The following is a 54,884-nucleotide window of genomic DNA, read 5'->3' on the forward strand; positions in this document are numbered from 1 at the left end:
GCTTCCGGGAGGGTCGGGGCGGGGGGTTCCGAGTGTATCGACGCGGGCCGGGCGCCCGGTGGGAGCGCGCACCGCGTCGGCTCGGAACACGCCGAGCGCCCAGCGGGGGAACGGGCGCCCGGCGGGGGTCAGTGCGCGAGCAGCTCGCGCACCCGCGGGATGACCTGCGTGCCGTAGAGCTCGATGTTGCGCATGATCGCCGGGTGCGGCAGCGTCCCGGCGCTGTACTTGAGGTCGAAGCGGTCGATGCCCAGGGCCTCGACCGTTCGCGCGATCTTCCGGGCGACCGTCTCGGGCGAGCCGAGGTGGATGGCGCCGTCGGGGCCGGCCTCCTCCTCGAAGCGCTCGCGGGTCATCGGGGACCAGCCGCGCTCGCGGCCGATGGCGTCCATCATCGCCTTGTGGTGCGGGAAGTACAGCTCGCGCGCCTCCTCGTCGGTGTCGGCGACGAAGCCGGGCGAGTGCACGGCGACCGGGAGGCGGGGCTGCTCGAGCTGGTCGAGCGCGCGGCCGAAGAGGTCGACGTAGGGGCGGAAGCGGGCCGGCGAGCCGCCGATGATCGCCAGGACGAGCGGGAAGCCGTACCGGGCGGCGCGGACGACCGACTCGGGGCTGCCGCCGACGCCGATCCAGGTGCGGAGGGTGCCGTTGTCGAGGGTCGGGTAGACGCTCTGCTCGGTGAGCGCGGGGCGGGTCGTGCCCTGCCAGGTGACCGGGCCGCCCTGGATCAGGGCGTGGAAGAGGTCGAGCTTCTCCTCGAAGAGGACCTCGTACTGCGCGAGGTCGTAGCCGAAGAGCGGGAAGGACTCGGTGAAGGAGCCGCGGCCGAGGATGACCTCGGCCCGGCCGCCGGAGAGTCCGTCGAGGGTGGCGAAGCGCTGGTAGACGCGCACCGGGTCGTCCGAGGAGAGGACCGTCACGGCGGAGCCGAGGTGGATGCGCTCGGTGCGGGCCGCGATGGCGGCGAGCACGACGTCCGGTGCGCTCACGGCGAAGTCGGCGCGGTGGTGCTCGCCGATCCCGAAGAAGTCGATGCCGACCCGGTCGGCCAGGACTCCCTCCTCGACCACGTCGCGGAGGACCTGGCCGTGCGGCAGCGGGGCGCCGTCGGGGCCGGCGGTGACGTCGCCGAACGTGTCGACGCCGAACTTGACTTCATGCATACTCATGGACTTCTGCAACCTCCGGGGGTCGACGGCTATTCCTGCGGGCGGGGTCCGACGTCCCCGGGCAGGAGCGCGTCGGACGAGACGATCCCCGCCTCGAGCGCCGGCTCGCGGTAGGCGCGCCCGAGCGAGGCGACGGTGTCGTGCGCGTTCAGGCCGCTCGGGTTCGGCAGCACCCAGAGCGGCGAGCCCGCCACGTCCTCCTCCTGCCTGCCCTGCACCGCCCTGCGGCGTCCGAACGCGATCCGGTAGGCGGTGATGCCGACGACCGCGACGGCCCGGGGCCGCACCCGCTCCACGGTGGCGACCAGCCGCTGAGCGCCCTCGCGCAGCTCCTCCGCGGTCAGCTCGTCGGCGCGGGCGGTCGCCCGGGAGGCGAGATTGGTGATGCCGACGCCGCGGGAGACGAGCTCCGCGCGGTCCGCGGCGCCCATCCCCTCGGACACGCGCGGCGCGCGCTCGAGGATCCCGGCCGCGACGAGCGCCGGGTAGAAGCGGTTGCCGGGGTGGGCGAAGTGCGCGCCGGTGGCGGCGGTCCACAGTCCCGGGTTGATGCCGACGAAGAGGAGCCGGACGTCGTCGCCCAGCAGGTCCTCGACGGTGCGGTCCTGGAACGCTGCGAGCTCGGCGCGGGTGAACGGCATGCGACCATCCTGCCGCGGCGCAAGGCCTCTCGGCACGGGGTCGCCGGTGCCAGCATGGAGGCATGACGAACGCATCCCAGGACCACCCGATCCAGCACGGCAGCGACGACGCGCAGCTCGACGAGAAGCTTCGCGGCGTGCTGCTGCAGGTCGCCGGCGACGCCGAGCTGCGACCGGAGGAGGACGTCGAGACCCTGCTGCGCCAGCGCCTGCGCGACACGCGGATCTCGATCTCGGACGAGGCGATCCCGGGGCTCGCCAAGCGCATCCCCGGACTCATGCAGCGCGGGGGCGGCGACGTGAACCCCGGGGCGCACTAGCCCCGGGGGACGGGCGCGGGCCGAGCGGCCGCTCGGGCCGCGCCGGCTCGCGCTACTCGGGGACCGCCGGGCCCTTGCGGTGGTGGTCGAACACCAGGCTCGTGCGCGTCGAGGCCACCGCCGGATTCGCCGAGAGGTTCGAGACCACGAAGTCCCGCACGTCGCTGGAGTCGCGGACCGCGACGTGGATGATGAAGTCCTCCGAGCCGCCGAGGAAGAACACCTGCACCACCTCGGGCAGCGCGCGGATCTCCTCCGCGAAGCGCGTGATCGCCTGGCGCTGGCCGACGCGGATGCTGACGCTGATCAGCGCCTGCAGGGTCAGGCCGAGCGCCGCCGGGTCGAGCTCGGCGGTGAAGCCGGTGATGACGCCGCGCTCGACGAGGCCCCGGACGCGTGCGACGCAGGTCGACGGGGCGATGCCGGCGCGCTCGGCGAGCCGGCTGTTGGGCGTCCGCGCGTCGGCGCGGAGGAGGCGCACCAGGGTCCGATCGACCGGATCCAGGTCGTCGAGGTCGTGCAGATCCTTCGGTGGCATGCGCCCGCTCCCTCACTCCGCCGACGAACCTTCGGCCCGTGCGGTGACTTCCGACCGATCCTGCGGAGTTCCTCCGCTCCGGGCACGATCTTCGCACGATGGGGGCAGAGCCGGTGCAGGATCGGCGCCCACCGCCCGCCCCGCGGGCCGCAGCGAAGGAGCCGCCGTGCGCGTCGGGATCCCCACCGAGATCAAGAACAACGAGAACCGGGTCGCCGCCACTCCGGCCGGCGTCCACGAGCTGGTGCGCCGCGGCCACGAGGTCCTCGTCGAGGCCGGCGCGGGCCTGGGCTCGCGCGTGTCGGACGACGACTTCCGCCGCGCCGGCGCCCTCGTCGTCGACGGGCCCGACGAGGTCTGGGGCGAGTCCGAGCTGGTCCTCAAGGTCAAGGAGCCGATCGAGGCCGAGTACCCGCGGATGCGCCGCGACCAGGTGCTCTTCACCTACCTCCACCTCGCCGCCTCCCGCCCGTGCACCGATGCGCTGCTCGCGGCGGGGACGACCTCCATCGCCTACGAGACGGTCCAGCTGGACGACCGGCGGCTGCCGCTGCTCTCGCCGATGAGCGAGGTCGCCGGGCGCCTGTCGATCACGGTCGGCGCCTACCACCTCATGAGTGCCGTCGGCGGACGGGGCACGCTGCTCGGCGGGATCCCCGGCACTCCGAAGGCGAGGGTCGTCGTGATCGGCGGCGGCACGGCCGGCGAGCACGCCGCGGCGAACGCCCTCGGCATGGGGGCCGACGTCACGATCGTCGACCTCTCGCTCCCCCGCCTCGCGCAGCTCGAGAACCGCTTCCAGGGCGCGATCCAGACCCGCGCCTCCTCGGCCTACGAGATCGCCGCGCAGCTGGCCGACGCCGACCTCGTGATCGGATCCGTCCTCATCCCGGGCGCCAAGGCGCCCAAGCTGGTGACCGACGAGATGGTCGCCACGATGAAGCCGGGCTCGGTGCTGGTCGACATCGCGATCGACCAGGGCGGCTGCTTCGAGGGCTCGCGTCCGACCACGCACGACGACCCGGTGTTCCCCGTGCACCGGAGCGTCTACTACTGCGTCGCGAACATGCCCGGCGCCGTTCCCGAGACCTCGACCCGCGCGCTCACCAACGCGACGCTCCCCTACGCGCTCGCGCTGGCCGACCGCGGGTGGCGGGCCGCCCTGGCCGCCGACCCGGCGCTCGCCCGCGGCCTGAGCACCCACGACGGCCGGGTGACGAACACCGCCGTCGCCGCGGCCTTCGACCTCCCGGCCGTGCCGGTGGAGTCGCTGCTGCTCTAGGCGCCCGCGGACGCGAGGCCGAGCCCCCCGAGGATCTCGGCGATCTCCTCCTCCGGAGCGCCGCCCACGTCGACCGTGACGTGGAGCTCGTCGTCGCCGAGGGGCTCGAGCGCCTCGAACTGCGAGTCGAGCAGCGTGGTCGGCATGAAGTGGCCGACCCGCGAGGCGAGCCGCCCGGCGATACGGTCCCTCGATCCCGCGAGGTGCGCGAAGACGAGGTCGTCGCGGCGCAGGACGTCGCGGTAGCGGCGGCGCAGGGCCGAGCAGGTCACGACGACCGAGCCGCCCGCGGCGATCCGCTGGTCCACCACGCGGGCGATCTCGGCAAGCCAGGGCGCCCGGTCCTCGTCGGTCAGCGGGATGCCGGCGTGCATCTTGTCGACGTTCGCCTGCCGGTGCAGGTCGTCCCCCTCGAGGAACTCCCAGCCGAGTCGGCGCGCCAGGAGCGACGCGACGGTCGACTTGCCGCTGCCGGAGACGCCCATGACGACGACGGCGCGGACGGGGACGGTGGGAAGAGCGGTCATCAGATACCTCCTACGAAGAGACCGATCAGGAGGACCCCGGCGAGCCCGGTCACCGAGACCAGGCACTCCATCACGGTCCAGGTCTTGAGCGTCTGGCCGATGCTGAGCCCGAGGTACTCCTTCACCAGCCAGAACCCGGCGTCGTTGACGTGCGACAGGAACACCGAGCCGGCGCCGATCGCGAGCACCATGAGGGCGACCATCGGCCCGTCCATGGTCTCGGTCAGCGGCTGGAGGATCCCTGCGGCAGTCACGGTGGCGATGGTCGCGGAGCCGGTGGCGACGCGGATCACGACGGCTACGAGCCAGGCGAGCAGCAGCGCCGAGGCGCCGCTCCCCTCCGCGAGCTGGGCGACCACCCCGCCGATCCCGGTGTCGACGAGGACCTGCTTGAAACCGCCGCCCGCGCCGACGATGAGCAGGATGCCCGCGATCGGCGGCAGCGAGCTCGAGAGCGAGGCCTGCAGCTCGGTGCGGTTCATCCGGCCGCCGCGGCCGAGCAGGACCAGACCGGCCAGGAGCGCGATCCCCAGCGCGATGGTCGGCGTGCCGAGGAAGTCGAGGGCCCCCTTCCAGGCGTCCGTGGAGCCCGGGGCCGCGATGTCGGCGATCGCCTTGCCCAGCATCAGCACGACCGGCAGCAGGATGCTCGCGACGGCGGCGACGAAGCCCGGGCGGTGCTCGCGCGTCTCGCCCGCGCCCTCGCCGAAGAGCGGCGGCGTCTCCACCGGCGCCCAGCGGGCGGCGACCCGGCCGAAGAGCGGGCCGGCGACGACGACGGTGGGGATCGCGACCAGGACGCCGAACGCGAGGGTCACGCCGAGGTTCGCGCCGAGCGCGTCGATCGCGACCAGCGGTCCGGGGTGGGGCGGGACGAGGCCGTGCATCACCGAGAGGCCGGCGAGCGTCGGGATCGCCACCTTCATCAGCGGCAGACCGCTCCGGCGGGCGACAAGGATCACGACCGGGATCAGCAGCACGAGCCCGACCTCGAAGAACATCGGCAGCCCGATCAGCGCGCCGACGAAGCCCATCATCCAGGGCAGCGCGCGAGTGCTCGAGCGGGCGATGAGGGTGTCCACGATGCGGTCCGCGCCGCCCGAGTCGGCGAGGAGCTTGCCGTACATCGCGCCGAGGCCGATGAGGATGCCGACGCCGCCCATGGTGTTGCCGAACCCCAGCGCGAAGCTGGCGACCGCGTCCGCCGCCGCCAGCCCCGCGATCAGGCCCGTCGTCAGCGCTCCGATCAGCAGGGAGACGAAGGGGTGCAGCTTCAGCCAGGTGATCAGCACGACGATCACGGCGATGCCGACGACGGCGGCGAGGATCAGCTGCCCCTGCCCGGCGGTGGTGGCGGGGGCGTCCCCGGCGGCGGCGCGGAGGGCGGGGAGGAGGGTCGGTGTCATGAGCGTCCTTGGTCGAGCCGACGGCCAGCGGCCGGCTTTTGTCCGACATAACCTGCGTGTGTCCCGATCATGCCCGAAGATCGGCCGGGGCGCGACTCCGGCGATGGCAGGATGACCGCATGCCCGCGCCGACGCCCTCGCTGCACCACTCGGTGCTGGACGAGCTCGGCTCGCAGATCGTGCGCGGCGAGCTCGCGCCGGGCACCACCTTCAGCGCCGACGAGCGTGCGGAGCGGCGCGGGGTCTCCCGCTCGGTGATGCGGGAGGCGGTGCGCGTCCTCGAGACGCTCGGGCTCGTGACGTCCCGCCGCCGCGCGGGGACGCGGGTCCAGCCTCCGGAGTGCTGGAACGCCCTGGACACGCGGGTCGTCGCGTGGGGACTGGACGGCCCGGACCGGCGGCGCCAGCTGCACCAGCTCAGCGAGCTCCGACTCGGGGTGGAGCCGCTCGCCGCCCGGCTCGCCGCGGCGAACGCGACCGAGGAGCAGCGGCGGGCGCTCACGGAGGCGGGCGACGCCCTCTCCACCCACTCCCGTGCAGCCGACCAGTCCGCCTACCTCGCCGCCGACACCGCCTTCCACCGCTCCCTCCTGGCCGCGTCCGGCAACCTGATGCTCGCGCAGCTGGGCGATCTGGTCGCCGAGGTCCTCGCCGGCCGCACCCGCAACGCGCTCATGCCGCGCGAGGCCGACTCCACCGCGGTGCGGCTGCACCGGGCGGTGGCCGCCGCCGTCGCCTCGGGCGACGCGGACGCTGCAGAGGCCGCGATGCGGGCGATCGTCGAGGAGTCGGACCGGGCGGTCCAGGAGAGCTGACGGGGTTGCACGCCCGCAGCGCCGCGCGCACAGTGGAGCGCATGGTCGAGGGATACACGTCCGCGCAGGTGCGGGCCGCCGAGGCTCCGCACCTGGCCCGGCGGGAGCCGCTGATGCAGCGCGCCGCCGACGGCCTCGCCCGCGAGCTGCGCCTCGTGCTCGCCGGGCGCTCCGACCGCTCCCGTCCGGGCTCGGTGCTCGTCCTGGTCGGTCCGGGCGACAACGGCGGTGACGCGCTCTACGCGGCCGCCGAGCTCTCCTCCTCCGGAACCGACGTCGTCCTCGTCCTCACGGCCGAGCGCGTGCACCACCGGGGCCTCGCCGTGGCGCTCGACGAGGGCTGCGGGCAGGTGCCGGCCGACGACGCGCCCGGCCTCGCCGCGGCGGTGGCGCGGGCGGATGTCCTGGTCGACGGGATCCTCGGCATCGGAGCGACGGAGCCCGCGCTGCGGGGGCGGCCGCGCGTCGTCGTCGAGGCGGTGCTCGACGCGCTGGAGCGGCGGGCCGAGCGCCCGGTGGTCGTCGCGGTCGACCCGCCGAGCGGCGTCCATCCCGACGACGGGTCGGTCCCCGATCCCACCGTGCTGCGCGCCGATGTGACGGTCGCCTTCGGCGCGATCAAGGCCGGTCTGCTGCTGCCTCCGGGCGACTCCTACGCGGGCCGTCTGCGCCTGGTCGACATCGGCCTCGGCCCGGACCTGGCCGGAGTGGAGCCCGCGGTCCGCGAGTGAGTGAGCGGCTCAGGAGGGAGCGAGGAGGTGCGCCTTCTCGGGGTGCTGCTCGAACCACTGCCCGACGTACCAGCACATCGGTACGACGCTCCGCCCGCCGGCGGCCTCGATGTCGTCGACGGCGAAGGAGACCAGCTCCCCTGCGAGCCCGCGGCCGCGGAAGGGCGGGGTCGTGAAGGAGCGGACGAGGGAGACGCTGCCGGGCGCCTCGCGGTAGTCGAGGACGCCCACCAGGGCGCCGTCGAGGTGGAGCTCGTAGCGCGACGCGTCGTCCGCCCGGCGGAAGTCCTTGGCCATGCATCCAGAGTAGGACGGCCCGGACGGATCAGGTCTCGTCGCCGAGCATCTCGCCGTCGGCGTAGAGCCAGCGACCGTCCTCGCGCAGGAAGCGGCTGCGCTCGTGCACGAGGCCGGGGCCGGCGGGCGAGCGGTAGGAGGCGCGGAACTCGACCAGGCCCTCCTCGTCGCCCTCCCCGCCGAACGAGGTGTCGACGATCTGGAGCCGGCGCCACTGGAGGTCGGGATCGAGGTCGATGCGGCGCGGCCGGGTCGAGGGGTGCCAGCTCGCGAGCAGGTAGGGGGCGCTGCCGAGGACGTTCGCGCTGTAGCGGCTGCGCATCAGGCGCTCCGCCGTCGGCGAGGGCTCCTCGCCGAGGTGGGCGGGGCGGCAGCAGTCGGCGTAGTGGCGGCGGCTTCCGCAGGGGCAGGAGTCGGCGGGATGCATCCGGCCAGTGTGGCAGGCGATGCGGCGCCCCCGGTCCGGCGCGGCTCCGGCGAGCGCCGCGACTCCCTGGGCCGTCCAGGTGTGCATCCCCTCCACATCCGCTCCGCCGCCTTGAGGGTGCCGCCGGATCCCGGCAACGTGGCCCCCTCATCGACCACGGACGGAAGGAACGACCCGATGCTCACGCTCACCGACAACGCCAGCACCGTCGTCAAGACCATCACCGGGCAGACCGAGACCCCTGTCGAGGGAGGCCTGCGCATCAGCGGCACCGATCTCGACGCCCGCAACTTCGCTGTCGCGGTCGCCGCGGCCCCCGAGACGACGGACGCCGTCGTGGAGCAGGACGGAGCGCGCGTGTTCCTCGACGTCGCCGCCTCCGTCGCTCTCGGCGACAAGGTCCTCGACGCGCAGGTGGACGAGGGCGGCTCCGTCAGCTTCGGGATCGCTCCGCAGGGCTGACCCCGTCGACCCGGAGGCCGCCCCCACCGCAGTGCGGGAGGGCGGCCTCCGTCGTCCCCGGGATCAGGAGAGGACGTCGCGAGTGGTGAAGCGGCCGATCGCGAGCGACCCGAACACGGCGACGTAGGCGAGCTGGAGCAGCGCGTTCTCGCCGAAGGAGCTCCACGCGATCGGGTCGCGCAGGAGGTCGGCGAAGTCGAACCACCGGTCGGTCAGCAGGAACGGGTGGAGGGCGTCCAGCTGCGAGAGCGAGCCGACGATCTGCGCCGCGATGGAGACGACGACGGTGGCCGCCATGGCGCCGACCGGCACATCGGTCAGCGTCGAGATGAAGAGGCCGATCGCCGAGAGCCCGACCAGCGAGAGCGCCGCGTACACGGCGATCGCCAGGGCCCGGCCGATCGCGTCGCCGAGCGGGACGGTGCTGCCGGAGAGGAGCGTCACCGGTCCCGCCGGGAAGAGCGCCAGGCCGATCAGGATCCCGACCACCATGACGGTGAGTGCTGCGGCGAGGCAGAAGGCGAGGGAGGCGGCGAACTTCACCGCGAGCAGTCGCACGCGGCCGACGGGGCTGACCAGCAGGTAGCGCAGCGTCCCGAGCGAGGCCTCGCCCGCGATCGCGTCGCCGGCGACGACCCCGACCGTGAGCGGGAGGAACAGCGGGACGGCGACCGTGATGGCCGCGAAGCCGGTGAAGAGTCCGTTGCCGGCGATCGCGCCCACGAAGGAGGGCCCGCCTCCGTCGCCGCCCGAGAGCCGCACCGCGACGGCGAGCAGGATCGGGATGGCGGCCAGGGCCGCGAGCAGCGCCCAGGTGCGGCGCCGACGGAAGAGCAGGGCGAGCTCGGAGGCGAGCAGGGACCCGATCCCCGCGCGGCGGACGGTCGCGTCAGCGCTCGACATCGAAGCCCTCCCCGGTCAGCTCGACGAAGCGCTCCTCGAGCGAGGGGCGGCGGACGGCGAACCCGCGGACGCGGACGTCGGCCCGCACGAGGTCGGCGACCAGCGTCTCGGCCGCGAGCCCGGGCGGCAGAGCGGCGACGACCAGCGGCGGATCGGCGGGGTGCGGGCCCGGCGCGGTGCGCGGCTCCAGACCCCGGGTGTGCAGAGCCACGATCGCGCGCTCGCGGTCGGGCGTCAGCAGCTCGACCGAGGCGGCGTCCCCGCGCAGCTCGTCCAGCCCGCCCTGGGCGACGAGGCGCCCGGTGCGCATGACGGCGGCGTGGGTGCAGAGCTGCTCGATCTCGGCCAGGAGGTGGCTGGAGACGAGGACGGTCGTGCCGTCCTGGTTCAGTCCGCGCACGAGAGCGCGGACCTCGCGGGTGCCCTGCGGGTCGAGGCCGTTCGTGGGCTCGTCCAGCACGATCAGGTCGCGCGGCGAGAGGAGGGCGACCGCGATGCCGAGCCGCTGCTTCATGCCCAGGGAGTAGGAGCCGACCTTCTTGCGCGCCGCGGCCGAGAGGCCGACGCGGGCGAGGGCCTCCTTCGCACGGGTGTCGCGGGTGCGGGACGAGGTGCCCGCCTCCGCGGCGTCGAAGCGCCGGAGGTTGGCCGCTCCGGAGAGGAACGGGTAGAAGCCCGGCCCCTCGACCAGCGCCCCCACCCGGGGCAGGACCTCGGCCGCGCGCCGGGGCATGGCCTGCCCGAGGACGGTGATGCTGCCCGCGGTCGGCGCGGCGAGGGCGAGCAGCATCCGGATCGTCGTGGTCTTGCCCGAGCCGTTCGGGCCGAGGAAGCCGAAGACGGCGCCGCGGGGAACGGCGAGGTCGAGACCGGAGACCGCCTCCTGGCGCCCGAAGCGCTTGGTGAGGCCCCGCGTCTCGACTGCGAGCTCGCCCGCCGTCACCGAGCGGAGGCCGCGTCGCGGAGCGCCTCGGCCGGGACCGCGCCGACGAGGACGCGTCCGTCGTCGGTGACGAGGACGGTCAGCAGGGCGGAGGAGAGGATGCGGCCGCCGTCGACCGGCGTGGTGACCGCGTCGAGCGAGGAGAGCGCGTCGGCGTCACCGGCGGGCAGCTCGACGACGCTCGTCCAGCCGGAGCCCGTGGTGACGACGTCGGAGTGCTCGGCCGTGCCCGCGGCGGGCGCGTCGGAGGCGTCCGCCTCGTCGTCGACCGGAGCGGCCTGCTCCGTCACCTCGGCGCCGGCCGGGGGCGTGAAGGAGAAGAGGGACGCGTCGGGCGTCGCGAAGTCGATGCTCGTGTACGCGACGCTGAACGCGGGCGCGGTGCCCCCGCGGGCCGTCACCGCCACTCCGAGCGGGAGGCCCGTCTCGCCGTCGACCGAGACGGTCACGGAGCCCACGAGGGTGCCGCCGTCGCGGGGCGTGAGCACGAGCTCGTACGCGTCGCGCCCGGCGACGCTGACGTCCGAGCCGACCGCGACCGTGGTCGTCGGGTCGATCGCGGCGAGCAGCCGCTCGGCGGCGGACGACGGCGTCACGACCTGATCGCCCGGCGAGGCCTCGGGGGCTCCGCCCGCGGGAGGCACGAGGTGGGTGGCGGTGTTCGCGCTCGAGTCGTAGATCCAGACGCCGTCGGTCGTCGAGGCGACGACGTCGCGCTCGGCCAGCCGGTCGAGCACCTGGAGGCGCGCGCCCTTCTCGGCGTCGACGTACACGCGCGCCTGGTGCGAGCCCGTGGCGAGCTCGACGAGGGAGTCGGCGGGGTCGGCGGACGCCGAGCCGGCCGAGCCGCCGAGCGCCGAGAGGTCGGGCAGGCCGAGGTCCGAGGTCTGCCGGATCTCGCCGGAGAACGCCGTGGTGTCGCTCTCGGCGACGAAGGCGAGGAGGTCGGCGGCGGACTTCTCGGGGAGGTCTCCCGCGGCGCTCGCCGAGAGGGGGAGGGCGACGGCCGCGGCGACGACGACCGCGGGGACGACGGCGACGGGCGTCCAGCGCTTCCAGTCAATGCTCATGCCGGGAACGCTACGCCTCGAACCTCCGCGGCGGGCCCGGAACGTGCCGGTCCACAGCCTTCCGGAAGGGGGTGCGGTCGGAGACCGCGGCCGGGATGATCAGGGCATGGACCTCCCGTTCGCGCTCCCCCTCGCCCCGATGCTCGCCAAGGCCGTTCCGGCGGTGCCGGAGCAGACCGCCGTCGCGGGCGGATACTCCTACGAGCCGAAGTGGGACGGGTTCCGCGCGATCGTCTCGGTCTCCGGCGGGGAGTGCGAGATCGGGAGCCGCGGCTCCAAGCCGCTGACCCGGTACTTCCCCGAGCTCGTCGAGGCCTTCCTCCGGCTGCTCCCCGACGGCTGCGTGGTCGACGGCGAGATCGTCCTGGCGACCGGCGAGCCGGGAGCGCAGCGGCTCGACTGGGACCTGCTCTCGCAGCGCATCCATCCGGCCGCGAGCCGCGTGAGGATGCTGGCGGAGACCACCCCGGCGATGCTCGTCGCCTTCGACCTGCTCGCCGTGGACGGGCGCAGCATGCTCGAGGAGCCGTACTCGGCGCGGCGGGAGGCGCTCGCCGCGGTGATGGCCGGCGTCCCGCATCCGCTGCACCTCGGCCGCGCCACCGACGACGAGGCCCTGGCGCGCGACTGGCTGGAGCGCTTCGAGGGCGCAGGACTGGACGGCGTCGTGGCGAAGCCCCTGGCCGCGCCCTACTCCCCCGGGAAGCGCGCCGTACTCAAGGTCAAGCACCACCGCACGGCCGACGTGATCGCGATCGGGTACCGCGAGCACGCCTCCAAGCCGGGCGTGGGCTCGATCCTGCTCGGCCTGCACGGCGACGACGGAGAGGTCCGCCAGGTCGGCGGGGCCTCGGCCTTCAGCGACGAGCGTCGCGTGCAGCTGCTGGAGGAGCTCGCACCCGCGGTCGAGCGCGACGAGGGGGGAGCGCCGGTGCGCGGCGAGGGCGAGCGGAGCCGGTTCTCGAGCGGCCGCGACACCTCCTTCGTGCGTCTGCGTCCCGAGCTCGTGCTCGAGGTCCGCTACGACCAGCGCGAGGGCGACCGCTTCCGGCACACCGTGCAGTTCGAGCGCTGGCGCCCGGACCGCGACGCCGCCTCCTGCACCATGGAGCAGCTGGAGCAGCCGACCGCGTACGACCTCGGCGACGTCCTCGGCTAGGCCTTCTTCGCGCGGCTGGGCTGCACGCGGGGCGGCTCGCCCGGCATCTTGGGGAAGTCGGGCGGGAACGGCAGCTCGCCGAGGCCGGCGGCGACATCGCGCTCCCACCAGCCGAGCAGGGCGTCGAGGTGACCGGGGGCGTCGTGCATCCGGGCCCACGGATCACCGCGCTCGGCGAGGCGCGCCGGGACCGTGCGGATCGTGAAGGCCCGCGGGTCGACGCCGTCGAGCTCGTCCCAGTCCAGCGGAGTGGAGACGGGAGCGTGCGCGAGCGGCCGCGGGCTGTAGGCACCGGCGATCGTGCGGTCGCGGTTGGCCTGGTTGAAGTCGACGAAGATCCGCTCGCCGCGCTCCTCCTTCCACCACGCCGTCGTGACCTGCTCGGGCATCCGCCGCTCCAGCTCGCGCGCCGCGGCGATCACCGCGTGGCGGACGTCGAGGAACTCGTGCTCGGCGACGATCGGCGCGAAGACGTGCAGGCCGCGGTTGCCGGACGTCTTCACGAACGGGTCGAGGCCGGCCTCCCGCAGGACCTCCCGCAGCGCGTGCGCGGCGACGACCGCGTCGGCGACGTCGGTGCCGGGCTGCGGGTCGAGGTCGATCCGGAGCTGGTCGGGCAGGTCGGGCGCATCGGCGCGGGACGCCCACGGGTGGAAGACGACGGTGTTCATCTGCGCCGCCCAGACGGCGGCCGCGGGCTCGTCGATCACGAGCTGCGGATGCACCCGCCCGCTCGGGTACGTCACCGGGACGGACCGGACGTACTCGGGCGCGCCCTTGGGCGGGTTCTTCGAGAAGAACTGCTCGCCCTCGATCCCGGAGGAGAACCGCTGCAGCGAGACGGGGCGGCCGCCGTTCGCCGCGACGAACGGCTCGCCGACGGCGATCAGGTACTCCGCGACCTCGCGCTTGGTGATGCCCGGCTCCGGGAACAGCACGCGCTCGGGGCTCGAGATCCGCACCTCCCGGTCGCCGTGCGGTCCGGGGACGGTGAGGACGACGGCGTCGCTGCTGGGCATCTGCTGAGGCTAGCCCGCGGCGCCGCCCGGCGACAGGGGTCCTCCGGGGCGTCGCCGCAGCCGGATCGGGCCCTTCGCCCGCGAGGGGTCGACGACCTGTCCGCCCTGCACGATGTCGATCTCGCCCCGGTCGACCAGGCGGCGCGCGGCCCGGCGGACGGGCTCCATCAGCGGCCGCCACTCCTCGCCGCCGACCCGGCGCGCGACCTCGGACGGGCACGCCGTCGACGACGCCGCTCGCGCGAGCAGGACGGTGCGGATCTCCTCCTCGAGGCGCGCCTCCTCCGGTCCGACTCCGCGACGGCGGCAGGCGTCCGAGCAGTAGCGGACGTCCTCCCAGTCCCGTGCCCACTTCGCGCGCCACTCGATCTCGCGACCGCAGGAGGCGCAGGTCTTGCTCTCGGGGTGCGCGGTGGACGTGCGCTGACGGTGGGCCATGCCCTCGAGTCTGCGCGCAGACCGCGGCCGCGGCGACGGGTTGCGCTGAGGGCGAGCGACGGGTGCGCGGGCTCCGGCGCCGAGGACGGGCACCCGATGCGGCGTGCTCGGGAACAGGGAGCGGCGGATCGGCGTTCCCCGAGGTGGCGGCGTCATACTCCGCAATAGGGCGGCCCTCCCCCGGTCGGTGCGCCAGTCTGGAGGAGCCGTGCTGCGGCGCGACGGCGGGCCACCACCCCGTGCCGCACCCTCGATCGATCAGGAGTCTCCGATGAGCCGCGAGAACCTCGCCACCACCCCGGACCGCGAGCCGGAGCACCGCGCCTTCGCCGGACTCTCCCCGGAGGACTTCAAGCTCGCGTTCCGCAACCACGCCGCCGGAGTCGCGCTGATCACCGCGGACCCGGGCACCGGCCCGGTCGCCCTGACCGCGACCTCCGTCTTCTCGGTGAGCGCCGAGCCGCCGCTGTTCGTCTTCTCGCTCTCGTCCGCCTCGTCCAGCTCTCCGGCCATCCAGGCGTCCGAGACGCTGGTCGTGCACCTGCTCGGGGCGGAGCAGCTCGACCTGGCGCGACTGGGCTCGACCAGCGGCATCGACCGCTTCGCCGACACGTCGCTCTGGTCGCGGCTGCCCACGGGCGAGCCGTTCTTCCCGGGCGCCGCCGCCTGGATCCGCGGCACGGTGATCAACCGCATGGAGGCGGGATCGTCCACGATCGTCGCCGTGCACGCCCTCGAGGCCCACGTGCCCGAGGACTCCGAGACCACGGCGCCGCTCGTCTACCACAACCGCACCTGGCACCACCTCGGCGAGCACTCGCGCCTGAGCTGAGCTCCGCGCGCGATCCGAAGAAGGCGCTTCAGGCCTCCGACCCGGTCGCCACCGTCCGGCCCGGCGTGCTCGACCACTGCGACCAGGAGCCCGGGTAGAGCGCCGGCGCGAAGCCCGCGAGAGTGAGCGCGACGACGTCGACCGCGGCCGAGACGCCGCTACCGCAGTACACGCCGACGGGGGCGTGCTCCCGCACGCCGAGCGCCTCGAATCCGGCGCGCAGGTCGGAGGCGGGCCGGAACCGCCCCTCGGAGTCGAGCGCCGCGGACGCGGGAGCGTTCCGAGCGCCGGGGATGCGGCCCGCCCGCGGGTCGATCGGCTCGACCTCGCCGCGGTACCGCTCAGGGGCGCGGGCGTCGAGCAGGACGCCCGCCGAGGGCAGCGCCGCCGCCTCGTCGATGTCCAGCACCGGGAGCCGACCGTAGGCCAGCTCGACGTCGCCCCGCTCGCGCGGGACGTCGCCCGTCTCGAGCTCCCGCCCCGAGCGGATCCAGCCGGCGAGCGACCCGTCGAGCAGGCGGACGTCCTCCACTCCCGTCGCCCGCAGCAGCCACCAGGCCCGCGCGGCCGGGACGCTACGCGCGTCGTCGTACACGACGACGGACCGGCCCCGGCGGAGCCCCCAGCCGCGCGCCGCCTCCTGCAGCACCTCGATCGGAGGCAGCGGGTGGCGCCCCTCCTCCGGCTCGCCGTGGGCGGCCAGCTCGTGATCGAGGTCGACGTGCACCGCGCCGGGCAGGTGACCCGCGAGGTACTCCGGGCGGCCGTCGGGCCGGTCGAGGCGCCAGCGCACGTCGAGGACGAGCGGCGGCTCGGTGGAGGCCATGAGCTCGGCGAGCTCGTCGGGGGTGACCAGCAGGCTCTCGCGGCTGGAGGGGGTCGTCGGGGTCATGGCGTCCTTCCGATCCGCGTCGTCGGCGGAGTCCTGCCCCAGCATGCCGGGTCGCCCGGCGGCGCGGGAGCTCGGGCGGCAGCGGAGCATCAGTGCGCAAGGCGCCTTGTCGATGGTCGTCTGCCGGAGAGCCTCTCGCGCAGGCGGGTCGTGTTCACCACTCGAGACCCGCGGGCGCGGCCCGGAGGCCTGCAAGGGACCGCTCGGGCCTGAGAGAGGAGGGCGAGGCTCTCGACGTCGGAGGACCGCCGAAGGCCCGCCCCTCCGGCAGGGGCGGACCTTCGCTGCCTTCAGTTGGACTCGCAGGCGAACCCGTCGTCGTCCCTGTCGAGCCCTGCGACATCGCCGTAGTACGGGTAGTACAGGTCGAAGTACCGCTGAGCTGAGGCCTGGTCCGGGAAGTCGTCGCAGTTCACAGCGTCGCCGGGATAAGCAGGTCGTCCCGGGCCGGGCGCCGGTGCCGGCGCCGGCGCAGCGGCCTGCGCGCTCGCCCAGAGTGCGCGGCCCTGCGGCGAGTAGATCACCAGATTGCCGTCGTTCTGCATGACCATCCGGGAGCCCGGGCTGCCCGCCGTGCCGGACTGCCAGCGCGCTCCGCCGGAGCCCGCGTAGACCACGGCGTTGCCGTCGGACTGCATCTCGAGCCGGTTGCCGCCTCCGGACGTGCCGGCCGCCCAGCGGGCCGAGCCGCGCGAGTACACGACGAGGTTGCCGTCGCCCTGCATGACCGCCTCGCTCCCTCCGTCGGAGGAGTGCAGCAGCTGTCCGGACGCGAGCCGGCTCCCGGAGGAGAGGGTGTCCCGGACGGCGGGCGCGGGCGGCGCCGGAGGGGTGTCGCTCGCCCACAGCGCGCGGCCCGAGGCGGAGTAGACGACCAGGTTGCCGTCGTTCTGCATCTGCAGGCGGGATCCCGGGTTGCCCGCCGTACCCGAGGCCCACAGGGGTCGGCCCGAGGCGGAGGTGACCACGGCGTTGCCGTCCGACTGCATCGAGAGCGTCTCGCCCTCGCCCTGGGTGCCGGCGCCCCAGCGGACGTCCCCCCGCGAGTAGACCGCGAGATTGCCGTCGCCCTGCAGGGAGGCGCGCGACCGGCCGTCCGGCGAGGTGAGCTGCTGTCCCCGGCTGAGCCGCGAGCCGGAGGAGAGGACGTCGCGGATCTCAGGCGCGCGCGAGGTCGAGCTCGCCCAGAGCGGCCGTCCGGAGGCGGCGGTGATCACCAGGTTGCCGTCGTTCTGCATCCGCATCCGCGCGCCCGGGTTCCCGGGCGTTCCCGCCTGCCAGCGCACGCCGGACCCGGGGGCCGAGACCACCGCGTTCCCGTCGGTCTGCATCGCGAGGCGGTTGCCCGCTCCGGAGGTGACGGAGCTCCAGCGCGGCGATCCGTCCACGGAGACGACGAGATTGCCGTCGCTCTGCATCGCGGCGCGCGAGCGGCCGTCCGAGGCGGTCAGCTGCTGTCCCGGAGCGAGCTCGCGCCCGCTGTCGAGGACGTCGGCGATCGGCTCCGGCTCGGGCTCCTGCTCGTCGGCCGAGGACCAGGCCGTGTCCCCGTTCGGGCGGACGAGCACGAGCTGCCCGTCGTCCTGGATGAGGGCGAGCGCGCCGGTCTCTCCCGCGGTCCCGGACGCCCAGACGGGCGTGCCGGAGCCGGTCACGACGACGAGGTTGCCGTCCTCCTGCATCCGCACCGTGGTCGCACCGGTGCCCTGGGTCCTGGTGCTCCAGACGGGGCGGCGCCCGGCGTCGTAGATCACGGCGTTGCCGTCCGCCTGCATCTCGAAGCTCGCGGAGTCTCCGTTCGAGAAGATGCGCTCGCCCGCGTCCAGCGAGTCGCCGCCGAGGAGGGCGTTCGTGTAGGTCTGCGATCCGCGCGCCTCGGCGGGCGGAGTCTCCCCCGGGACGAAGGCGGTCGGAGTCTCGGCGACGGCCTGCGTCGCGAGGGCGGACGGCGCCAGAGCGGCGGAACCGCCCGCGGCGAGCAGGCAGGCGAGGGCCATCGCCGCGAGGCGATGAGGAGGTCGTGGCACGGAGAGCCCTTTCGGAGGCGGCGGCGGCGGAAGCCGTGGTCGAGCGGAGCCTGGCACGCGCTCGCCACGGCCGTCCATCCGGGCCGCGCGGAACTACTCAGCCGGAGCGGGCGATCCGCGCCGGCTGCGCGGGCGCCGCCTCCGGACCACGGAGCCTCCGGCCGGCTCGCGCGCCCCGGCCGGGGTTGTCGGCGATCGACGCGGATCGACGGAGGACGTGCTCCCACGGCCGGAGCGCACCCCGCGCGGGCGCCCCGGGAGGCGGCTCGGACCTCCCGCGGCACGGAGGAGGTCCCCGTTCCTCCTAAAATCGGAGGCATGTCGAAAGTGTTGAGCAGTCTGCCCGTGGGCGAGCGTGTCGGAATCGCATTCTCGGGAGGCCTCGACACATCCGTCGCCGTCGCCTGGATGCGCGAGAAGGGCGCGGTGCCCTGCACGTACACGGCCGACATCGGCCAGTACGACGAGCCCGACATCGAGAGCGTCCCGTCCCGCGCGGCCCAGTACGGCGCCGAGATCTCGCGCCTCGTCGACGCGAAGAGCGCGCTGGTCGAGGAGGGGCTCGTCGCCCTGCAGTGCGGCGCCTTCCACATCCGCTCCGGCGGCAAGACCTACTTCAACACCACCCCCCTCGGCCGCGCCGTGACCGGCACCCTCCTCGTCCGCGCCATGCGCGAGGACGGCGTCGACATCTGGGGCGACGGCTCGACCTACAAGGGAAACGACATCGAGCGGTTCTACCGCTACGGCCTGCTCGCCAACCCCCGCCTGCGCATCTACAAGCCCTGGCTCGACGTGCAGTTCGTCAACGAGCTCGGCGGCCGCACCGAGATGTCGGAGTGGCTGGTCGCCCGCGGCTTCCCCTACCGCGACGCCACCGAGAAGGCCTACTCGACCGACGCCAACATCTGGGGCGCCACCCACGAGGCCAAGCGCCTCGAGGAGCTCTCCAGCGGCCTCGAGCTCGTCGAGCCGATCATGGGTGTCGCGTCGTGGCGCGACGAGGTCGAGATCGCCTCCGAGGTCGTCTCGGTGCGCTTCGAGGCCGGCCGCCCCGTCGCGCTGAACGGCGTCGAGTTCTCGGACGCCGTCGCGCTCGTGCTCGAGGCGAACGCGATCGGCGGACGCCACGGGCTCGGCGTCTCGGACCAGATCGAGAACCGGATCATCGAGGCCAAGAGCCGCGGCATCTACGAGGCCCCCGGCATGGCGCTGCTGCACATCGCCTACGAGCGCCTGCTGAACGCGATCCACAACGAGGACACCGTCGCCCAGTACCACTCGGAGGGCCGCCGTCTCGGCCGCCTCATGTACGAGGGCCGCTGGCTCGACCCGCAGTCGCTGATGCTGCGCGAGTCCATCCAGCGCTGGGTCGGCTCGGCCGTCTCCGGGGAGGTCACCCTGCGCCTGCGCCGCGGCGACGACTACACGATCCTCGACACGACCGGCCCCGCGCTGAGCTACCACCCCGACAAGCTCTCGATGGAGCGGGTCGGCGACGCCGCCTTCGGCCCCGAGGACCGCATCGGGCAGCTCACGATGCGCAACCTCGACATCGCCGACTCCCGTTCGCGGCTCGAGCAGTACGCGGCCGCCGGCCTCGTCGGCGGTCCGACCGCCGAGCTCGTCGGCGAGCTCGAGATCGGCGAGGCCGACGCGATCACCGAGGGCGGCGGGTCCGCAGCGGCCGATGCGCTCGGACGCGCCACCGACCTGGCCTCGGAGGGTGCGGCGTTCGACGCCGGAACCGACTGAACCCGCCCGCCCGACGCCCCCGCGCGCATCCGTCCCACGGGGACGCGAGGCGCACGGGGGCGTCGTGCTGTGCGGACCGACCCGGCGCGCCGGGTGCGAGGGCGGGCCCGGCGCGAGAGCGGTGCTCCGGCGTTAATCGCGCCGGCCGTCAGGGCGCGGAGGACCGGACGAGCGCGAGCGCGGCGTCCACGGTGGCGAGCGACTGCGCCGGATCGACGCGGGCCAGCACGAGCGCGGCCACCAGCAGCGACACGAGGACGTCCGCCTGAGCCGACGCCCACGCCTGCGCGTCGGGCCAGCGGGCCAGCGCTCCGGTGCGCAGTGCGCCCAGCAGCTCGGCCCGGTAGTCGGCGATCACCTCGCGCACGGCGTCGTCGCGCGCGATCGGCGCGCCCGCGGCGTTGAGCAGCAGGCAGCCGCTCTTCGCCGAGAGCGTGCGGGAGTCGGCGAGCGCCGCCCGCAGCCCGGCGAAGTACTCCTCGAGCGCCGTCGGCGACGCCCCTCGCGGATCGACGAGCGGGGCGAGCCGGGGCCGCACCACCTCGTCGAGGTAGCTCTGCACGGCAGCGTCGAAGAGCCCGCGCTTGCTGCCGAAGGCGTGGTAGAGGCTGGAGCGGCGCAGTCCGGTCGCGGACTCCAGGTCCGGGAGCGACGCCTCCTCGAAGCCGCTCTCCCAGAAGACGGCGCGGGCGGCGCGGACGACCTGCTCGGTGTCGAAGCCCTGCGTGCGACCCACGGCGCTCCTCCTGAGGGGTGACAGCTGCGGCGCCGCACTGGCACGGACCGCTCGCTCCAGTATATTGTGGACTGGTCGTTACACAATCGGTGCGGAGCCCTCCGCATCACGACCATCGCCTGGAGGCCCGCCGTGATCGTTCTCGGACTGGTGCTCGCCGCTCTCGCCGCGGCGCTGCACGTCTACATCTTCGTGCTCGAGTCGGTCCTCTGGACGACCTCGCGCGCCCGATCGACGTTCGGCACGACCGCCGGCGAGGCGGAGGCGACGAAGGAGATGGCCTACAACCAGGGCTTCTACAACCTCTTCCTCGCCGTCGTCACCGCGGCGGGCATCGTCGCCGTCGCGATCGGCGCCACCGCCGTCGGCGCGGCCCTCGTGTTCGCCGGCGCCGGATCGATGGTCGCCGCAGCACTCGTCCTGCTCCTCTCCGCTCCGACCAAGCGCCGCGCCGCGCTGACCCAGATGACCCCGGGTCTGCTCGCGGTGATCGCTCTCGCCGTCGGCCTCTCACTCTGATCCCCTCCGCTCCACCACCACGAAAGGTCCTATGAGCACCGTCACCAGCACCCAGATCCAGCTCGTCCGCCGCCCCGACGGCTGGCCCGTCGCCGAGGACTTCCGGACCGCGACCGTCGAGTACGGCGATCCGGCCGCGGGCGAGATCCGCGTCGAGAACGCCTTCCTCTCGGTCGACCCCTACATGCGCGGCCGCATGAACGACGTGAAGAGCTACACCCCGCCCTTCGCTCTCGGCGAGACCATGACCGGCGGTGCCGTCGGCCGGGTGACCGTCTCCGACGACCCCGCGTTCCCCGTCGGCAGCGCGGTCCTGCACCAGCTCGGCTGGCGCGACGTCGTGCAGGCCGAGTCGTCGCAGTTCCGCGTCGTCCCCGAGATCCCCGGAGTGCCGCTCTCCCTCCGCCTCGGCATCCTCGGGATGACCGGACTCACCGCGTACGTCGGGCTCACCGCCATCGCGGGCATGAAGGAGGGCGACACCGTCTTCGTCTCGGGCGCCGCGGGAGCCGTCGGCTCGGCCGCCGGTCAGATCGCGCGCCTCCTCGGAGCCGAGCGGGTCGTCGGATCCGCGGGCTCGGCCGAGAAGGTCGCCCTGCTCACCGAGAAGTACGGCTACGACGCCGCCTTCGACTACCACTCCGGCCCGGTCCGCGAGCAGCTGGCCGAGGCCGCGCCCGACGGGATCGACGTGTACTTCGACAACGTCGGCGGCGAACACCTCGAAGCGGCCCTCGACGCCTTCCGCGACGGCGGCCGCGCGGCGCTCTGCGGAGCGATCGCCGGCTACAACAGCACCGAGAAGACGCCCGGCCCCGACAACATGGCGAACATCATCACCCGCGGTCTCACGCTGCGCGGATTCACGCTGTCCGGCTACCTCGACCACGCGCCGGAGTTCAACCGGCTGATGGCCGGCTGGTTCGCCGACGGAGAGATCGCCTACGACGAGACCGTCGTCGACGGCATCGACCACGCCGTGGACGCGTTCCTCTCGATGATGCGCGGCGGCAACACCGGGAAGATGGTCGTCCGCGTCTAGCGCCGACCCCGGTGCGGCGGGCGCGAGGAGGGGGCACCTCCGGACACCCGCCGCATCGGTCCTCCGCCTCCCTGTCCGGGAGCTCCGAGCATGCTCGCGGATCCGCGGGGCCGTTCGGTCCGGGCGGTGGCAGACTGCGGGCATGAGCACGTTCTCGCACCGGACCGGCGCCTCCGCGCTGGCAGCAGCAGCACTCGTCCTCGTCCTCTCCGGCTGCGCGGGCAGCGGCGGAGCCCCGTCCGCGCGGACGCCGCTCCCGACGCCGACCGCGACGGCGACCCCGACGTCTTCGCCGACTCCCGCTGCGACGCCGACTCCCACCGTGACCGTGACGGTCACGGCGACCCCCGAGCCCTCGTCGACCGGTTCTCCCGCCGCGGATCCGGCGGCGGCGCGCTGCACGGGCTCCGACCTGACGATGGAGTACCGCCCCGACCCCGACGCGTCGGGTGCCGGGAACAGCGCCTTCGACCTCGTGCTCACCAGCACCTCCTCCTCCGACTGCGCTCTCGCGGGCATCCCCGGCGTCTACGCGACCGACGCCGACGGGAACCGGATCAGCGCGGTCGCCGACGCGTCCGGCCCGAACCCCGACGCTCCCGTGATCCTCGTCCCGGGCGCCCGGGCGGACGTCCGGGTCGCCTGGCACTCCCCCGGCGCCTACGGCTGCACGGTCGGGACCTCCGCGTACCTCGTCGCCGAGGTCCTCGACGCCCCGGACGGCGCGGTCCGCGCCCCCGCCGAGCTCCAGGTGTGCACCGACGGCACCGTGATGATGGACGCCTCCGCCTACACGCTGCTCTGAGCCCTCCCCGAGCGCGCACACCTTCCGCGCGGCCCGCTCACCGGGCGCGACCCCTTGACCGGGCGCGGCGCAGCCGGGACCCTCGCACTACACGTCCCCACCCCACCCCGGAGGTCACCATGAAGGTCGGCTCACTCGTTCTCCGTCTCGCCGTCGGCGGGCTCTTCGTCGGACACGGTCTACAGAAGCTGCGGGGCTCGTTCGACGGCCCCGGCCTCGACGGCACCGAGCAGATGATGTCGAGCCTGGAGATGCACCCGGCCCGGCGCAACGCCGTCGCCGCAGCGGTGACCGAGACGGCCGGAGGCGCCGCTCTCGCCCTCGGCGCCGCGACTCCGCTCGCCGCCGCCGGACTCGTCGCCACGATGGTCACCGCCGTGCGCAAGGTGCACTGGAGCAACGGCCTGTGGAACGCGGGCGGCGGGTGGGAGTACAACGCCGTCCTCGTCGCGGCGACGGCCGCGATCGTCGCGGACGGCCCCGGCGCGCTCTCGTTCGACGCCCTGATCGGCAAGCGCAAGTGGGGAGCCGGCTGGGCGCTGTTCGCCCTGATCGGCGGAGCGGCTGCGTCGACCGCCCTGATCGAGGCCGGGCGACGCGCCGCGCCGGTCGGAGCGGGCACCTCCGGCTCCGACGACGGCGGGTCGGACGACGACGGCGCCGACTCGACCGCCTCGTAGCCCCGCTCCGCCGCACTGTGCGGGCGCGGTAGCGTCGGAGGCGTGACCGAGACACGCGCCTCCGACCCCGATCGCCCCGAGACCGACGCGCTCGCCCTCTGGCTCGCGGCGGTCGAGCGCCTCGACGCTCAGGACGACCCGGACGGCGTCGTCGAGCGGATGCGCGTCCTCGCAGCCCGCTACCCGGGACACGACGGAATCGCCGCTTTCGAGCTGGGCGGCGCCCTCGACAGCGCGGGACACGAGGCGGAGGCGGCGGTCGAGTACGAGCGCGCCCTCGCCGCCGGCCTGGATGACGAGCGGCGGGCGCGGTTGACGATCCAGTACGCCTCGACACTCCGGAACCTCGGCCGCACCGATGAGGCGATCGACCTCCTCGCCGGCGCCGCCGCGCACCCCGCGGTGGGCTCCGCGCGGGAGGTGTTCCTCGCGCTCGCCCTGCACAGCGCCGGGCGCGTCGACGAGGCCCTGCGGATCGCGCTGGAGGCGCTGGCTCCGGGGCTCCCCCGGTACCAGCGCTCCGTCCGCGCCTACGCCGCCGCCCTCACCGACCCCGAGCAGTAGCGCGGAGGCTCGGCGCGGCGAGCGCCGAACCTCCATGGGCGCCGACTCAGTCCTCGAGCAGGATCGCGTCGATCTGCCCCATCGCCTGGCGGAGTCCCTCCTCCATGCCCATCTGGACCATCTGCTCGAGCTGCTCGACCGACTCGAAACGGCTGCGGAGGACCATCCGCGTGCGCCCCGGCTCGATCTCGTCGAGGGTGACCGTGGCCCGGGTGATCCCCAGCGCGTCGACCGGGTCGCCGCGCTCGTCGGCGAAGCCGTCCTCGAACTCGAACCGCGTCGGCTCCTCCACCCGGGTCACGCGCCACCAGCCGCGCGCCTGCTCGCCGTCCGGTCCCGTCATGACGTAGGCGCTCCGTCCGCCCTCGACCGGCTCGTGCCGCTCGAAGGTCGCCGGCCAGGTCGGCGGCCCCCACCAGCGCTCGAGGCGGCGCGGATCCGTCCAGAGGAGCCAGACGCGCTCGATCCCCGCGTCGAACTCGGCGGTCACGGTCAGGGTCAGTTCCTCGATGTCCTTGACGGACTGCAGCACGCTCATCGCGCCTCTCCCTCCAGCAGATCCCGCGCGCCGGTCGGCTCGCGGGTGTCACTCCTCGTCGAGGAGGTCCGACATGCGGTCGATCCTCCCCGCCCACAGCTGCTCGTAGGCGTCGAGCAGGCGCGACGCCTGCCGCACTGCGGCGACCTCGCCCTGCACCAGCTGCTCCCGCCCCCTCCTCCGCTTGCGGACGAGTGCCGCCCGCTCGAGGACGGCCACGTGCTTCTGCACCGCCGCGAACGACATCTCGTAGCGCGCCGCGAGTGCGGAGACGGACTGCTCGCCGACCAGCACCCGGGCGACGATGTCGCGGCGGGTGCTGTCGGCCAGCGCCCGGAAGAGCAGGTCGATGTCGGCGTCCATTCGTACAACCATGTGGTTGCACATTAGGGCCGTCCCCTCCCCCGCGCAAGAGCATCCGTCTCCGGGGCGAGCGCACCGACCGGCGCCCGACCTCAGGCGCTCGCGGCGTCGAGGGCCTCGGCAGCGGCCGCGAGCACCCAGTCCGGCAGGGGGCGGGCCGCGAACAGCGAGGCGTAGAGCCGGGCCATCGAGTCGTCGGGGTCGAGCCGCAGCGCCTCGTCGAGGTGGAGCCCCGCGAGGCTCGAGACTCCCCTCGCCCACCAGCACCACGCGAGAACGGTGAGCACGGAGGAGCGCGCCTCCTCCGGCGCCAGCGCGGCGGCGCGGGCGAGGAGCCCGGTCGCCCGCGCCAGACGGCCGCGCTCCGGAGCACGCCCGCTGCCGAGCAGCAGGGCCGACAGCTCGAGGTCGTGGTCGTCGTCCGTTCCGGCGCGGGCGTCGCCCACCGCGCCGGGCGGCACTCCCACTCCTGCCTGCGGGCTCCGCGCGATCTGCACGGTCACCCGGTCGCGGAGGGGCGGCGACTGCAGGGTCCGCACGATCAGTCCTTCGCGGCGGACGTCCCGCGGTCCGCTGAGCCAGCGCTCGACGAGCCGTTCCGTGTCGCCGACCAGGGGCGGCCGGCGGAGCACCTCCGCGACGAGCGCGCGATCCTCCTCGACGACCGGCGGCAGCACGGAGAGCGCGTCGATGTCCAGAGGCTCATCGGCCACCGCTCGGGCGAGGACGCCGGTCTCGCTCCGCTCGATCTCGAGGAGCGGACGTGGCCTGCGGCACTCCTCGGCGTCCGTGTAGCGCCCCCATCCGTCGGCGGCGATGCAGGCCACGGCGATGATGTCCAGGCGCGTGCGCTCCAGGCGCCGGAGCACCGCGTGGCCGAGGTCGAGATGCGGGATCCCCCGCTCCTCGGCGTAGCCCGCACGGGTGCAGACCACCACCAGCACACCGGTGGCCCGCGGCATCGTCTCCATCATGGCCGCGCAGCCGCCCGCCAGCGCCTCCGCCTCCATCCCGCGCAGCGTCTCCGGGAGCGGGATCCGGAAGCCTCCCCCGGCGCGCGTGCCGAGAAACGGCACCACCACGACGGACTCCTCCGGACGGATGCCGATGATGGAGGGGACGGCCGCCAGGAGGTCCTGGATCGCGCTCGCCCGCAGGACTTCGGGATCGCGGCGGCGGGACGGAGGAGCAGGGGTTCGCTGTGTGGATGTCATGTCCGACACCCTGCTCGCGTCGCCGGCGGTGCAGGATCCCGCAGGCTCGGACCGGGGAGAACCGGGGCGGACCGGCGCCTGTGGAGGAGCGTCCGGGGCCGGCGGCTCAGCCGGCCGCGGGAGCCCGCAGCACCTTCGCCATCGGCCGTCCCTTCGCGATCTCGTCGATCAGCTTGTCGAGGTACCGGATGCGCTGCATCAGCGGATCCTCGATCGTCTCGACTCGCACGCCGCAGATCACTCCCGTGATCGCCGAGGCCTGCGGAGGCAGGCGCGCCTCCGCGAAGAACTCCTCGAAGGTCGTCCTGCTCTCGAGGTGCCGGGCCAGCTCCTCGTCCGAGAAGCCGGTGAGCCAGCGGACCGCCTCGTCGACCTCCTCCCTCGTCCGGCCCTTGCGCTCCGCCTTCGCCACGTAGAGGGGGTGCACGTCGGCGAACGCCACGGAGAAGATCCTGCTCATGGCCGGGAAGCGTACTCGCGCGACGCCCGGCGCGGCAGAGGCGCCCGCCCCGCTATCCTCCCCAGTGGCCCTCGCGCCTCCACCCCGCAGCCCACAGAGAGAACCACCGTGAGCCTCCTCCGCACCAAGTCCGTCGAGCAGTCGATCGCCGACACCGATGAGCCCGAGTACAAGCTCAAGAAGTCGCTGACCGCGCTCGATCTCACGGTCTTCGGCGTCGGAGTCGTCATCGGCGCCGGCATCTTCACCCTCACCGGCCGCGCCGCCCACGACATCGCCGGACCGGCGATCGTCCTGAGCTTCGTCGTCGCCGCCTTCGCCTGCGCCCTCGCGGCCATGTGCTACGCCGAGTTCGCCTCCACGGTCCCGGTGTCGGGCTCCGCCTACACCTTCTCCTACGCCTCCCTCGGCGAGCTCTTCGCCTGGATCATCGGCTGGGACCTGATCCTCGAGCTGTTCCTCGGAGCGAGCGTGGTCGCGCAGGGGTGGAGCGCGTACCTCGGGTCGCTGCTGCAGCAGCTGGGAGTGACCCTCCCGCCGGCGCTCACCTACGGCGGCGTGGTCGACGTGCCGGCGATCCTGCTCGTCCTCGTGCTCGGCGTGCTGATGACCTTCGGGATCAAGGAATCGCTGCGGGTCAACCTGGTGCTCGTCGCGATCAAGCTGTTCATCGTCCTGTTCGTCATCATCGCGGGCCTGCAGTTCGTCAACACCGCCAACTACACGCCGTTCGTCCCCGCCGCCGAGCCCTCGCAGTCCGCGTCCGGTCTGACCCAGCCGCTGCTCCAGTTCCTCTCGGGCATCGAGCCGGCCACGTTCGGCGTCGGCGGCATCATCGCCGGCGCCTCCCTGGTGTTCTTCGCCTACATCGGGTTCGACGTCGTCGCGACGACCGCGGAGGAGACCCGCCGCCCCCAGCGCGACCTGCCCATCGGCATCATCGCCTCGCTGATCATCTGCACGGTCCTGTACTGCGCCGTCGCCCTCGTCGTGACCGGCATGGTCCCCTACCGCGAGCTCGACCCGTCGGCCGCGCTCGCCAACGCGTTCGCCTACCACGGGCAGACCTGGATGGCGACGGTCATCTCGGCCGGCGCCGTCGCCGGTCTGACCACCGTCGTGCTGACGCTGCTGATCGGAGCGACGCGCATCATCTTCGCGATGGCGCGCGACGGGCTCCTCCCCCGGCGCCTGGCCACCGTCCACCCGCGCCTGCGCACGCCGTGGTTCACCTCCGTGGTCGTGACCATCGTCGTCGCGCTGCTCGCCGGGCTCACTCCGATCGGCGTGCTCGAGGAGATGGTCAACATCGGCACGCTCTCGGCGTTCGTGCTGGTCTCGGTCGGCGTCGTGGTGCTGCGCCGCAAGCGGCCCGACCTGAAGCGCGGCTTCCGGGTCCCGCTGAACCCGTGGCTCCCGCTGCTCTCGGCCCTGATCTGCACCTACCTGATGCTCAACCTCTCGATCGAGACCTGGCTGCGCTTCCTGATCTGGCTGGCCGTGGGCTTCGCGATCTACTTCGCCTACTCGCGCAGCCACGCGAAGATCGGCACGAAGCCCTAGGGGGCCAGGCCCACCTTCGGCCTGGCCCAGGAGCGTCCGCGCGTGTCCTTGAGGATGTCGTACTCCACCTCGACGTGCGGCTCGATCGCGCTGTACTTGTCGTTCGGGGCGCCGATCACGAGCTGGAAGCCGAGACCGCGCCACGCACCGATCGCCCGCTTGGTGAAGTGGGCGTCGGCCTTGATCAGCGCCTCGTCCATGAAGACCGGGGCGTACCGGGGGCGGTCTGCTCCCGCGTCGCCGAGCTGATAGCGCAGCGCCGCTCCGACGATGAAGGCGATCAGCTCCTGCGACTCCCCGCCGGACTTCTCGCCGATGTGGTCGTACAGCGCCACGTGCGCTCGGGTGACGGCGTCCACGCGCTCGGCGCTGACCCGGACGTGGTTGCGGACGTCGACGAGGTCGCCGAAGTCGGGCGCGGTGCGCCGCAGCCGCTGGATGAGCCGGGACATCCGCCGGTAGACCTGCTCGCGCTCCTCCTCCGCGGACACGGCCTGGATCTGCGCGCGCACCTCGCGGAGCTCGCGGCGGAAGCGACGGCGCACCTCCGACTGGTTCTCGCGCGTCGTGATCTGCAGGCGGTGGCCGTCGTCGTAGAACGGCAGATCCTGCATGATCACGTTGATCGGCTCGATCCGCTCGCGGATCTCCCGCAGCGAGCGGCCGAGCGTGGAGTCGAAGCTCGTGAGGTCGTTGCCGGAGAGCGTGAGCAGGCTGTCGCGCCACTCGGTCTCGAGCCGGTGCAGGCCGCTGGTCTCGAGGGCGTCGAGCAGCCGCTCGAAGTCGCCCGCGGACGCCTCGGGGTCCGCGAGCAGGTTGGGGTTCGGCCAGCGGTCGAGGAAGCCGGCCATGATCCGGCCGGCGCTCTCGCGCTGCTGCTCGTGCGCCTCGGCCGCGGAGCGGCGGTCCTCCGCCAGTCGCTGCGCTGCCGTGGCGAGCGCTGCGTCGAAGCGGACCAGGACGTCCGAGGCGCTGCCGGACGCCGCGGCCTCGGTCAGCGTGAACCGGGCGTCGAGGAAGGCGCGCTGGTCGTCGTCGAGCTCGCGTCCTGCGCGCTCCGCCGCATCGAGAACCGCCTGGCTCGCGTCGACGTCGTCGACCACGACGGCCCACTCCGCCTCGATCCGCTCGCGCTCCACACCGGCGCGCGCGATCTCCTGGCGGAGGCGCTCGAGGCGGCCGCGCAGCCCGTCGATCTGCTCCTGCAGCCCGGCGAGCTCGGGGTTCGCCTCCGCCGCCTCGGCGCCGACCGCCTCCCAGCGCTCCTGCTCGGCGAGCAGCGACTCGACGTCGACCGTCTCCCAGCTCACCAGCGCGAGGCGGGCGTGGCGCGTCATCCGGTCGTCGAGCGCATCGAGGGCCTCCTCCGCCGCCGACGCCGCCGAGACGGACGCCGCGCTGCGGGCCCGGGCCGCCTCGACCAGGGCGTTCAGCTCGCGGAGACGACGGGTGTTGGAGAAGCCGAGGACGTTCGCGGCGCCGTGGCCGCCGTGCGCACCGCGCTGCCCCTGCGAGAGCTGACCGGTGAGGGTCAGGGCGAGCCGGTGGCGCCCGAGCTCCGCAGCGCTGTCGACGCACACGTAGCCGAACCGGTCCTCGAGCCGGTCCTGCAGCCAGCCGGTGAAGGCGGTATCGCGGTAGTCGAGGCGCCCGGGCAGCGTCTGCGGGTCGAGGCCCCGCACCTCCTCGAGCCCGGTCTCCACGCCCTCGTAGCGGAGCCGGACCGGGAGCCGGAGGGAGTCGATGGCGCGGCGGAAGCGGTCGAGGTGGACGGAGTCGATCATCAGCGTCGTCGCGAAGCCGCCGAGAGCGAGCGTGAACGCCTCGCGCCAGGGCTCGAACTCGGCACGCACCTCGACCAGCTCGCCGACGAAGGGCAGGTCGTCGGCGGTGAGGCCGGCTGCCTCCGCGATCCGCTCGCGCGCCTCGTGCAGAGGCCGGGGGATGCTGTCCCGACGGTCCGAGGCCGACCGCTGCTCCGCCTCGAGCTCGGCGAGCTCCCGCGCCGCGGCCTTCCGCTCGGCGACCGCGTCCGACCAGGCCGCGCGGGTGCTGCGCTTGGCGTCGGCCGCGCTCGCCGCCCGGGCGAGCACCGACTCGAACCGCTCGCGGGTGGTCTCCGGCTCGCCGAGAGCGCGCAGGTCCTCCTCGAGCCGGGCGCGGTTCTCGCGCGCCGCACCCAGCCGCCGCTCCACCTCGCGGAGCTCGCGCTGGGCCGTCTCGAGGCGGTCACCGCCGGAGGCCCGCAGCACCTCGGCGAGCCCGTCCCGCTCCGACTCCGCCGCCTCAGCCAGCGCCCGCTTCTCGCGGAGCACGGCGTCGACGGCGCGGGTGCGCTCGCGCAGCTCGGCCTCGACGTCGCGCAGCAGGCCGAGGCGCTGCTCAGCGCGCCACAGGGCCGCCGGCGACACCGCGGCATCGAGCTCCCCGAGCGCGTCGATGAGGCGCACGCGCTCCGCGGACGCGGCGATGCGCAGGCGCAGGCCCCGCAACGGCTCGAGTGCCGCGACCTGCTGGCGCGCGGTGAGCATCCGCTGCCGGGTGCTCTCGAGCTCGTCGAAGTGGGCGACGACCGCGTCGGCGGAGGCCAGGGTCTCGGGCTCCTCGAGCACGAGCCGCTTGTAGAGGTCGTCGACGGTCGTGATCTGCTGACCGGCCTGGATGCGGGCGAGCAGGCTCATCGCCTTCGATCCGGCTCCCGCCGCTCCGATGCCGAGCACCGCGTGCAGACGCGCCGAGAACTCGCGATCGGTGCCGAGCGGATCCAGGCCCGCCGCGCGCAGCGACGCGTCGGAGAAGCGGTGCGCCGCCGCCCGGTCGAGCGCGGCGAGGTCGACCGGGCCCTCGGCGCTCGCGCGGATCCGCACGGTCTCCTCGAGCACCCGGGAGCCGGCCGGGACGTACCAGGCGCGGACCGCGCTGAAGCGCGAGCCGTCGTGGTCGACCCAGGTCATCGCGACGGCGGTCCAGGTGTCGACTCCGTCGCCGCGCAGGACGCGCATGGTCGTGCCCTCGTCCGTGCGCGACTCGTCGAGCTTGCCGCGCGCGTAGGAGAGGATGTTGCGCTGGTCCTCGCCGCGCGGACGGCCCGTCACTCCGCCGTTCGAGGCGCCGTTGAACGGCGTGGTGTGCGGCATCATCAGGGCGATGTAGGCGTCCATCAGCGTGGACTTGCCGGAGCCGGAGCCGCCGCAGAGGAGCGTGGCGCCGGGCGAGAAGCGGACCCGGTGGGCGCCGTCGTAGCCGCCCCAGTTGACCAGCTGCAGGTCCTCGGCGAGCCACTGCTGACCGCGGGAGGCGGCGGGGATCAGGCCGAAGAGGGTGTCGAGCATCGTCATCGGGGGTCGTCCTCCGGGTCGGGGGTGTCGTCGTCGGTCGGCTCGTCGTCCAGCGGCTCGTCGTCCGCGACATCGGCTCCGGGCAGGACGCCGTCCGTGGGCGGGTCCGCGTCCTCGTCGAGGCCGTCGTCCTCGAGCGCGTCGTCGTCCGCCTGCTCCGGGTCGTCCGAGCCGGGCTCCTCGGCGAGCGCCGCTTCTGCGACCACCGAGGAAGCGTCTTCGCCCGCCCGCCCGCGCAGCCAGTCGCTCAGCTCCCGCAGCTTCGGCGCGCTCAGCACGATCTCCACGATCGGGCTGATCCGGTACCGCCCTGCGGACTCCTCGTCGACGATGCCGTCGCGCCCGAGCCGCTCCAGCGCCTTGCGGACCATGCGCTGCCGGCGGGCGGTGTCGCGCTCGGCGTCGGCGAAGTAGCTGAGCACCGTCTGCTCGACCTCCTCGACGTCCACGCGCGCCGACGCCTCGCCGGCCGCCGACTCCCGCTGATGGACCGTGCGCAGGTGCACCAGCACCAGCGTCTCGGCACGGGTGTAGGGGAGGTCGCGCAGCAGCACCGGCATCTCGACCTCGTCGGAGCGCACCTGCTGCTTGTAGGCGACCCCGCGCTCGTGGTCGACGACGAGCCGCACGAACAGGTCGTTCAGCCGCGACTCGATCAGCTGCCGGTGCTCCTGGAGCACGGCCCACTGCTCGCGGTGGCGGTCGGCGAGGAGGAAGCGGCGCTGCAGCACGTGCACGAGCACCCGGCGCACCTCGGTGTCGAGGACGCCGCGGTCGCCGGGGAAGAGCTCGTCGGGGTCCTCCTCCATCGACACGGGCGCGATGAACGGATCGGCGGCGGGCCCGTCGGTCGCCAGGGTGTCACTCATCGTCGGTCTCCTCCTCGGTGCGGGCGGTCACGGATCCGAAGGCGAAGCGGCGCACGGTCCCGTCGGGTCGGCGCGTGCTCACGACGGAGTAGCCCTCGCGGTCGACGAGGCCCGTCCGGTGCGCGATCTCGAGCAGCCCGAGCAGGTCGACGGGCCGTCGAGTGTCCTCCGGAGCCGCGCTGAACGCGTCCGCCAGATCGAACTCGTCGCCGAGCTCCGCCACGTAGGCCTCCAGCTCCGCGTAGCGGGGACCGCCCCAGGCCCGGCTGTCGTCGCCGACGAACTCGGCGTCGCCGTCGTCTCCGGCCAGGGGCGCCGGCCCGCCGGCCGGACGCACGTCTCCCAGGGTCTGGCGCAGGTGGCCGATCCCGGCGACGGGCAGGTGCCGCAGCGGCGTGACCGGCGCGTCCGGCGAGATCCCGCCCGTCCACTCCTGGAGCCCCGCCATCACGTCGCGCAGCAGCTCGTCCACCTGGCGGTCGCGAGCGGGGTCGTGGGTGCGGACCTGGCCCGTGATGACGTGGGACGCGCGACGCTGCGCGGTCAGGACCTCCTGCACGCCCAGCTCCACCCGGCGGCCGATCGCGGCCAGCTCCCCGCGCTGGGCCGGGTCCATCAGGCGGGAGAACGGCTGCACGAGCACCGTGTGGAGCTGGTCGGCGAGCGCGTCGATCCGCTCGGGGTCGCCCAGGAGGCGGAGGGCTCCGGCGAACGCACGGCCCTCGCTGGTCGCCTGCATCACGTGCTGCCCGCGCTCGAGGTACTCCCGCAGCACCTCGCCGGTCGGGCGGACGTCGCGGCGCAGATCCGCGACCACGTCGCGCTGCATCGCCTTGATCGACTCCACCACCCGCGCGAAGTCGGCCGGCAGCTCGCGGGCGAGGTGCACCACGTTCTCGGCCTCCTCCAGGAGCTGCTCGTCGTCGGCCGGCTCGAGACCGGCGCCCTCCTCGAGGGCGGCGATCTCGACGTCCAGGCGCGCCCGCTCCTCGCGGAGCCGCGAGAGGCGGGCCTCCGGGTCGGGATCGACGTCCGCGGCCAGCCGCTCGACCGCCTCCAGCAGGGTGCGCACCCGCGAGTTCGAGACGCGCGTGCGTCCACCTCCGGTGCGCCCGGTGATCTCGAGGGCGCTCACGGCGTGGGCGCTCAACCGGTAGACCTCGGCCTCGCCCTCGATCTGCGGCACGAGCCAGCCGACGCGGACCCAGTAGCGGCACACCTCGCGCGCCGTGCCGCTCGGCAGAGCGCGCTCGCCCTCGTCGTACCCGGCCGAGCGCAGCTCCTCGAGCAGCTCCCCCACCTCGGCGTGCGCGTCGGCGACCGCCACGGCCTGCCGGTCGACGGTGAACACGAGCGACAGGGCGGCGACGACGAACGGGGCGTACCGGCCGTGGAGGAGATCCAGGGTCGGCGTCCGGAAGGCGCCGAGGGAGCGCAGGTAGGCGGCCTCGGCGCGGGAGTTCGACATCGCCCTCAAGGATAGGCGGCGGGTCGAGCGCCCGAGGACGGCCGCGCCTGGGCCGCAATCCGACCAGCGCCTTCAGGCGCCGTCGGGGCGGAAGCCTTTGTAGAGCGTGAGCGCGAGGGCGGTGCGGTCGCGGAGGCCGAGCTTGCGCAGCAGCGCCGAGACGTGGTTCTTCACGGTGCCCTCGGCGAGCACGAGGGCGGCCGCGATCTCCCTGTTGTTCCGCCCTTCGGCCACCAGCTCGGCGACCACCCGCTCGCTCCGCGTGAGCAGCGTCAGCGGGCTCTCGCCGGTGCGACCCGGCTGGACGGCCGGCCGGGCGACGCGCGGATCGATCACCATCCCGCCGGCGATCACCGCGTCGAGGGCCACGACGAGACCCTCCACCGAGGTGTCCTTCAGGAGGAATCCGGAAGCGCCGGCCGAGAGGGCCGCCTGCACGAGCGCGTCGTCGTCGAAGGTCGTCAGAAGGAGGACGGGCAGACGCGGATGGAGCTGCGCACACTCGGCGGCGAGCTCCACGCCGCCCATGACCGGCATCCGCGCGTCGGTGACGACGACGTCCACCTCCGTCGTGCGCAGAATGTGCAGAGCAGCCTGTCCGTTCTCGGCCTGGGCCGAGACCACGACACCCTCGACCGTCGAGAGGAGCATGACCAGCCCACGGCGGATCATCTGCTGGTCCTCCACCAGCAGCACTCGCCTCGGTGTCGTCTCCGTCACGAGGCGCGGCTCTCCCGTTCCCCGTCGGCGCCTCCGAGAGGGATCGAGAGGCGCAGGAGGAACCGGTCGCCGATGCGCCGCGCCGTCAACCGACCTCCGCGAGCCGTCGCGCGATCGTCGAGGCCGCGCAGCCCGAACCCCAGCACAGGCTCGCCGTCGCTGATCCCGTTGCTCCTTCCCGCGCCGATGTCGCTGAGCAGCGAGAGCTCGAGCCGGACGTCGTCCGTCTCGATATCGATGCGGACTCTGCGGGCAGCGCCGTGCCGCAGAGCGTTCGTCAGCCCTTCCTGCACGCCTCGGTAGACGACGAGCGCGGTCTCATCGTCGCTGGTGAGCACACGGTCCGACGCCTCGTCGCCGACCACATCCACGGTCACGCCCGTGCCGCGGAAGGACTCCGCGATCAACTCCAGCGCAGCCAGGCCGCGGGCGCCCGCGTCCCGGAAGGGACTGAGCGCTCGTACCCACATCCGCATGTCCGCGAGAGCCTCGCTCGACGTGGATCGGGCGGTGCGGACCTCGGCCCACGCCTGCTCGGCATCGGCGGAGCGCAGGCGATCAGCGAGCTCGAGACTCATCGAGACGAGGGTCAGCTTGTACCCGAGGCCGTCGTGGAGCTCGCGTGCGCTCCGGGCGCGCTCGTCCGACAGCAGCAGCTCCTTCTCCGTCTCGGAGGCGCGATGCAACCGCCTGATCACACGCTGGTCGGCGGATCGCTCGCTCTCGAAGCCGCGAAGAGAGAGTCCCAGGGCGATCCCGAAGCACATCAGCACGGCCACGGGCACCACGTTGAGCAGACCGTCGAGCACTCCGGAGAGCAGCGCCCTCCCCGAGCCGACGGCGCCCCCGACATGGAGGGCCAGTCCGACGGAGGCGACCCAGATCATCGCGTGCGCCCCTGCGCGGAGCGAGACGTCGACCACCGCGAACGCCACGACGAGGAGGAGGACCGGGATCGTGAAATCGAGCCGGCCGAAGACGACGACCGGCGTCGCCGCGACGATGGACACCGTCGTCACGGCGACCCCGTGTCCCGCTCGGATCAGTCGGGGCCGGACGGCCCAGAGCCCGGCGATCACAGGCACCAGCGCGAGCCATGTGACCGCGACCGCTGCACCCGTGCCTCTCTGCGCGGAGTCCACGACGCCCAGGATCCCTGCCAGGACGAGGCAGCACAGGGCGATCGCCTGAAGTGCGATGACGGTCCTGTCCACGGTGCTCGACAGGGACGGCGCGACCGCGACCCGCTCGTGTCCTGCCGCTGACGGCGCGGAGATCTCCGCCGCCGTCTCCGGAGTTGAGCCCATGTCGACAACTGTAGCTCCGACTCCGGGATGCCGACCCGTGACCGCAGTCACGCCCTCACCGTGACTCCGGTCATCCTCATCCGTGACTTCGGCGGGAGGTGGTCGACTGCGGACCTTCCTAGCCTCGAAGTCAGCGCCGGGAGCCGCATCCCGCACCGCGAGACAAGTCGGACAGGAAAGGGAAGCGATGCCGCTCGACCTCGAATATCTCCGGTACTGCCGCCCGGGCAACCCGTTCTACGCGGTCGCCGAGGAGGGGGACGACATCGATGGCGACGCCTTCGACGTCGCGTCCTTCGCTCCGGAGGACTGGCAGGTGAGGGAGTCGCGGCCGTGGCGGAACTGGATGCCGGACGGTTGCCTCCTCCCTCGTCAGGGATGGAAGCTCCACCTCTCGTCGACACTCGATGACGCGGAGAAGGTCCTCGCCGCTGCTGCACGCTACTGCTTCGCCTCCCGACTGCCTTTCAAGCATCTCTCGACCACCTCTCACCTTCTGATGCAGAACGGCAAGTACGCCGATCGAGCGGGAGCTGGGAAGTTCATCACCGTGTATCCCGGTTCGGACGACGAGTTCGCCCGAGCGCTGGAGGACCTCGACGTCCGTCTTCGCGGGTTCAGGGGCCCGTACGTACTGTCCGACCGGCGGTGGAAGTCCGGGCCTGTGCACTTCCGTTACGGCGCCTTCGTCCCGTCCGAGACGGAGAGCGGCTTCGTCTCGACGGTGCTCGACCCGGACGGGAACGAGGTGGAGGACGTCCGGCGGCCGACGTTCACACCTCCCCCGTGGGCTTCACTACCGGAGTCCGTCACTGTCGGGGCGGAGAACGAGGAAGAGGTCGCCTTCGGCTTCACGATGCTCTCAGCGCTGCACTTCTCGAACGGTGGTGGTGTCTATCTCGCTGAAGCGACGACCGACGAATTCGTGCCGATCGGGACGATCGTGGTCCTCAAGGAGGCGCGCCCGCACGCCGGGTTGGACGCCGACGGAGTCGACGCCGTGACTCGCCTGGCTCATGAGGAGGAGGTGCTCGTCGATCTGCAGTCCCTGGACTGCGTACCCGTCTTCTACGGATCCTTCACGGCCTGGGAGCACCGATACCTGGTCATGGAGCACATCGAGGGGAACGATCTGAAGCGCGAATGGATGACGAGGACTCCGCTGCTCCGACCAGCACCGTGGCGCGTCGGTGACCCTGCATACACCTCCTGGCTGACCACGACCGTCGCTCGCCTCGACGTTGCTCTCGCCTCCGTGCACCGCGCAGGATGGCTGCTCGGCGACATCCACCCGAAGAACGTCATCATGCGGAACGGCACGCACCCGTGCTTCCTCGACTTCGAGTTCGCGCATCGAATGGATCCGGAGTGGCGTTGTCGCCAGGGAGCGCCCGGCTACGAGCCCCTGGAAGGCCTGAACGGGACGGAAGCGGACGAGTGGTCGCTCGGCATCCTCGAACTCGATCTCCTCTTCCCCCAAGCGACGATCGCCGACCAGGGCAACGTCGCGAAGATCGAGCAGCTCCTCCGAGCAGCCGCAGACGATCTCGCGGTTCCGCCCGCCGTGCTGCGGTCGATCAGGACCTCCACCCTCGACGTACTCCCCGCCTCCGGTCAGAGGTCGATCGACGAAGACGTCGGTCGGTTCGCCGCCCTCTCGGACGACCAGCTGCGCGGCCAGATCGCCCGCGGTGTCGCATCGGTGCTTCAGTGGACGGACGACTCGCCGGTCGTTCCCGGAGACATCCCTGTCCTCGCCCGCGACAGCGCGGACCACCGTGCCGGATTCCCCTACGGCGCGGCTGGAGTCGTCGCTGTCTTAGGACGATCCGGAGATGTCGACCTCGAGGCCGCCGATCACTGGCTCGCCGCTCGCGTGGCCCAGGTGCGGTCGCGTGGTCTCTGCGGACGCGAGGGAATTCGCTACGCGGCTCGCCAGGCAGGACTCGCGCGCACACTCGAGGTCCTCGACCGCAGGCCCTCGGCCGCCCCTTCAGGTCCGACGCTGTGGTCGGGGTGGGCCGGTGCAGGGCTCGCCGAGCTCGCAGACGGAGGGGACCCGTCGGAGGCGGCCCACCATCTCACCACGCTGCTCGATGAGGACGTCCGAGGAGCCTCCGTCGGCCTCCTGCACGGATGGTCTGCGGCCGCGATCCTGTTCGCCCGACTCCACGAAGCCACTGGCGACGACTTGTACATCACGCTCGCGATACGAGCCGTCGACGCCGATCTGGCGCGCTGTGCGATCACCCGGAACAACACTCTCGAGTTCGATGAGGGATGGAGGACTCTTCCTTACCTGGGGATCGGCTCGACCGGGCCCGGCCTGGCGATCCTGGAGCTGCGGCGGGTCACGGGCGAGGAGCTCTTCGCCGATCCCCTCGCGTCCATCGACGCCGCCGCGTCCTACCAGCAGTGCGCGCAGGCCTCACTCGCCCACGGTCTGTCCGGATTCCTCGTCTACCTCCGCCGCCGCGTACTGCACCGCCCGAGCGCGGAACTCGAGGAGGTCCTCCGCTCGCACGTCCGGTCGCTGCGCCTGCACGCCGTGCTCGACGACACCGGCGTCTTCTTCCGCGGCAACCAGAACCTCCGACTCTCGTCGGACTACCTGACCGGCTCGCTCGGAGTGCTCGCAGCGCTCGACGAGCTCGAGACCGGACGCTCCGCCCTGCCGTTCGGACTCTGACCGAGTCGGCCCGAGACGAGGAGAGGAGGTGATCACATGAACCGGATCCTCGATTTCCAGACCCTCGAAGGTGAGGCCGACGCGCACGACGCCGCGCGCGTCAGCACCTTCAGCGTCATCTCGCCGTGCCCGGGCTGGCCCAGCTCGATCACGTGGGGCAACTGCTGATAGTCGCTACCGGGCGCCCGCGATCCAGCATGACGTGGATCGCGGGCGTCTCACGAGTAAGACGTCCCCACCTTCGTCGAGGAGAAACGCTCATGATCCCCACCCTCCAGGCTCGAGCCGTCGAGCAGGTCATCACCGTAGGCCGGCAGCGGACGACCGTCCTGCGGGGCTGCGACATCGATCTGGAAGGGGGCGGGCTCACCGCTGTCGTCGGCCGCTCCGGCTCCGGCAAGTCCTCTCTCCTGATGTGCCTCAGCGGACTGGACCGGCCGACGTCCGGCGTCGTCGAGGTCAACGGCCGGGACGTGAACAGGCTGTCAGCGGCCGATCGCGCTCGCATGCTCCGCGCCCAGATCGGGTTCGTGTTCCAGCAGTACAACCTCGTGCCCTTCCTCGATGTCGAGGAGAACATCGCGCTCCCCTTCAGGCTCGACCGATCACCCGTGCCGCACGACCTGATCGGTGGACTCGTGGAATCGTTCGGCCTGAGCGACCGGCGCCGTGCGCCGGCGCGAACGCTCTCGGGAGGTGAGCAGCAGAGGACCGCTCTCTGCCGCGCCCTTGCACGGCGGCCCGGCATCGTCTTCGCCGACGAGCCGACCGGCGCCCTCGACTCGCAGAGCTCGCGGGTCGTCCTGTCGACTCTGAGGACGATGGCGGACGAGGGCCAGATGATCGTGATGGTCACGCACGATCTCGACGCCGCAGCCCTCGCGGACACGGTCGTGGTGATGCACGATGGTCGGACCGTGCGGACGACCGGACGCTGCACCAGCCATGAGCTGCTGAGCATCCTCGAAGAGGCCGGAGCCTGACTCGTGTCCCGTTACGTCGTACGCCTGTTCGCCGACGAGTGGCGCCGATGGTCTCCCGCGATCGCTGTGGTCGCCCTGATGGCGACGCTGATCGGGTTGTGCGTTCAGCAGTTCGCCTGGACCGGCGACCCCGCATTCACCGCCGCTGTCACGGAGGCCGGCGTCGCGCTCGGGGAGTTCCGGATCCTCTCGATCACGATCTACACTGTCGTGGCGCTCGTCGGCTGGGTCGCCCTGACGATCGTCGGCCGAGCGAGCGTTCTGGCCACAGGACGCACGCACGCGCTCTGGCTCCTGCTGGGCGCCTCCCGAGCCCAGGTGTTCGTCGTCACTCTCCTCGTGCTCGGCATCGTGAGTCTCCTCGGCGCCGGCATCGGAGCGCTCCTCTCGACACTGCTGGCGTTCTGGGCGGTTCCCGCATTCAACGGTGCCGTCTCGTCCGAGGTCGATCTTCCGAGCTTCTCGCTCGCGCCCTGGGCTCCGGTGGTCACGCTGGCGCTCGGCACGCTCACCGCTCTGGCGGGCGGAGTCCTGCCCGCGCGCCGCGCCGCCCGCACGCCGCCGAGCGCCGCGCTGCGTGAAGTCGGGAGCGGTCGACCGGGTACGGCGATGCGCGCGGTGCGGATCGGCTGCGGCATCGCCCTCCTCCTCATCGCCTCCGGCCTTGTCACGGCATCCGCCTCTGCTCGAGAACTCGGAGCGACCGGACCGGCGCCGATGTTCAACCTGGCCGTCGACGTAGGAGGCAGCGTCCTCGTGGCCGTCTACCTCCTCTGCCCGGAGGTGATCGCGCTCGTCTTCCGGGCTCTGCACGCGCTCTCCGCCCGATCGGGTCTCGTCGTCGCGGCTCTCGGAATCCGCGCGGCAGCAGCCCGGGTGCAGGTCAGCACCGCCACGATCGCGCCGCTCACGGCAGGGCTGGGGGCGATCGCCGTGCTCCTGTGCGCGGTGGAGTCCGTCGTCGCCATGACGACGGCGGTCCGGCCCGGGACCCGCGCCGATCTCACCGATGTTCTGACGATCGTCGCAGTCGTAGCCGTGTCGATGCTCGCCACCAGCGCCACTGTCGTCGCTCTCTCTGCGCAGAACCGCGAGCGCGAGATCGCCCTGCTCCAGGCAGCGGGCCTGCAGCGCCGACAGATCATCGGGCTCGTCGTCTCCGAGAGCCTCGCGATGTCCCTCGCCGCTTCCACAGCAGCTGCCGCACCCGTCGCCGCCACCGGCGCGGTCTGCTGGCTCGTCAGTCGCGCAGCACTGGGCGAAGGGGTAGTGATCTGGCCGGTCCCGAGCGTCGTTCTCGGCCTCATCGGCTCGTGGATCGTGCTCTCGCTGATCCTCCTGATTCCCGCGCAGGCTCGGCTTCGCCGTCCCCCTGGACCGAGGTTGCGTGAGCAGGGTGTCTGACGTGATCACGGGTCGCGACGCACTGCCGCCTCGGGTTTCTGCGATCGCCGGACGGCTGCGACATCTCGCAGCTCTGCAGCCGTCGAGCGCAGCCGCGGAGCCGACAGGCCCCCGGCAGGTGCTCCTCCGGGATCCCGACGGGCGCCCCGTGCAGCACACCCTCGTCATCGCACCGCAGGAGTCTCTGGTGCTCTCGCCGGGCGCCGCCGCTTTCGCACTTGTGAGCGATCAGGACGGTGATGAGCATCACCGCATCCGCGTCGCCGTCGCGACCAGGAGCGGAGCCGTCGAGATCGTTCAGGACGAGCGCCCCGTCTCCCCGCGCATCCGATCGTTCTCGGACGGATTCCTCTGGATAAGGCGGAACGACGCGGGTCGGCCCTGGCAGGCGGTCTGGTGGCATCGCAGCCTGACGACTCCCCACGTGCTGCTCGAAGAGCCCGATCAGGCTCGGAGGCTCGATCTGCGCAGCGTCGCCGGGGCGATCGCCGTACTCGCATCGAGAGGGGCGCGCGACTCCCGGTACTGGGTGCTGACCGGAGAGGAGGGCAGTCCCCCGACGTGCCGTCGCCTCGACCTCGGCACGGAGAACGCGGATGTCTCCGCCTGCAGGGGCGGCCTCGCGGTCCTGTATCGACGGCACGGAGTCGTCCGGATGACCGGCTCGACGCGTCCTCTCGAGGTTCCCGTTCCGAAGGCCCTTCAGGCGGAGCACCTGCAGGAGGCCCAGGGTGAGCTCTTCGTACTCGGACGGTCGTCCGGCAGGAGAGCGGTGTGGCTGCCCGGCGGCGGGGCAGACGCGCTCTGGCTCGCGCCGACGGCCGGGACCCTTGTTCCCGCCGTCGATCCGATCACCCGCCACCCGATCATGCTCGTCTCCTCCCCTGCTCACCGCGCCCACTGCGTCACCCCTGTACCGGGTAAGGCACTCGCCACCGAGGTCACAGAACGGATGAAGGTCACGTCACTCACTGCGCCGAGCCGGGACGGCACCCTCGTCCCGCTCACCCTGATGACTCCTGACGGCGCCGACAGCTGTCCCGTCGTCGTCCACGTCTACGGCGCCTACGGCATCAGCCTCGAGGGGCCGTTCGATCCCTTCACGGACGACCTCCTCGCGCGCGGAGCCTCGATCGCCTACTGCCATGTCCGCGGGGGCGGAGAGAACGGCCCGGAGTGGCATCGGCAGGCGACCGGCCTCGGCCGCGAGCGCCCGATCGAGGACCTCCTCGCCTGCCTGGCGTTGCTTCGTGAGCTTCCAGGGATCGACTCGCACCGGCTCCTTCTCACCGCGGCGAGCGCGGGCGCGCTGGTCGCTGCGACGGTCTGCCTCCGTCGCCCCGCAGAACTCCGTGGCCTCCACCTCGTGCATCCCTTCCTCGATCCCGTCGGCGCGCTCGATGATCGCTCCGCAGCCGCGGCGGCGTCCGACCGTGAGGAGTTCGGTGACCCTGACTGGATCCTCGCGAGCGGGCTCTCTCCACTCGCGACGATCGCCACAATGGTGGGGCGGAGCCGACCGCTTCCGCGCGCGTGGATTCGAGCCGGTCTCCGCGATGCCCGAGTCGACGCGTCGGCGATCGCGGAATTCGCAAGCGCCTACCGGGCAGTGGCTGAGCGCGACGATCCCGCGCACGTCGTCCTCCGTGCGACCTCGGGCGGTCACCTCAGCGGACTGACGCCCGAGGAGTCCCACCAGGAGAACGTCCTCGCTCACGCCTGGACGCTCGACCTCCTCGGCCTGGCCTGACCCGTCGAGCGCAAGGACGAGGGCGATCGTTCCGGCGGGAGCCGATCTCGTCCAGGCGAGAACTGCCCTACGGCGTCACTGGCCGGCTCCCGACACCCCGCCCGCCGAGCCGTGCGGCATCGCCACGCACCGCCACAACGAGAACCCGGTGACCGCGGAGGCGTGCTCTCCCGACTCCGTCGCCGCCGGCCCCCACTCCTGCAGCTGTGTGCATCCGTCCGCCACCACGGCCTTCCGCACCGACTCGGTCGGTGGCGCCGAGTTCTTCAGAACCAGCAGAGGCGTGCGTCCTGCCGCGATCATCCCGGCGACGTCCTGCTCGGTGAAGACCCGCGCCTGGCCGGAGTAGCCGCCGTCGGTGAGCACGCTCGCGCCGGTCGCCGTGATGATCGGCGCCGAGATCGCCCAGGAGTCGGTGAGGAACAGGGGCGCTCCGTCCACCCCGCCGCCGGCGGCACGAGCAGCGGCGACCAGTGCGGTCTCGTCGGCGGTCATCGAGTCGTGCCCGCCGACCGCGTCCGGCGACGAGACCGCGAACGGAGCCGAGGTCTCGGCCCTCTGCGGGAAGCGCAGGCCGACGAGCGCGTCCCCGCCCGACCCGTCGAGGGACGCGTCGAGCACCTGGAGGCTGAACGCGATCGGCCCTGCCAGGATCACGACGGCCGCTGCGAGCGCGATCGAACGATGCCGGGCCGCGCCTCTGCTCGCCGCCGCACCGCCCCTACTCCACCGGGCCGCCACCGCGACCACGACGAGCCCTGCTCCGGCGAGCGCCGCGAACGGCAGGCCCAGCACCGCGGGCAGCTGCCCGCCCACGGCGAGCACCGCGCTCCACGCCGTCTGCGCGACGAGGAGGAGCGGCAGCACCAGCCGCGCGACGACCCGGGTCGACGCGAGCAGCCGCACCGCTTCCGCCCAGCCCAGCGCCGCGAGGAGCGCCAGCTGCACTCCGATCGCCGCGACGTAGGCGGTGTGCGGCACCGTCGCCACCGAGAGCACGCCCGCCGCTGTCACCAGCCACACCGCGAGGCAGACCAGGAGGGCGAAGGCACCGCGGGCACCTCCCCGCCTCCCCCGCCGCGGCCACCAGCGCACGGCGCCGAGCACCAGCCCGGCGAGCGCCGCGGGATACAGCCAGCCGACCTGCGTCGCGTACTGCGCCAGCAGCAGCTTGGCCGGCGAAGACCCCGCTGCTCCGCCCATCGTCGCCACGTGGGCGGAAGCGACGACGGCGCCGGGCACCGCTCCCGGGATCAGCCGGTCGAGCCCGTTGAACCCGAACACCATCGCGAAGACGTCGTTCCCCGTCGACCCGTCGATGTAGGGCCGGTCCCCTGCCGGCACCGCCTGCATCGCGACCATCCACGCCACCGAGGCGCCCACCGCGACGGCCAGGAGCCCGCCCGCACAGGCGAGCGCTCGGCGCCACCCGCGCACCCCGACGAGAGTCGCCACCACGAGCGCCGGCAGGACGAACCAGGCCTGCATCATCTTCGCCTGGAAGCCGATCCCGATGGACAGCCCGGTCATCAGCAGCGGCCACCACCGCTCCGTCAGCACCGCGCGCTGCCACCACACCAGCGCCACGGCGAGTGCCGCCGTGAGCAGCCCGTCCTCCATCGGGTGCCCGAACATCGACACGAAGATCGGCGTGCTCGCCGCCGCTGCCGCCGCGACCAGCCCGAGCCCCCGGCCGCCCCACCGGAGCCCGACGACCGAGCACGCCGCGACCGTGATCAGCCCCTCGATCAGCTGCGGCAGCGCGATCGACGACGTCGACATGCCGAACAGCCGGATGCTCAGCGCCTGCGGCACCGCGAACCCCGCCAGCTTGTCCAGCGTCACCGTGGCGGCGGGATCGAAGGCTCCGAACGCCAGCGCGTGCCACGACTCCGACATCGACCGTGCCGCCGCCTCGTAGAAGACGGCGTCTCCGCCCCGGGCGAGATTCCAGCCGGTGAGGGCCGTCGAACCGCACAGGATCGCGAGGAGGGTGAGCCGCGCCCACCAGCGTTCGCGCCACCAGCGGGCGAGCGGAGCGGAGTGGGTCACGTCCACCGACGCTAGGGAGCCGGCCTGCCGCCGCCCTTGCGGGCGGTCGGGGAGACGCCGTGCATGCCGCTCCGGCCTCTCAGTCCGGACGCCGCCGGCACGGCCGACGACCAGGAAGGGTGCCGCGCCGCCCCGGTCACCCTCTAGGGTGCGGACATGCCCCGCTCCATGGCCGACCTCTCCTTCCGCCGCGCCCAGTGGGAGCAGCGCTACGCACCGCACGTGGCTCCCGTGAACCGCTGGGTCGACGAGCTGCGGAACCCCTACGGACGCGGCTGGCTGCCCTACGTCGCGCCCCTGCACGGCGGAGTGGAGGCGCGCGTCCTCAGCGTCCTCCGCGATCCCGGCCCCGCCACTCAGGACGGCATCGGAAGCGGCTTCCTCTGCACCGAGAACGACGACCCGACGGCGGAGCTCATGGCCGGGCTGATGGACGAGGTGGGCCTCGCCCCCGCCGACCTGCTGCCGTGGAACGCCTACCCCTGGTACATCAACCGGGCCCCGAACGCCGAGCAGCTCGACGCCGGCGTCGAGACCGTCCTGCATCTGCTCGCGCTCGCCCCCGACGTCGAGGTGGTCCTCCTGCAGGGCGGCGACGCCGATCACGGCTGGCGGCGCCTCCTCAGGCGGCACCCGGCGATCGAGCGCGAGCGCGGCCTCACGGTGATCCGCACCTTCCATCCGTCGCGACAGGCGCTCTGGGCACGGGATCCCGCCGAGCGGGAGGCGCGCTCCGCTCGACGTCGCGTGGCTTTCGCCGAGGTCGCCGCAGCGCTCCGGTGAGCGGTCCGCAGCGTCACGACGAGGCCCGGAAACGACGGAAGCCCTGACGACGACCAGTGGTCTCATCAGGGCTTTCCGTCGGGCTGACAGGATTTGAACCTGCGACCCCTTGACCCCCAGTCAAGTGCGCTACCAAGCTGCGCCACAGCCCGTGGCAGACCGGGCCGAGGCCCGGGCAACTCGACTACCTTAGCGGATGCCGACGCCGGAAGTGAAAACGAGCGGGCCCCGTAGACTCGCTGGGCGGAACGCGTCGGCACGGGTCGACGCGCCGTCGGCAGCTCGGGAGGCGTCAGCAGTGGATGCGCGGCAGAAGCGATCACAGGTGGCCCTGCACCGGGCGATCGTCGAACTCGCGACCGGCCGCGACGTCGCCACCCTCACCGTCTCCGAGATCACCGATCTCGCCGGCGTGAACCGCTCCACCTTCTACGCCCACGCCTCGTCCGCCGCGGAGCTGCTCTGCGCCGCCCTGCAGGACGAGCTCGACGCGATCCGGGAGGGCTACCTCCAGCAGCTCCGGAGCGGTGCCGCGACCGACGCGAGCATCCGCGAGGGCACCTCCCGCGTCCTCGGCCACCTGGACGGCCACCGCGACCTCTACCTCCGCGCCTTCGACGCCCCCGGCGGGGACTCGGGCCTCCGCGCGATGCTGGCAGGGCACTTCCGCACCGCCGTCTCCGCGACGCTCGACACGGGGATCCTCGACGTCCCGGCCGCGGACGCACCGCTCGGCTTCCTCGAGGACGCGACGGCCTCGTTCCTCGCGGCGGGCTCCGTCGGCCTGATGGAGCAGTGGCTCCGTCTGCCCGCGCCCCGCGATCCCGGCAGCTACCTCGCCGCCTACCGACGGCTCCTGCCGCCGTGGTGGCCCTTCGCCACCGGCGACTGACCGGCCTCGTCGGGCGCCGCTGCGCAGACGCTCGCCGAGAGAGTCGACCGCTCGGCTCGAGGGCGGCCGCAACTCCGCAAGCCGGACCGCGCGGCTCCTCGCTCCCTCTCGAGAGAGCTGTCCCGCTCGGCCGTGACGCCTCGGCAGCAGCATCCGCCCCCTCGACTCGACGACCGCTCCTCCCGGAGACGCGGACGGCCCGCGGGAGGAGCTCCCACGGGCCGGACACGGTACGGCTGCGCTCAGCGCGCGCGCTTCTCGCGGACGCGCATGTTGACGTTCACCGGCGACCCCTGGAAGCCGTAGATCTCGCGCAGGCGGCGCGCGATGTAGCGGCGGTAGCCCGGGTCGAGGAACCCGGTCGTGAAGAGGACGAATGTCGGCGGGCGCGACGAGGCCTGCGTGCCGAAGAGCACGCGGGGCTGCTTGCCTCCGCGGAGGGGGTGCGGGTGCGCCGCGGTGAGCTCGGCGAGGAACGCGTTGAACTTGCCCGTCGGGATGCGCGTGTCCCACGACTCGAGGGCGAGCTCGAGCGCCGGCACGAGCTTCTCGAGGTGGCGGCCGGTGCGGGCCGAGATGTTGACGCGGGGCGCCCACGCCACGTGGGCGAGGTCGGTCTCGATCTCGCGCTCGAGGTAGCGGCGGCGCTCGTCGTCGAGGAGGTCCCACTTGTTGAAGGCGAGCACGAGCGCCCGGCCCGACTCCAGCACCAGGTCGATGATGCGGACGTCCTGCTCCGAGATCGGCTGCGAGACGTCGAGGACGACGACGGCGACCTCGGCCTTCTCGAGCGCGGTCGAGGTGCGCAGCGACGCGTAGAAGTCGGCGCCCTGCTGGAGGTGCACGCGGCGGCGGATGCCCGCGGTGTCGACGAAGCGCCAGACCTTGCCGGCGATCTCGACCTGCTCGTCGACCGGGTCGCGCGTGGTGCCGGCGAGCTCGTTGACGACGACCCGCTCCTCCCCCGCCGCCTTGTTGAGCAGGCTGGACTTGCCAACGTTCGGGCGGCCGAGGATCGCGACGCGGCGCGGCCCGCCGACCTCGCGCTTGGCGACGGCCGACTCCAGAGGGAGCTTCTCGAGCACCGCGTCGAGAAGGTCGGCGACGCCGCGGCCGTGGACGGCCGAGACGGGGCGGGGCTCGCCCAGGCCGAGCGACCACAGCGAGGCGGCGTTCGGCTCCTGGCGGGCGTCGTCCACCTTGTTGGCGGCGAGGAAGACCGGCTTCTTCGTCTTGCGCAGCAGCTTCACGACGTGCTCGTCGGTCGCGGTCGCGCCGACGTTCGCGTCGACGACGAAGATGACGGCGTCGGCGAGGTCGATGGCGATCTCGGCCTGCATGGCGACGGAGGCGTCGATGCCGCGGGCGTCGGGCTCCCAGCCGCCGGTGTCGACGATGGTGAACGCCCGGTCGATCCACTCCGCCTTGTAGGACACGCGGTCGCGCGTGACGCCCGGGGTGTCCTCGACGACGGCCTCGCGGCGGCCGAGTATGCGGTTCACCAGCGCGGACTTGCCGACGTTGGGGCGGCCCACGATCGCCACGACCGGGAGGGCGGGGAGGTAGCGGACGTCGTCCGAGTCCTCCCCGGCGAACTCGAGGAGGTCGAGGTCCTCCTCGTCGAGGTCGTAGTCCTCGAGTCCGCTGCGGAGCGCCTGCGCGCGCGAGGAGGCGAGCTGCTCGTCGAGGTCGCCGAGGCGCTCGACGAGGTCGTCGTCTCCGAAGTTCAGCTCGTCGTCACCGACGTGCGTGTCCTGTGCCATGACCGGCCCTTGCTCTCGAAGTTCGGACCTCGGCGACGACCGCGTCGACGGTCTGCTCGAAGTCGAGATGAGTGGAGTCGAGAAGAGTGACTCCTTCTGCGGCGTTCATGAAGTCGACCACCTGCGAGTCGGCGCGGTCCCTCGACCGCAGCGCCTGACCCGTCGCCTCGGCGGATTCCGTGGTGACCTCGCGCGAACGCCTGGCCATTCTAGCCTCTTCGCTCGCCGTCAGCAGGATCCGGACCGGAGCGGTCGGTGCGACGACCGTCGTGATGTCGCGGCCCTCGACGATGATGCCCTCCCGACGCGTCTCGCCGATGATCCTCCGGAACAGCAGGGTGATCCTCCGACGGACCTCGGGGACCTTCGCCACGGCCGAGACGCGCGCGGTCACCCGGGGCTCGCGGATGGCGGTGGTCACCTCGGTCGGACCGACCCACACCGAGTACGACTCGGGGTCGGTGCCGATGGAGTAGTCGAAGCCGTCGAGCGCGTCGACGATCGCGTCCTGGTCCTCGAAGTCGAGGCCGCGGTCGAGCCCGTGCCAGGCGAGCGCGCGGTAGGCCGCTCCCGTGTCGAGGAACTCGAAGTCGAGGCGGAGGGCGGCAGCCCTCGACACGCTGGACTTGCCGCTGCCGGCCGGGCCGTCGATGGCGACCACGACGGACTCGCCGAAGTCGCCCTGCTCGGCGGCCTCGGAGCGCGCCTCGCGCTCGGGAGCCGCGCCCCCGTCCTCCGGGATGCTCTGCTGTGCCCGGCGGGCGGGCGTCATCCTGTTCAGGCCGCCCTCCTGCCTGTTCTGCTCGGTGCTCATCCGGCGATCCTCCAGCCGCGTATGGTCAGTTCTTCGGTCAGCGGCGCGACCGCCTCGGGCACGACCGAGATCTCGGCGAGACCCACTCGACGCCCCTGCGCGTGCTCGAGGCGCACGTCCTCGAGGTTGACGCCCGCCTCGCCGATCTCCACCAGGAGCCGCGCGAGGGTTCCGGGAGAGTCGTCGACGAGGACGATCAGGGTCGAGAAGCGCTGGTCCTGGCCGTGCTTGCCGGGCAGGCGCGCCACTCCGGCGTTGCCCGCGGCGAGGTGCTCGGCGAGCACGCGGCGCGAGCCGGGCGCCTCGAGGTCGCGGAGCGCGTCGGCGACCGCGGCGACGTCGTCGCGGAAGGCGTCGAGCACCGCGACGACGTGCTCGCGGTTCGCGGCCAGGATCTGCATCCAGAGCTCGGGGGCCGAGGCCGCCAGGCGCGAGACGTCGCGGACGCCCTGCCCGGCGAGGCGGAGCGCCGCGTTCGGGGCGTCGAGGAGGCGCTGGCCGAGCAGTGACGAGATCACCTGCGGGGCGTGCGAGACGAGGCCGACCGAGAGGTCGTGCTCCTCCGGGTCCATCTCGACGATGGTGCCGCCGAGGTCGAGAGCGAGGCCCTCCACCCTTGCGAGCGCGTCGGGCGCGGTCTCGCCGTCGCGGCAGATCACCCAGGGTCTGCCGACGAAGAGGTCTCCCCGCGCGGCGACCGGTCCGCCGCGCTCGCGGCCGGCCATCGGGTGCGAGCCGATGTAGCGGGCGAGGTCGACGCCGCGGGAGCGCAGCTCGCGCAGCGGCTGGGTCTTGACGCTCGCCACGTCGGTGACGACGGCTCCGGGGTGCGCCGCGAGCTCGCGCTCGACGACGCTCGCGGTGACGTCAGGGGGGACGCAGACGACGACGACGGAGGGCCGGTCGTCGGCGGAGGCGGCGCGGCCGGCCCCGTAGTCGATGGCGAGGGAGAGGCTCGCGGGCGAGGCGTCGTCGAGGACGACGTCGATCCCGCGGGAGGCGAGGCCGAGGCCGATGGAGGCGCCGAGCAGTCCGGAGCCGACCACCCGCACCGTCCCGGTCGTCCGCATCGCGGGCGGCGCGGGGTGCAGGAGCTCGTTCACCCCGACAGCCTAGCGATCGGCGCGGCGCTGCTTGTCGGCGCCGGACCGGCGCGGAGGACCGTCGCTCCGCCCGCCGCCGGCGGAGGAGCCGCCGCGATCCGAGGATCGCCCGGCCGAGCCGCGCTCCGCCGGGGCGACGCGCTCGCCGCTGTCAGGCCGGGGCCGCCGCGCACCCGCGCTCGCCTTCTTCGAGGGGACCGCGGGAGCGGCCGCCACCGCCTCGCCGCCCTGCCGCGCGATCGTGAGCAGCGCGCCCAGCTCCTCCCGGGTCAGGTCGCGCAGATCGCCCGAGCGCAGGGTGCCCAGGTGCAGCGGCCCGAACTGGCGCCGGACGAGCTCGATCACCGGGTGGCCGACCGCCGCCATCATCCGGCGGACGACCCGGTTGCGACCGGAGTGCAGGGTGATCTCGACGAGCGAGGCGTTCGAGCGGCCCTCCGGCCGGCCGAGGAGACGCGCCTTGTCGGCGGCCACCGGTCCGTCGTCGAGCTCGATCCCGGAGGTCAGCGTCGCGATCGTCTGCGGGAGGACCTGCCCGTGCACCTTCGCGATGTAGGTCTTCGTCACTCCGAACGACGGGTGCGCGAGGACGTGGGCGAGCTCGCCGTCGTTGGTCAGCACCAGCAGGCCCGAGGTCTCGGCGTCGAGGCGCCCGACGTTGAACAGCCGCTCCTCGAAGTTCTTCGTGTAGAGGCTGAGGTCGGTGCGTCCGTTCTCGTCCGCCAGCGAGCTGACGACGCCGATCGGCTTGTTGAGCATGACGTAGCGGCGCGAGGTGTCCAGCTGCACCGCGACCCCGTCGACCTCGATCCGGTCGGTCACCGGATCGATGCGGCGGCCGAGCTCGTCCGCCACCTCGCCGTTGACGCGGATCCGCCGCGCCACGATCATCTCCTCGACCACTCGTCGGGAGGCGACCCCCGCTGCCGCGAGGACCTTCTGCAGTCGTTCGCCGTCGGGGCCGCTGTCAGGCGCGCTCATCGAATCCGTCTCTTCCGTCGCTCAGTAGGGGGGAGATCTTCGGCAGCTCGTCGAGCGAGGTGAGGCCGAGGTGCACGAGCAGCTGCTCGGTGGTGCCGTAGAGGACCGCGCCCGTCTCGGGGTCGTGGCCGACCTCCGCGATGAGGCCGCGGCCGAGGAGGGTGCGCGCGACGGAGTCGACGTTGACCGCGCGGATCTGCGCGACCTGACCGCGCGAGACCGGCTGCTTGTAGGCGATCACGGCGAGCGTCTCGAGCGCCGCCTGCGAGAGCCGCGTCGGGTTCTGCGTCAGGACGAAGTCCTTGACCACCGGGTCGTACTCGCGGCGCACGTAGATCCGCCAGCCGGCACCGACCTCGCGCAGCTCGAAGCCCCGGCGGATCGCCCCGTCGGCGCCGTCGTAGTCGGCTACCAGGCGCTCGATCGACTGGCGGACCACGGCGATCGGCCTCGACAGCGCGGTCGCGAGGGAGGCGAGCGGCTGCGGCTCGTCCGCGACCATCAGGATCGCCTCGATCGCCCGGTCGATCTCGAACGCGACGGTCCCGGGGCCGGCGTCAGGAGTCATAGTCGGCTCCGAGCGCGGCGAGGCTCGCATCGCTCCACTGCTCGGCGACCCAGCGCAGCGTGAGCTCGCCGAGCGGCTCCGGCTGGTCGAACGAGATCGCGGCGTGCCGGTAGAGCTCGAGCACGGCCAGGAAGCGCGCGACGATCACGCCTTTCTCGTCGGCGTCCGCGATCAGCTCGCCGAAGGTGGCCCTCCCGCGGGCGCGCAGCATCGCCACGACGTGGGCGGCCTGCTCCCGGATGCTGATCTGCGGGGCGTGCAGGTGGTCCAGGCCCACCGTCGGCAGCTCGCGCGGAGCGAGGGCGACGGTCGCGAGGGCGGCGAAGTCGGCGGGCGACAGGGTCCAGACGAGCTCCGGCTTCGCGGACCGGTACTCCTCCTCCAGAGGCACGTCGCGCACGTGGCGGGCGGTCTCGATCGCGATCCGCCCGGCGAACCACGACGACACCTGCTTGAAGGCCCGGTACTGCAGGAGCCGGGCGAACAGCAGGTCTCGCGCCTCCAGCAGCGCCGCGTCCTCCGCGTCCACGAGCTCGCCCTGGGGCAGGAGTCCGGCGATCTTCAGGTCGAGGAGCGTCGCGGCGACGACGAGGAACTCCGACGCGCGGTCCAGCCCCTCGAGCGAGTCGATCCCGTGCAGGTACGAGAGGAACTCGTCCGTCACGGCGCTCAGCGCGATCTCGGTGATGTCGACCTGCTGCTTCGCGATGAGGCTCAGCAGGAGGTCGAACGGACCCTCGAAGTTGGTCAGCGCGAGGTGGAACCCGGTGGGAGCGGCGCGCTCCTCGAGGAGGACCTCAGGCGACCGCGCCACGCGAGATCAGCTCCCTGGCGAGCTTGCGGTACGCCTTCGCGGCGTTGTGCTCGGGCGCGAACTGGGTGATCGGGACGCCGGACACGCTGGCGTCCGGGAACTTCACCGTGCGGCCGATCACCGTCTCGAGCACGCTGTCGCCGAAGGCGTCGACCACCCGGTCGAGCACCTCCCGCGAGTGCAGGGTGCGGGAGTCGTACATCGTGGGCAGGATGCCGTCGAGCTCGATCACCGGGTTGAGCCGGTCGCGGACCTTGTCGATCGTCTCGATCAGCAGGGCGACGCCGCGCAGCGCGAAGAACTCGCACTCGAGCGGGATGAGGACGCCGTGGCTCGCGGTGAGCGCGTTGACCGTGAGCAGGCCCAGCGAGGGCTGGCAGTCGATCAGGATGACGTCGTAGTCCGCGCTCACCTTGCGGAGCACCCGGGCGAGGATCTGCTCGCGCGCGACCTCGTTGACGAGGTGGACCTCGGCGGCGGAGAGGTCGATGTTGGCCGGGATGACGTCCAGGCCCGGCACGCGGGTCCTCCGGATCGCCTCGGCCGGGTCCTTCACGGTGCCGAGGAGCAGGTCGTAGATCGTGATGGCGTCGTAGGTCGTGACCCCGAGGCCGGCCGAGAGGGCGCCCTGCGGGTCGAAGTCGATGGCCAGTACGCGTCGGCCGTACTCGGCGAGGGTCGCGCCCAGGTTGATGGTCGTCGTCGTCTTGCCGACGCCGCCCTTCTGGTTGCAGAGGGAGATGATCCGAGCGGGGCCGTGACCGGTGAGCTCCACCGGCAGCGGGAAGTCGCGCAGAGGGCGGCCGGTCGGGCCGAGCGTCGGGGCTTCGAGACCGGTGAGCTCGGCCTTGTCGTCCGTCTTGCGTGTCACCTGCGTCGTCCTCGCTTCCGTGGCGGCGTGCGCTCCCGCGCGGCCTCCGACGAGTGTACCGGCGCCCCGCTCCCCGGCCGCCGCGCCCCGCCGCGCGGGGCCGCGGCTCTAGCGCCGCGCTCGCGGGTGCGCAAACGTGTAGACGTCCCGGAGCGTGTCCGCCGTCACCAGCGTGTAGATCTGCGTCGTCGCCACCGAGGCGTGCCCGAGGAGCTCCTGCACCACGCGGACGTCGGCACCGCCCGCGAGCAGGTGGGTCGCGAACGAGTGCCGGAAGGTGTGCGGCGAGATCTCCCGGTCCAGCCCGGCCTTCTCGGCGACGGCGCGGATGACCAGCCAGGCGCTCTGCCTCGACAGGCGGCTCCCGCGGACCCCCAGGAAGAGCGCCGGCGTCGCGCGTCCCCTCCGCGAGAGCTCGGGCCGCGCACGCACAAGGTACTCGTCGACCGCCTCGCGGGCGAAGCGGCCGAGCGGCACCATCCGCTGCTTGGACCCCTTGCCCGTCAGCCGCACCACCTCCGCGGCGACCACGTCGTCGACGTTCAGGTCCACCGCCTCCGAGATGCGCGCGCCCGTCGCGTAGAGCAGCTCCAGCAGGGCCCGGTCCCGCAGGTCCGCGAGCTCCTCGCCGCGCGCCGCGTCGAGCAGTGCCGCCATCTGCTCGACCGTGACCGCCTTCGGCAGGGTCATCGGGACCTTCGGCGGCATCACGTCCCGGGCAACGTCGTCCGCGACGACCCCCTCCTCGAGGGCGAAGCGGTGCAGCCCTCGGACGCTCGAGAGGATCCGTGCGCGCGAGCTCGCCGCGAGCGGCCGCTCCGGGCGTGCGGCCAGCCAGGAGGAGAACTCCCCCACGTCGACCCGTCCGAGCTGCGCCAGATCGACGGTCCCGCGCTCCTCGAGCCAGCCGAGGTAGAGCTCCAGGTCGCGCCGGTAGGCCGCGAGCGTGTGCGCCGAGAGCCCGCGCTCCACGCTCGCCTGCCGGAGGTACGCCTCGGCGCAGGCGCGGGGGCTCACCCCCGGGGGTGGCGGACCCGCGGGTGGCGCGTCCACGGCGAGGACGCGTCGCCCAGCCCGTCCCAGTCGCGCGAGCGGAACGCGTGCGCCGCGAGCACCGCGATCGACAGCGAGGGGTTCTGCACCCGGCGGGCGAGGACCGCCTCGACCGCCTCGTCCAGCGGCACCCACCGCAGCTCCATGTCCGCCTCCTCCGCCTCGCGGTCGAAGTCGGAGCCGGTGGACGAGAGCCCGCGGGCCAGGTAGATCCGGATGACCTCGTCGCTGCCGCCCGGCGAGGTGGCGAACTCCGAGAGCAGGTCCCAGCGCTCGGCCTGCAGGTCCGTCTCCTCGCCCAGCTCCCGCTGAGCGGCGACCAGGGGATCCTCGCCCTCGACGTCGAGCAGGCCGGCCGGGATCTCCCACTCGCGGGTGCGGACAGGGTGCCGGTACTGCTTGATCAGGGCGACGCGGTCCTCGTCGTCGAGGGCCAGCACGGCGACGGCTCCCGTGTGATCGAGGAACTCCCGGCGCAGCTCGCCGCCGCCGTAGCGGAACGTCTCGGCGCGGACGCCCCAGACC

54 protein-coding genes, 1 tRNA gene and 1 pseudogene (1 of these 56 running past the window's edge) are annotated in these 54,884 nt (G+C 73.0%); 21 read left to right on the forward strand and 35 right to left on the reverse strand.

The window, feature by feature from the left end; genetic code table 11:
- Nucleotides 1–128 precede the first annotated feature (128 nt).
- Both C5C30_RS13105 and C5C30_RS13110 read right to left on the reverse strand, forming a co-directional pair.
- Nucleotides 129–1,163, reverse strand: coding sequence for an LLM class flavin-dependent oxidoreductase (locus tag C5C30_RS13105; protein ID WP_104225389.1), 1,035 nt, complete (start codon nt 1,161–1,163; stop codon nt 129–131).
- Nucleotides 1,164–1,198: 35 nt separating this feature from the next.
- Nucleotides 1,199–1,810 (reverse strand): mismatch-specific DNA-glycosylase, encoded by a 612-nt coding sequence (locus tag C5C30_RS13110; protein WP_104333905.1) that lies wholly within the window; start codon nt 1,808–1,810, stop codon nt 1,199–1,201.
- Between the two features lie 62 nt (nt 1,811–1,872).
- Between C5C30_RS13110 and C5C30_RS13115 the strand changes: the two genes are divergently transcribed.
- Nucleotides 1,873–2,130, forward strand: coding sequence for a hypothetical protein (locus C5C30_RS13115; protein ID WP_104222561.1), 258 nt, complete (start codon nt 1,873–1,875; stop codon nt 2,128–2,130).
- 52 nt (nt 2,131–2,182) lie between these two features.
- On the opposite strand, the gene C5C30_RS13120 is transcribed toward C5C30_RS13115, so the two are convergent.
- Nucleotides 2,183–2,668 carry an Lrp/AsnC family transcriptional regulator gene (locus tag C5C30_RS13120; RefSeq protein ID WP_104222560.1) on the reverse strand — a complete coding sequence of 162 codons (486 nt, stop codon included), beginning with the start codon at nt 2,666–2,668 and terminating at the stop codon, nt 2,183–2,185.
- A 166-nt stretch (nt 2,669–2,834) separates the two neighbouring features.
- Between C5C30_RS13120 and ald the strand changes: the two genes are divergently transcribed.
- The gene (ald, locus tag C5C30_RS13125) at nt 2,835–3,950 is read left to right on the forward strand and encodes an alanine dehydrogenase (RefSeq protein WP_104333906.1); all 1,116 of its coding nucleotides are present in this window, start codon (nt 2,835–2,837) and stop codon (nt 3,948–3,950) included.
- Here the strand turns inward: ald and C5C30_RS13130 are convergent.
- Both C5C30_RS13130 and C5C30_RS13135 read right to left on the reverse strand, forming a co-directional pair.
- Nucleotides 3,947–4,477 carry a gluconokinase gene (locus tag C5C30_RS13130; protein ID WP_104333907.1) on the reverse strand — a complete coding sequence of 177 codons (531 nt, stop codon included), beginning with the start codon at nt 4,475–4,477 and terminating at the stop codon, nt 3,947–3,949. The two genes, ald and C5C30_RS13130, sit on opposite strands and share 4 nt — an antisense overlap.
- Complete coding sequence (locus tag C5C30_RS13135) at nt 4,477–5,883, reverse strand: GntP family permease (protein ID WP_104333908.1); 1,407 nt, start codon at nt 5,881–5,883, stop codon at nt 4,477–4,479. The genes C5C30_RS13130 and C5C30_RS13135 overlap by 1 nt, the downstream gene beginning before the upstream one ends.
- 119 nt (nt 5,884–6,002) lie before the next feature.
- Here C5C30_RS13135 and C5C30_RS13140 point away from each other — a divergent pair, with 119 nt between their 5' ends.
- Entirely contained in the window at nt 6,003–6,698 is a 696-nt protein-coding gene (locus tag C5C30_RS13140; protein ID WP_104233364.1) for a FadR/GntR family transcriptional regulator, read from the forward strand.
- A 41-nt stretch (nt 6,699–6,739) separates the two neighbouring features.
- Nucleotides 6,740–7,429, forward strand: a complete 690-nt coding sequence (locus C5C30_RS13145; RefSeq protein ID WP_104333909.1) for an NAD(P)H-hydrate epimerase — start codon at nt 6,740–6,742, stop codon at nt 7,427–7,429.
- A 9-nt stretch (nt 7,430–7,438) separates the two neighbouring features.
- Here C5C30_RS13145 and C5C30_RS13150 read toward each other — a convergent pair whose 3' ends face one another.
- A complete protein-coding gene (locus tag C5C30_RS13150) occupies nt 7,439–7,726 on the reverse strand; it encodes a GNAT family N-acetyltransferase (RefSeq protein ID WP_104222554.1) in 288 nt (95 codons plus the stop codon).
- Between the two features lie 28 nt (nt 7,727–7,754).
- The gene (locus C5C30_RS13155; RefSeq protein WP_104288307.1) at nt 7,755–8,153 is read right to left on the reverse strand and encodes a YchJ family protein; all 399 of its coding nucleotides are present in this window, start codon (nt 8,151–8,153) and stop codon (nt 7,755–7,757) included.
- 177 nt (nt 8,154–8,330) lie between these two features.
- On the opposite strand from C5C30_RS13155, the gene C5C30_RS13160 reads away from it, so the two are divergent.
- Nucleotides 8,331–8,615 carry a hypothetical protein gene (locus tag C5C30_RS13160; RefSeq protein WP_104225397.1) on the forward strand — a complete coding sequence of 95 codons (285 nt, stop codon included), beginning with the start codon at nt 8,331–8,333 and terminating at the stop codon, nt 8,613–8,615.
- Nucleotides 8,616–8,678: 63 nt separating this feature from the next.
- Here C5C30_RS13160 and C5C30_RS13165 read toward each other — a convergent pair whose 3' ends face one another.
- From C5C30_RS13165 to C5C30_RS13175, 3 genes are read right to left on the reverse strand one after another with little or no spacing between them, the layout of a single operon-like run.
- A complete protein-coding gene (locus C5C30_RS13165) occupies nt 8,679–9,518 on the reverse strand; it encodes an ABC transporter permease (protein WP_104250736.1) in 840 nt (279 codons plus the stop codon).
- Nucleotides 9,505–10,461, reverse strand: coding sequence for an ABC transporter ATP-binding protein (locus C5C30_RS13170; protein WP_104225399.1), 957 nt, complete (start codon nt 10,459–10,461; stop codon nt 9,505–9,507). Before C5C30_RS13170 ends, C5C30_RS13165 begins: the two co-directional genes overlap by 14 nt.
- Nucleotides 10,458–11,531, reverse strand: a complete 1,074-nt coding sequence (locus C5C30_RS13175) for a DUF2092 domain-containing protein (RefSeq protein WP_104333910.1) — start codon at nt 11,529–11,531, stop codon at nt 10,458–10,460. Before C5C30_RS13175 ends, C5C30_RS13170 begins: the two co-directional genes overlap by 4 nt.
- Before the next feature lie 106 nt (nt 11,532–11,637).
- Between C5C30_RS13175 and C5C30_RS13180 the strand changes: the two genes are divergently transcribed.
- On the forward strand, nt 11,638–12,690 hold the full coding sequence (locus C5C30_RS13180; RefSeq protein WP_104333911.1) for an ATP-dependent DNA ligase: 1,053 nt from the start codon (nt 11,638–11,640) through the stop codon (nt 12,688–12,690).
- Here the strand turns inward: C5C30_RS13180 and ligD are convergent.
- Entirely contained in the window at nt 12,687–13,709 is a 1,023-nt protein-coding gene (ligD, locus tag C5C30_RS13185; protein ID WP_181027141.1) for a non-homologous end-joining DNA ligase, read from the reverse strand. The genes C5C30_RS13180 and ligD overlap by 4 nt on opposite strands.
- A 9-nt stretch (nt 13,710–13,718) precedes the next feature.
- Entirely contained in the window at nt 13,719–14,147 is a 429-nt protein-coding gene (locus C5C30_RS13190; protein ID WP_104233370.1) for a DUF2256 and DUF3253 domain-containing protein, read from the reverse strand.
- 271 nt (nt 14,148–14,418) lie between these two features.
- On the opposite strand from C5C30_RS13190, the gene C5C30_RS13195 reads away from it, so the two are divergent.
- Nucleotides 14,419–14,979, forward strand: coding sequence for a flavin reductase family protein (locus C5C30_RS13195; protein WP_104222547.1), 561 nt, complete (start codon nt 14,419–14,421; stop codon nt 14,977–14,979).
- A gap of 28 nt (nt 14,980–15,007) precedes the next feature.
- Here C5C30_RS13195 and C5C30_RS13200 read toward each other — a convergent pair whose 3' ends face one another.
- The gene (locus C5C30_RS13200; RefSeq protein ID WP_104333929.1) at nt 15,008–15,871 is read right to left on the reverse strand and encodes a sulfurtransferase; all 864 of its coding nucleotides are present in this window, start codon (nt 15,869–15,871) and stop codon (nt 15,008–15,010) included.
- Between the two features lie 290 nt (nt 15,872–16,161).
- Nucleotides 16,162–17,868, reverse strand: a complete 1,707-nt coding sequence (locus C5C30_RS13205; RefSeq protein WP_181131584.1) for an excalibur calcium-binding domain-containing protein — start codon at nt 17,866–17,868, stop codon at nt 16,162–16,164.
- A gap of 348 nt (nt 17,869–18,216) precedes the next feature.
- Here C5C30_RS13205 and argG point away from each other — a divergent pair, with 348 nt between their 5' ends.
- On the forward strand, nt 18,217–19,653 hold the full coding sequence (gene argG, locus C5C30_RS13210; RefSeq protein WP_104222545.1) for an argininosuccinate synthase: 1,437 nt from the start codon (nt 18,217–18,219) through the stop codon (nt 19,651–19,653).
- A 148-nt stretch (nt 19,654–19,801) separates the two neighbouring features.
- Here the strand turns inward: argG and C5C30_RS13215 are convergent, their stop codons facing one another.
- Nucleotides 19,802–20,389, reverse strand: a complete 588-nt coding sequence (locus C5C30_RS13215) for a TetR/AcrR family transcriptional regulator (RefSeq protein WP_104261132.1) — start codon at nt 20,387–20,389, stop codon at nt 19,802–19,804.
- A gap of 132 nt (nt 20,390–20,521) precedes the next feature.
- Here C5C30_RS13215 and C5C30_RS13220 point away from each other — a divergent pair, with 132 nt between their 5' ends.
- From C5C30_RS13220 to C5C30_RS13240, 5 genes are all read left to right on the forward strand, one after another.
- Nucleotides 20,522–20,908 carry a DUF1304 domain-containing protein gene (locus C5C30_RS13220; protein ID WP_104269170.1) on the forward strand — a complete coding sequence of 129 codons (387 nt, stop codon included), beginning with the start codon at nt 20,522–20,524 and terminating at the stop codon, nt 20,906–20,908.
- 31 nt (nt 20,909–20,939) lie between these two features.
- Nucleotides 20,940–21,950, forward strand: coding sequence for an NADP-dependent oxidoreductase (locus C5C30_RS13225; RefSeq protein WP_104333913.1), 1,011 nt, complete (start codon nt 20,940–20,942; stop codon nt 21,948–21,950).
- A gap of 142 nt (nt 21,951–22,092) precedes the next feature.
- Nucleotides 22,093–22,755, forward strand: coding sequence for a DUF4232 domain-containing protein (locus C5C30_RS13230; RefSeq protein ID WP_104333914.1), 663 nt, complete (start codon nt 22,093–22,095; stop codon nt 22,753–22,755).
- Nucleotides 22,756–22,874: 119 nt separating this feature from the next.
- Nucleotides 22,875–23,435, forward strand: a complete 561-nt coding sequence (locus tag C5C30_RS13235) for a DoxX family protein (protein WP_104222539.1) — start codon at nt 22,875–22,877, stop codon at nt 23,433–23,435.
- 42 nt (nt 23,436–23,477) lie between these two features.
- A complete protein-coding gene (locus tag C5C30_RS13240) occupies nt 23,478–23,999 on the forward strand; it encodes a tetratricopeptide repeat protein (RefSeq protein ID WP_258059938.1) in 522 nt (173 codons plus the stop codon).
- Nucleotides 24,000–24,045: 46 nt separating this feature from the next.
- Here the strand turns inward: C5C30_RS13240 and C5C30_RS13245 are convergent, their stop codons facing one another.
- From C5C30_RS13245 to C5C30_RS13260, 4 genes are all read right to left on the reverse strand, one after another.
- A complete protein-coding gene (locus tag C5C30_RS13245) occupies nt 24,046–24,537 on the reverse strand; it encodes an SRPBCC domain-containing protein (protein WP_104261127.1) in 492 nt (163 codons plus the stop codon).
- 48 nt (nt 24,538–24,585) lie between these two features.
- Nucleotides 24,586–24,912, reverse strand: a complete 327-nt coding sequence (locus tag C5C30_RS13250; RefSeq protein ID WP_104333930.1) for a metalloregulator ArsR/SmtB family transcription factor — start codon at nt 24,910–24,912, stop codon at nt 24,586–24,588.
- A gap of 80 nt (nt 24,913–24,992) precedes the next feature.
- Nucleotides 24,993–26,114 (reverse strand): DUF4192 family protein, encoded by a 1,122-nt coding sequence (locus tag C5C30_RS13255; RefSeq protein ID WP_146081548.1) that lies wholly within the window; start codon nt 26,112–26,114, stop codon nt 24,993–24,995.
- 106 nt (nt 26,115–26,220) lie between these two features.
- Entirely contained in the window at nt 26,221–26,574 is a 354-nt protein-coding gene (locus tag C5C30_RS13260; RefSeq protein ID WP_104222536.1) for a DUF2200 domain-containing protein, read from the reverse strand.
- 108 nt (nt 26,575–26,682) lie between these two features.
- Between C5C30_RS13260 and C5C30_RS13265 the strand changes: the two genes are divergently transcribed.
- Complete coding sequence (locus C5C30_RS13265; RefSeq protein ID WP_104333916.1) at nt 26,683–28,137, forward strand: amino acid permease; 1,455 nt, start codon at nt 26,683–26,685, stop codon at nt 28,135–28,137.
- Here the strand turns inward: C5C30_RS13265 and C5C30_RS13270 are convergent.
- From C5C30_RS13270 to C5C30_RS13290, 5 genes are all read right to left on the reverse strand, one after another.
- Nucleotides 28,134–31,475 carry an ATP-binding protein gene (locus tag C5C30_RS13270; RefSeq protein ID WP_104333917.1) on the reverse strand — a complete coding sequence of 1,114 codons (3,342 nt, stop codon included), beginning with the start codon at nt 31,473–31,475 and terminating at the stop codon, nt 28,134–28,136. The genes C5C30_RS13265 and C5C30_RS13270 overlap by 4 nt on opposite strands.
- Nucleotides 31,472–32,344, reverse strand: coding sequence for a DUF4194 domain-containing protein (locus C5C30_RS13275; RefSeq protein WP_104333918.1), 873 nt, complete (start codon nt 32,342–32,344; stop codon nt 31,472–31,474). Before C5C30_RS13275 ends, C5C30_RS13270 begins: the two co-directional genes overlap by 4 nt.
- A complete protein-coding gene (locus C5C30_RS13280; RefSeq protein ID WP_104333919.1) occupies nt 32,337–33,812 on the reverse strand; it encodes a DUF3375 domain-containing protein in 1,476 nt (491 codons plus the stop codon). Before C5C30_RS13280 ends, C5C30_RS13275 begins: the two co-directional genes overlap by 8 nt.
- A gap of 72 nt (nt 33,813–33,884) precedes the next feature.
- On the reverse strand, nt 33,885–34,532 hold the full coding sequence (locus C5C30_RS13285; RefSeq protein ID WP_258063688.1) for a response regulator transcription factor: 648 nt from the start codon (nt 34,530–34,532) through the stop codon (nt 33,885–33,887).
- Nucleotides 34,529–35,839 carry a sensor histidine kinase gene (locus tag C5C30_RS13290; protein WP_104333920.1) on the reverse strand — a complete coding sequence of 437 codons (1,311 nt, stop codon included), beginning with the start codon at nt 35,837–35,839 and terminating at the stop codon, nt 34,529–34,531. Before C5C30_RS13290 ends, C5C30_RS13285 begins: the two co-directional genes overlap by 4 nt.
- Before the next feature lie 187 nt (nt 35,840–36,026).
- Between C5C30_RS13290 and lanKC the strand changes: the two genes are divergently transcribed.
- The 5 genes from lanKC to C5C30_RS13310 all read left to right on the forward strand — a co-directional run bounded on the left by lanKC (nt 36,027) and on the right by C5C30_RS13310 (nt 42,665).
- Nucleotides 36,027–38,528 carry a class III lanthionine synthetase LanKC gene (gene lanKC / locus C5C30_RS13295; protein ID WP_104333921.1) on the forward strand — a complete coding sequence of 834 codons (2,502 nt, stop codon included), beginning with the start codon at nt 36,027–36,029 and terminating at the stop codon, nt 38,526–38,528.
- A 36-nt stretch (nt 38,529–38,564) separates the two neighbouring features.
- The gene (locus C5C30_RS18105) at nt 38,565–38,696 is read left to right on the forward strand and encodes a hypothetical protein (RefSeq protein ID WP_258059251.1); all 132 of its coding nucleotides are present in this window, start codon (nt 38,565–38,567) and stop codon (nt 38,694–38,696) included.
- Nucleotides 38,697–38,788: 92 nt separating this feature from the next.
- A complete protein-coding gene (locus tag C5C30_RS13300) occupies nt 38,789–39,511 on the forward strand; it encodes an ABC transporter ATP-binding protein (protein WP_104333922.1) in 723 nt (240 codons plus the stop codon).
- Nucleotides 39,512–39,514: 3 nt separating this feature from the next.
- Nucleotides 39,515–40,915, forward strand: coding sequence for an FtsX-like permease family protein (locus C5C30_RS13305; RefSeq protein ID WP_104222528.1), 1,401 nt, complete (start codon nt 39,515–39,517; stop codon nt 40,913–40,915).
- A gap of 148 nt (nt 40,916–41,063) precedes the next feature.
- Nucleotides 41,064–42,665: a prolyl oligopeptidase family serine peptidase gene (locus C5C30_RS13310; RefSeq protein WP_146081549.1), complete on the forward strand. Its 1,602-nt coding sequence runs from the start codon at nt 41,064–41,066 to the stop codon at nt 42,663–42,665.
- Between the two features lie 75 nt (nt 42,666–42,740).
- Here the strand turns inward: C5C30_RS13310 and C5C30_RS13315 are convergent, their stop codons facing one another.
- A complete protein-coding gene (locus tag C5C30_RS13315; RefSeq protein ID WP_104333931.1) occupies nt 42,741–44,717 on the reverse strand; it encodes a glycosyltransferase family 39 protein in 1,977 nt (658 codons plus the stop codon).
- Between the two features lie 156 nt (nt 44,718–44,873).
- Here C5C30_RS13315 and C5C30_RS18110 point away from each other — a divergent pair, with 156 nt between their 5' ends.
- On the forward strand, nt 44,874–45,500 hold the full coding sequence (locus tag C5C30_RS18110; protein ID WP_104273319.1) for a uracil-DNA glycosylase: 627 nt from the start codon (nt 44,874–44,876) through the stop codon (nt 45,498–45,500).
- A gap of 78 nt (nt 45,501–45,578) precedes the next feature.
- Here the strand turns inward: C5C30_RS18110 and C5C30_RS13325 are convergent.
- Nucleotides 45,579–45,652 (reverse strand) — tRNA-Pro (locus C5C30_RS13325).
- A 146-nt stretch (nt 45,653–45,798) separates the two neighbouring features.
- Here C5C30_RS13325 and C5C30_RS13330 point away from each other — a divergent pair.
- Entirely contained in the window at nt 45,799–46,392 is a 594-nt protein-coding gene (locus tag C5C30_RS13330) for a TetR/AcrR family transcriptional regulator (RefSeq protein ID WP_181069118.1), read from the forward strand.
- Between the two features lie 242 nt (nt 46,393–46,634).
- On the opposite strand, the gene der is transcribed toward C5C30_RS13330, so the two are convergent.
- The 9 genes and pseudogenes from der to C5C30_RS13375 all read right to left on the reverse strand — a co-directional run.
- Entirely contained in the window at nt 46,635–48,155 is a 1,521-nt protein-coding gene (gene der, locus C5C30_RS13335; protein WP_104288279.1) for a ribosome biogenesis GTPase Der, read from the reverse strand.
- Entirely contained in the window at nt 48,130–48,969 is an 840-nt protein-coding gene (cmk, locus tag C5C30_RS13340) for a (d)CMP kinase (protein WP_258063288.1), read from the reverse strand. Before cmk ends, der begins: the two co-directional genes overlap by 26 nt.
- Nucleotides 48,966–50,039: a prephenate dehydrogenase gene (locus tag C5C30_RS13345; RefSeq protein ID WP_104222605.1), complete on the reverse strand. Its 1,074-nt coding sequence runs from the start codon at nt 50,037–50,039 to the stop codon at nt 48,966–48,968. The genes cmk and C5C30_RS13345 overlap by 4 nt, the downstream gene beginning before the upstream one ends.
- A gap of 243 nt (nt 50,040–50,282) precedes the next feature.
- Nucleotides 50,283–51,053: pseudogene (locus tag C5C30_RS13350) on the reverse strand (pseudouridine synthase); the annotation flags it as partial.
- Nucleotides 51,040–51,621, reverse strand: a complete 582-nt coding sequence (gene scpB, locus C5C30_RS13355; protein ID WP_104238575.1) for an SMC-Scp complex subunit ScpB — start codon at nt 51,619–51,621, stop codon at nt 51,040–51,042. The pseudogene C5C30_RS13350 and the gene scpB, both read right to left, overlap by 14 nt.
- Nucleotides 51,611–52,435, reverse strand: a complete 825-nt coding sequence (locus C5C30_RS13360; RefSeq protein ID WP_104333925.1) for a ScpA family protein — start codon at nt 52,433–52,435, stop codon at nt 51,611–51,613. Before C5C30_RS13360 ends, scpB begins: the two co-directional genes overlap by 11 nt.
- Nucleotides 52,419–53,306 (reverse strand): ParA family protein, encoded by an 888-nt coding sequence (locus C5C30_RS13365; RefSeq protein WP_104222502.1) that lies wholly within the window; start codon nt 53,304–53,306, stop codon nt 52,419–52,421. The genes C5C30_RS13360 and C5C30_RS13365 overlap by 17 nt, the downstream gene beginning before the upstream one ends.
- 108 nt (nt 53,307–53,414) lie before the next feature.
- Nucleotides 53,415–54,323: a site-specific tyrosine recombinase XerD gene (gene xerD, locus C5C30_RS13370; protein ID WP_104333926.1), complete on the reverse strand. Its 909-nt coding sequence runs from the start codon at nt 54,321–54,323 to the stop codon at nt 53,415–53,417.
- Nucleotides 54,320–54,884, reverse strand: the 3' portion of a protein-coding gene (locus C5C30_RS13375) for an NUDIX hydrolase (RefSeq protein ID WP_104333927.1). Its footprint extends 71 nt past the window's final position; only the last 565 of its 636 coding nucleotides appear in the window; its start codon lies off the right edge, out of view — the gene reads right to left on this strand; its stop codon occupies nt 54,320–54,322. Before C5C30_RS13375 ends, xerD begins: the two co-directional genes overlap by 4 nt.

Source organism: Rathayibacter sp. AY2B5 (assembly GCF_002931645.1).
In the GTDB taxonomy this organism is placed as follows: Bacteria; Actinomycetota; Actinomycetes; order Actinomycetales; family Microbacteriaceae; genus Rathayibacter.

Coding starts and splice junctions, on each gene's coding strand:
- C5C30_RS13160 (WP_104225397.1), top strand. CDS start 8,331: ATGCTCACGCTCACCGACAACGCCAGCACCGTCGTCAAGACCATCACC.
- scpB (WP_104238575.1), bottom strand. CDS start 51,621: ATGACTCCTGACGCCGGCCCCGGGACCGTCGCGTTCGAGATCGACCGG.
- C5C30_RS13130 (WP_104333907.1), bottom strand. CDS start 4,477: ATGACCGCTCTTCCCACCGTCCCCGTCCGCGCCGTCGTCGTCATGGGC.
- C5C30_RS13290 (WP_104333920.1), bottom strand. CDS start 35,839: ATGGGCTCAACTCCGGAGACGGCGGCGGAGATCTCCGCGCCGTCAGCG.
- C5C30_RS13150 (WP_104222554.1), bottom strand. CDS start 7,726: ATGGCCAAGGACTTCCGCCGGGCGGACGACGCGTCGCGCTACGAGCTC.
- C5C30_RS13140 (WP_104233364.1), top strand. CDS start 6,003: ATGCCCGCGCCGACGCCCTCGCTGCACCACTCGGTGCTGGACGAGCTC.
- C5C30_RS13225 (WP_104333913.1), top strand. CDS start 20,940: ATGAGCACCGTCACCAGCACCCAGATCCAGCTCGTCCGCCGCCCCGAC.
- C5C30_RS13115 (WP_104222561.1), top strand. CDS start 1,873: ATGACGAACGCATCCCAGGACCACCCGATCCAGCACGGCAGCGACGAC.
- C5C30_RS13260 (WP_104222536.1), bottom strand. CDS start 26,574: ATGAGCAGGATCTTCTCCGTGGCGTTCGCCGACGTGCACCCCCTCTAC.
- C5C30_RS18105 (WP_258059251.1), top strand. CDS start 38,565: ATGAACCGGATCCTCGATTTCCAGACCCTCGAAGGTGAGGCCGACGCG.
- C5C30_RS13120 (WP_104222560.1), bottom strand. CDS start 2,668: ATGCCACCGAAGGATCTGCACGACCTCGACGACCTGGATCCGGTCGAT.
- C5C30_RS18110 (WP_104273319.1), top strand. CDS start 44,874: ATGCCCCGCTCCATGGCCGACCTCTCCTTCCGCCGCGCCCAGTGGGAG.
- C5C30_RS13235 (WP_104222539.1), top strand. CDS start 22,875: ATGAAGGTCGGCTCACTCGTTCTCCGTCTCGCCGTCGGCGGGCTCTTC.
- C5C30_RS13135 (WP_104333908.1), bottom strand. CDS start 5,883: ATGACACCGACCCTCCTCCCCGCCCTCCGCGCCGCCGCCGGGGACGCC.
- C5C30_RS13205 (WP_181131584.1), bottom strand. CDS start 17,868: ATGGCCCTCGCCTGCCTGCTCGCCGCGGGCGGTTCCGCCGCTCTGGCG.
- C5C30_RS13270 (WP_104333917.1), bottom strand. CDS start 31,475: ATGACGATGCTCGACACCCTCTTCGGCCTGATCCCCGCCGCCTCCCGC.
- cmk (WP_258063288.1), bottom strand. CDS start 48,969: ATGAGCACCGAGCAGAACAGGCAGGAGGGCGGCCTGAACAGGATGACG.
- C5C30_RS13105 (WP_104225389.1), bottom strand. CDS start 1,163: ATGCATGAAGTCAAGTTCGGCGTCGACACGTTCGGCGACGTCACCGCC.
- C5C30_RS13200 (WP_104333929.1), bottom strand. CDS start 15,871: ATGACCCCGACGACCCCCTCCAGCCGCGAGAGCCTGCTGGTCACCCCC.
- lanKC (WP_104333921.1), top strand. CDS start 36,027: ATGCCGCTCGACCTCGAATATCTCCGGTACTGCCGCCCGGGCAACCCG.
- argG (WP_104222545.1), top strand. CDS start 18,217: ATGTCGAAAGTGTTGAGCAGTCTGCCCGTGGGCGAGCGTGTCGGAATC.
- C5C30_RS13300 (WP_104333922.1), top strand. CDS start 38,789: ATGATCCCCACCCTCCAGGCTCGAGCCGTCGAGCAGGTCATCACCGTA.
- C5C30_RS13180 (WP_104333911.1), top strand. CDS start 11,638: ATGGACCTCCCGTTCGCGCTCCCCCTCGCCCCGATGCTCGCCAAGGCC.
- C5C30_RS13165 (WP_104250736.1), bottom strand. CDS start 9,518: ATGTCGAGCGCTGACGCGACCGTCCGCCGCGCGGGGATCGGGTCCCTG.
- C5C30_RS13255 (WP_146081548.1), bottom strand. CDS start 26,114: ATGACATCCACACAGCGAACCCCTGCTCCTCCGTCCCGCCGCCGCGAT.
- der (WP_104288279.1), bottom strand. CDS start 48,155: ATGGCACAGGACACGCACGTCGGTGACGACGAGCTGAACTTCGGAGAC.
- C5C30_RS13190 (WP_104233370.1), bottom strand. CDS start 14,147: ATGGCCCACCGTCAGCGCACGTCCACCGCGCACCCCGAGAGCAAGACC.
- C5C30_RS13245 (WP_104261127.1), bottom strand. CDS start 24,537: ATGAGCGTGCTGCAGTCCGTCAAGGACATCGAGGAACTGACCCTGACC.
- C5C30_RS13275 (WP_104333918.1), bottom strand. CDS start 32,344: ATGAGTGACACCCTGGCGACCGACGGGCCCGCCGCCGATCCGTTCATC.
- C5C30_RS13195 (WP_104222547.1), top strand. CDS start 14,419: ATGAGCCGCGAGAACCTCGCCACCACCCCGGACCGCGAGCCGGAGCAC.
- C5C30_RS13250 (WP_104333930.1), bottom strand. CDS start 24,912: ATGGTTGTACGAATGGACGCCGACATCGACCTGCTCTTCCGGGCGCTG.
- C5C30_RS13110 (WP_104333905.1), bottom strand. CDS start 1,810: ATGCCGTTCACCCGCGCCGAGCTCGCAGCGTTCCAGGACCGCACCGTC.
- C5C30_RS13280 (WP_104333919.1), bottom strand. CDS start 33,812: ATGTCGAACTCCCGCGCCGAGGCCGCCTACCTGCGCTCCCTCGGCGCC.
- C5C30_RS13230 (WP_104333914.1), top strand. CDS start 22,093: ATGAGCACGTTCTCGCACCGGACCGGCGCCTCCGCGCTGGCAGCAGCA.
- C5C30_RS13145 (WP_104333909.1), top strand. CDS start 6,740: ATGGTCGAGGGATACACGTCCGCGCAGGTGCGGGCCGCCGAGGCTCCG.
- C5C30_RS13175 (WP_104333910.1), bottom strand. CDS start 11,531: ATGAGCATTGACTGGAAGCGCTGGACGCCCGTCGCCGTCGTCCCCGCG.
- C5C30_RS13345 (WP_104222605.1), bottom strand. CDS start 50,039: ATGCGGACGACCGGGACGGTGCGGGTGGTCGGCTCCGGACTGCTCGGC.
- C5C30_RS13155 (WP_104288307.1), bottom strand. CDS start 8,153: ATGCATCCCGCCGACTCCTGCCCCTGCGGAAGCCGCCGCCACTACGCC.
- ligD (WP_181027141.1), bottom strand. CDS start 13,709: ATGCCCAGCAGCGACGCCGTCGTCCTCACCGTCCCCGGACCGCACGGC.